43 protein-coding genes and 1 pseudogene (1 of these 44 running past the window's edge) are annotated in these 57,671 nt (G+C 57.7%); 19 read left to right on the plus strand and 25 right to left on the minus strand.

The genetic code is table 11. From position 1 onward, the window contains the following. Window positions 1-2,719: Ti-type conjugative transfer relaxase TraA (traA, locus tag AGR1_RS14795; RefSeq protein ID WP_149147370.1), on the plus strand; the 2,719-nt coding region annotated here is incomplete at its 5' end. Window positions 2,720-3,170: 451 nt separating this feature from the next. On the opposite strand, the gene AGR1_RS14800 is transcribed toward traA, so the two are convergent. Beyond that, entirely contained in the window at window positions 3,171-3,608 is a 438-nt protein-coding gene (locus AGR1_RS14800) for a hypothetical protein (RefSeq protein ID WP_149147371.1), read from the minus strand. Between the two features lie 308 nt (window positions 3,609-3,916). Between AGR1_RS14800 and AGR1_RS14805 the strand changes: the two genes are divergently transcribed. Next, window positions 3,917-4,852 carry an HNH endonuclease gene (locus tag AGR1_RS14805; protein WP_149147372.1) on the plus strand — a complete coding sequence of 312 codons (936 nt, stop codon included), beginning with the start codon at window positions 3,917-3,919 and terminating at the stop codon, window positions 4,850-4,852. Window positions 4,853-4,888: 36 nt separating this feature from the next. Here the strand turns inward: AGR1_RS14805 and AGR1_RS14810 are convergent, their stop codons facing one another. The 8 genes from AGR1_RS14810 to AGR1_RS14845 form a co-directional block, all read right to left on the minus strand. After that, window positions 4,889-5,812 carry a restriction endonuclease gene (locus AGR1_RS14810; RefSeq protein ID WP_149147373.1) on the minus strand — a complete coding sequence of 308 codons (924 nt, stop codon included), beginning with the start codon at window positions 5,810-5,812 and terminating at the stop codon, window positions 4,889-4,891. A 34-nt stretch (window positions 5,813-5,846) separates the two neighbouring features. Then, entirely contained in the window at window positions 5,847-6,914 is a 1,068-nt protein-coding gene (locus tag AGR1_RS14815; RefSeq protein ID WP_187772188.1) for a hypothetical protein, read from the minus strand. Window position 6,915: 1 nt separating this feature from the next. Further along, complete coding sequence (locus AGR1_RS14820) at window positions 6,916-8,523, minus strand: restriction system-associated AAA family ATPase (protein WP_149147375.1); 1,608 nt, start codon at window positions 8,521-8,523, stop codon at window positions 6,916-6,918. Next, window positions 8,520-10,079: a restriction endonuclease subunit S gene (locus AGR1_RS14825; RefSeq protein ID WP_149147376.1), complete on the minus strand. Its 1,560-nt coding sequence runs from the start codon at window positions 10,077-10,079 to the stop codon at window positions 8,520-8,522. The genes AGR1_RS14820 and AGR1_RS14825 overlap by 4 nt, the downstream gene beginning before the upstream one ends. Further along, window positions 10,076-11,611 (minus strand): N-6 DNA methylase, encoded by a 1,536-nt coding sequence (locus AGR1_RS14830; RefSeq protein ID WP_149147377.1) that lies wholly within the window; start codon window positions 11,609-11,611, stop codon window positions 10,076-10,078. The genes AGR1_RS14825 and AGR1_RS14830 overlap by 4 nt, the downstream gene beginning before the upstream one ends. A gap of 79 nt (window positions 11,612-11,690) precedes the next feature. Beyond that, window positions 11,691-15,098: a type I restriction-modification system endonuclease gene (gene hsdR / locus AGR1_RS14835; protein WP_187772189.1), complete on the minus strand. Its 3,408-nt coding sequence runs from the start codon at window positions 15,096-15,098 to the stop codon at window positions 11,691-11,693. 445 nt (window positions 15,099-15,543) lie between these two features. Next, on the minus strand, window positions 15,544-16,392 hold the full coding sequence (locus AGR1_RS14840; RefSeq protein ID WP_149147378.1) for a GIY-YIG nuclease family protein: 849 nt from the start codon (window positions 16,390-16,392) through the stop codon (window positions 15,544-15,546). A gap of 284 nt (window positions 16,393-16,676) precedes the next feature. Then, the gene (locus AGR1_RS14845) at window positions 16,677-20,072 is read right to left on the minus strand and encodes a hypothetical protein (RefSeq protein ID WP_149147379.1); all 3,396 of its coding nucleotides are present in this window, start codon (window positions 20,070-20,072) and stop codon (window positions 16,677-16,679) included. 622 nt (window positions 20,073-20,694) lie between these two features. Between AGR1_RS14845 and AGR1_RS14850 the strand changes: the two genes are divergently transcribed. Further along, window positions 20,695-22,086, plus strand: coding sequence for an FRG domain-containing protein (locus tag AGR1_RS14850; protein WP_246669657.1), 1,392 nt, complete (start codon window positions 20,695-20,697; stop codon window positions 22,084-22,086). A 424-nt stretch (window positions 22,087-22,510) separates the two neighbouring features. Here the strand turns inward: AGR1_RS14850 and AGR1_RS14855 are convergent, their stop codons facing one another. From AGR1_RS14855 to AGR1_RS14895, 9 genes are all read right to left on the minus strand, one after another. Next, window positions 22,511-22,780 carry a helix-turn-helix domain-containing protein gene (locus AGR1_RS14855; protein ID WP_149147380.1) on the minus strand — a complete coding sequence of 90 codons (270 nt, stop codon included), beginning with the start codon at window positions 22,778-22,780 and terminating at the stop codon, window positions 22,511-22,513. 679 nt (window positions 22,781-23,459) lie between these two features. Further along, a complete protein-coding gene (locus AGR1_RS14860; RefSeq protein ID WP_187772190.1) occupies window positions 23,460-25,856 on the minus strand; it encodes an aldehyde dehydrogenase family protein in 2,397 nt (798 codons plus the stop codon). An 11-nt stretch (window positions 25,857-25,867) separates the two neighbouring features. Then, window positions 25,868-26,827, minus strand: coding sequence for a deoxyribose-phosphate aldolase (gene deoC, locus AGR1_RS14865; RefSeq protein WP_149147381.1), 960 nt, complete (start codon window positions 26,825-26,827; stop codon window positions 25,868-25,870). A 19-nt stretch (window positions 26,828-26,846) separates the two neighbouring features. Continuing rightward, window positions 26,847-27,785, minus strand: a complete 939-nt coding sequence (gene rbsK, locus AGR1_RS14870) for a ribokinase (protein WP_149147382.1) — start codon at window positions 27,783-27,785, stop codon at window positions 26,847-26,849. Between the two features lie 24 nt (window positions 27,786-27,809). Continuing rightward, window positions 27,810-28,892, minus strand: a complete 1,083-nt coding sequence (locus AGR1_RS14875) for an aldose 1-epimerase family protein (protein WP_149147383.1) — start codon at window positions 28,890-28,892, stop codon at window positions 27,810-27,812. 4 nt (window positions 28,893-28,896) lie between these two features. Further along, window positions 28,897-29,895: an ABC transporter permease gene (locus tag AGR1_RS14880; RefSeq protein ID WP_149147384.1), complete on the minus strand. Its 999-nt coding sequence runs from the start codon at window positions 29,893-29,895 to the stop codon at window positions 28,897-28,899. A gap of 14 nt (window positions 29,896-29,909) precedes the next feature. Next, window positions 29,910-30,887, minus strand: a complete 978-nt coding sequence (locus AGR1_RS14885; RefSeq protein ID WP_149147385.1) for an ABC transporter permease — start codon at window positions 30,885-30,887, stop codon at window positions 29,910-29,912. Between the two features lie 13 nt (window positions 30,888-30,900). Then, window positions 30,901-32,400 carry a sugar ABC transporter ATP-binding protein gene (locus AGR1_RS14890; RefSeq protein WP_149147386.1) on the minus strand — a complete coding sequence of 500 codons (1,500 nt, stop codon included), beginning with the start codon at window positions 32,398-32,400 and terminating at the stop codon, window positions 30,901-30,903. 75 nt (window positions 32,401-32,475) lie between these two features. Continuing rightward, window positions 32,476-33,522, minus strand: coding sequence for an autoinducer 2 ABC transporter substrate-binding protein (locus tag AGR1_RS14895; RefSeq protein ID WP_137412185.1), 1,047 nt, complete (start codon window positions 33,520-33,522; stop codon window positions 32,476-32,478). A gap of 337 nt (window positions 33,523-33,859) precedes the next feature. On the opposite strand from AGR1_RS14895, the gene AGR1_RS14900 reads away from it, so the two are divergent. Beyond that, complete coding sequence (locus AGR1_RS14900; RefSeq protein WP_137412213.1) at window positions 33,860-34,591, plus strand: DeoR/GlpR family DNA-binding transcription regulator; 732 nt, start codon at window positions 33,860-33,862, stop codon at window positions 34,589-34,591. Between the two features lie 265 nt (window positions 34,592-34,856). Here AGR1_RS14900 and AGR1_RS14905 read toward each other — a convergent pair whose 3' ends face one another. After that, window positions 34,857-35,756, minus strand: coding sequence for a LysR family transcriptional regulator (locus tag AGR1_RS14905; protein ID WP_137412184.1), 900 nt, complete (start codon window positions 35,754-35,756; stop codon window positions 34,857-34,859). Between the two features lie 142 nt (window positions 35,757-35,898). Here AGR1_RS14905 and AGR1_RS14910 point away from each other — a divergent pair, with 142 nt between their 5' ends. The 5 genes from AGR1_RS14910 (at window position 35,899) to AGR1_RS14930 (ending at window position 41,367) form a co-directional block, all read left to right on the plus strand. Further along, window positions 35,899-36,672 carry an SDR family oxidoreductase gene (locus tag AGR1_RS14910; protein WP_112346406.1) on the plus strand — a complete coding sequence of 258 codons (774 nt, stop codon included), beginning with the start codon at window positions 35,899-35,901 and terminating at the stop codon, window positions 36,670-36,672. A gap of 68 nt (window positions 36,673-36,740) precedes the next feature. After that, complete coding sequence (locus AGR1_RS14915; RefSeq protein WP_149147387.1) at window positions 36,741-37,010, plus strand: hypothetical protein; 270 nt, start codon at window positions 36,741-36,743, stop codon at window positions 37,008-37,010. A gap of 4 nt (window positions 37,011-37,014) precedes the next feature. Then, complete coding sequence (locus AGR1_RS14920) at window positions 37,015-38,817, plus strand: monovalent cation:proton antiporter-2 (CPA2) family protein (protein ID WP_149147388.1); 1,803 nt, start codon at window positions 37,015-37,017, stop codon at window positions 38,815-38,817. Between the two features lie 725 nt (window positions 38,818-39,542). Continuing rightward, on the plus strand, window positions 39,543-40,139 hold the full coding sequence (locus AGR1_RS14925) for a helix-turn-helix transcriptional regulator (protein WP_149147389.1): 597 nt from the start codon (window positions 39,543-39,545) through the stop codon (window positions 40,137-40,139). Next, complete coding sequence (locus tag AGR1_RS14930) at window positions 40,132-41,367, plus strand: type II toxin-antitoxin system HipA family toxin (RefSeq protein WP_149147390.1); 1,236 nt, start codon at window positions 40,132-40,134, stop codon at window positions 41,365-41,367. Before AGR1_RS14925 ends, AGR1_RS14930 begins: the two co-directional genes overlap by 8 nt. An 11-nt stretch (window positions 41,368-41,378) precedes the next feature. Here AGR1_RS14930 and AGR1_RS14935 read toward each other — a convergent pair. From AGR1_RS14935 to AGR1_RS14950, 4 genes and pseudogenes are all read right to left on the minus strand, one after another. Further along, window positions 41,379-41,672 (minus strand): annotated as a pseudogene (locus AGR1_RS14935) (zincin-like metallopeptidase domain-containing protein); the annotation flags it as partial. 108 nt (window positions 41,673-41,780) lie between these two features. Then, entirely contained in the window at window positions 41,781-42,776 is a 996-nt protein-coding gene (locus AGR1_RS14940; RefSeq protein ID WP_149147392.1) for a tyrosine-type recombinase/integrase, read from the minus strand. Continuing rightward, window positions 42,773-43,720, minus strand: coding sequence for a tyrosine-type recombinase/integrase (locus AGR1_RS14945; RefSeq protein ID WP_149147393.1), 948 nt, complete (start codon window positions 43,718-43,720; stop codon window positions 42,773-42,775). Before AGR1_RS14945 ends, AGR1_RS14940 begins: the two co-directional genes overlap by 4 nt. Further along, window positions 43,717-44,955: a tyrosine-type recombinase/integrase gene (locus AGR1_RS14950; RefSeq protein WP_187772191.1), complete on the minus strand. Its 1,239-nt coding sequence runs from the start codon at window positions 44,953-44,955 to the stop codon at window positions 43,717-43,719. Before AGR1_RS14950 ends, AGR1_RS14945 begins: the two co-directional genes overlap by 4 nt. Before the next feature lie 304 nt (window positions 44,956-45,259). Between AGR1_RS14950 and AGR1_RS14955 the strand changes: the two genes are divergently transcribed. Further along, window positions 45,260-45,661: a hypothetical protein gene (locus AGR1_RS14955; RefSeq protein ID WP_149147394.1), complete on the plus strand. Its 402-nt coding sequence runs from the start codon at window positions 45,260-45,262 to the stop codon at window positions 45,659-45,661. Here AGR1_RS14955 and AGR1_RS29865 read toward each other — a convergent pair. Continuing rightward, entirely contained in the window at window positions 45,636-46,748 is a 1,113-nt protein-coding gene (locus tag AGR1_RS29865; RefSeq protein ID WP_246669658.1) for an ArdC-like ssDNA-binding domain-containing protein, read from the minus strand. The genes AGR1_RS14955 and AGR1_RS29865 overlap by 26 nt on opposite strands. A gap of 597 nt (window positions 46,749-47,345) precedes the next feature. Continuing rightward, window positions 47,346-48,212 (minus strand): LysR family transcriptional regulator, encoded by an 867-nt coding sequence (locus AGR1_RS14970; protein WP_149147395.1) that lies wholly within the window; start codon window positions 48,210-48,212, stop codon window positions 47,346-47,348. A 94-nt stretch (window positions 48,213-48,306) separates the two neighbouring features. On the opposite strand from AGR1_RS14970, the gene AGR1_RS14975 reads away from it, so the two are divergent. From AGR1_RS14975 to AGR1_RS15015, 9 genes are all read left to right on the plus strand, one after another. Beyond that, a complete protein-coding gene (locus tag AGR1_RS14975; protein WP_149147396.1) occupies window positions 48,307-48,720 on the plus strand; it encodes a VOC family protein in 414 nt (137 codons plus the stop codon). Window positions 48,721-49,528: 808 nt separating this feature from the next. After that, entirely contained in the window at window positions 49,529-50,563 is a 1,035-nt protein-coding gene (locus AGR1_RS14980; protein WP_149147397.1) for an ABC transporter substrate-binding protein, read from the plus strand. A gap of 4 nt (window positions 50,564-50,567) precedes the next feature. Then, complete coding sequence (locus AGR1_RS14985) at window positions 50,568-51,371, plus strand: ABC transporter ATP-binding protein (RefSeq protein WP_137412171.1); 804 nt, start codon at window positions 50,568-50,570, stop codon at window positions 51,369-51,371. 56 nt (window positions 51,372-51,427) lie between these two features. Continuing rightward, window positions 51,428-52,204: an ABC transporter permease gene (locus tag AGR1_RS14990; protein ID WP_149147985.1), complete on the plus strand. Its 777-nt coding sequence runs from the start codon at window positions 51,428-51,430 to the stop codon at window positions 52,202-52,204. A gap of 10 nt (window positions 52,205-52,214) precedes the next feature. Further along, window positions 52,215-53,588: an FAD-dependent oxidoreductase gene (locus tag AGR1_RS14995; protein ID WP_281406447.1), complete on the plus strand. Its 1,374-nt coding sequence runs from the start codon at window positions 52,215-52,217 to the stop codon at window positions 53,586-53,588. Then, on the plus strand, window positions 53,585-54,742 hold the full coding sequence (locus tag AGR1_RS15000; RefSeq protein WP_149147399.1) for a CoA transferase: 1,158 nt from the start codon (window positions 53,585-53,587) through the stop codon (window positions 54,740-54,742). Before AGR1_RS14995 ends, AGR1_RS15000 begins: the two co-directional genes overlap by 4 nt. Next, on the plus strand, window positions 54,739-55,524 hold the full coding sequence (locus tag AGR1_RS15005; RefSeq protein WP_137412168.1) for an enoyl-CoA hydratase-related protein: 786 nt from the start codon (window positions 54,739-54,741) through the stop codon (window positions 55,522-55,524). The genes AGR1_RS15000 and AGR1_RS15005 overlap by 4 nt, the downstream gene beginning before the upstream one ends. Window positions 55,525-55,573: 49 nt before the next feature. Beyond that, window positions 55,574-56,497 (plus strand): LysR family transcriptional regulator, encoded by a 924-nt coding sequence (locus AGR1_RS15010; protein ID WP_137412167.1) that lies wholly within the window; start codon window positions 55,574-55,576, stop codon window positions 56,495-56,497. A 4-nt stretch (window positions 56,498-56,501) separates the two neighbouring features. After that, window positions 56,502-57,671, plus strand: the 5' portion of a protein-coding gene (locus tag AGR1_RS15015; RefSeq protein WP_149147400.1) for an amidohydrolase family protein. Its footprint extends 216 nt past the window's final position; only the first 1,170 of its 1,386 coding nucleotides appear in the window; its start codon is at window positions 56,502-56,504; its stop codon lies off the right edge, out of view.

Genomic DNA, 57,671 nt, shown 5'->3' on the forward strand with positions numbered 1-57,671 from the left:
GGAAAGGCAGGATCACGCTCTTCGGACAAGCTCTGGCGGACCGTCGGCTGCGAGCGATCCGTCTGCGGGATTGTCGGCCGAACAGCGTCAGGCGATCGAGCATATTACCGGGCGAGAACGCATTGCGGCCGTGGTCGGGTTTGCCGGTGCCGGAAAGTCCACCATGCTGGCAGCGGCTCACGAGGCGTGGGAGGCTCAAGGCTATCAGGTCCATGGTGCGGCGTTAGCCGGAAAGGCAGCCGAGGGGCTTGAGGAAAGTTCCGGCATAGAGAGCCGCACGCTTGCGTCCTGGTCTTACAGTTGGGATCAGGGCCGGGATAGGATCGGCCGCCGCGACGTGTTCGTCATCGACGAGGCCGGCATGGTCGGCAGCCGCCAGCTTGCCCGCTTTATCGGCGAGGCTGAAGAGCGCGGTGCAAAGATTGTGCTTGTCGGCGATCACGAGCAGCTCCAGGCAATCGGAGCCGGAGCCCCGTTCAGGGCGATTGCCGAGCAGATCGGCCATGTCGAACTGTCCGGCATTCGCCGCCAGCGCCATGATTGGCAGCGAGAAGCATCGGTTGCCTTTGCAACCCACAAGACGGCCGAAGGGCTGGCCGCCTATCGCGATCACGGCGACATCCACTTTGCGGAAAACCGCGACGCGGCGATGGCGCAGATCGTGCGTGATTATGTCGCCGACAGTGCTGAGCATCCGGATGGCACCCGGGTTGCCATGGCGCACCGCCGCGCCGATGTGCGCGCGCTCAATGTTGCTATCCGAGCCGAGCTTCAGAACCGGCAAAGCCTGGAGCGCAGCCACGGGCAGAACGCCGGTGCGGACCGTGGGGGTGTCGGGGATCTTGGAGAACTCAACTTCCAGACCAGTAACGGCAAACGCGCCTTCGCCGCCGGCGACAGGATCATCTTCCTCGAAAACAACCGCGACCTCGGTGTCAAAAACGGCATGCTTGGCACGGTCGAGCATGTCGAGAAGGGTCGGATCGTTGCGCGGCTCGATGGCCGAGGCGGCGACAGTGTCAGCATTGCCACGGACAGCTACCAGGCGATCGACCACGGTTATGCGACGACGATCCATAAAAAACAGGGCGCGACGGTCGATCGCGCTTTTGTGCTGGCGTCCAGCACCATGGACCGGCATCTGGCCTATGTCGCCATGACAAGGCATCGCGACAGCGTGCAGCTCTATGCCGACATCCAGGAGTTCAGCAATGCGGGCCGGCTGGTTGATCACGGCGTCGCGCCTTACGAGCATAATCCGCAATCACGCGACAGCTATTTTGTGACGCTGGAGAATGACAAGGGCGATCAGCGCACGGTGTGGGGCGTCGATCTCAAGCGGGCCATGCGAGACGCATCGCCAAAGATCGGAGACAGGATCGGACTGCAGCATGAAGGCGCCACGCCTGTCACGCTTCCGGACGGTACAAAGGCCGAACGAAATACATGGCGTGTCATCAAGGGTGATGAACTGGCCTACCAGAAGCTGGCAGGCCGCCTGTCGCGTTCCGGCGCGAAGGAAACGACGCTGGATTACATCAGCGACTTTGCCGAGCGGCGCGGGATCGCAAGCGACCAATGCATCGCAAGCGACCAATGCATCGCAGGCGACCAAGGGATCGGGCAAGAGTTTGGGGTCAGGAGCGAGATCGAACTTGCTTCCGCCCAAAATGCGCGTCAAGAGATCATGTCCCGTGCGGCCCATCTGCAACGGGAGCAGCAGGGCCGGCCATCAGAGCGTCAGCGGGTTTACGAGGAACGTGCCGACGATCTGGCCGGCCCCGTTCGCAGCGAAGATTCTGGCAATCCGTTCGCCGGAAATATCGATGACGGTCGGCGCGACGACCGAATAGAGGACAGCAAAGGATACCGCCGCATCCGGTGGTCCGAGGTCATGTCGCAGGACGGCGCCGTCCCTGCCCCCACAGAAACTGTAGTCCAACAATCGCTGATCGAAACCGGTAAGCCAGCTCCACTAGTGCCAGCGATCACGCGTCACGACCACAGCATCGAAGAGGTGGCCCGCGAAAGGGCGATGTCCGTCATCGATCACAGATTCGATACGATGGAATCTCTCGCGCGGCACGTGTTCCGTGACCCGGTCGAGGTCGCGGCGAGACTGCGCACCGCGATGACCGAGAAAGAAGGCAATGGAAAAATCATGGCAAAGGCCATGGCCGAGCGGCCAGAGCGCTTCGGAGACCTGCGCGGCAAGTCGGGTCTGTTCGGAAACAACACGGAGCGGAAGGAGGCGCTGCAATATGCCAGGTCTCTCTCTGCCCATATCGGCTATGTCTCCGAGGCATGGGAGCGACGGCTGGGAGAAGAATGCGCGAGCGAACAATGGCAGCGGCAACAGCGTGACGTGATCGAGGTTCCCGGCCTCACGCCGCGCAGCGCCGAGATCATCGCCAAGATGGAGAAGATGCCGGTCGAAAAGCGGGACAAATTTATCGCGGAGCTGCGGTCGTCATCTGAGGGCCGAGCCGCGCTCGATGAGGCCAAGCTGGTGGCTGAAGCGCTCACGCGGCGGTTCGGTACTTCGGATCCCCGCAGGTTCGCCGAAGAGCTCGCGGCACGCCCGGAGCTTGCAACACACCCCGAGCAGATCAGGACGATCGCCCGCATGGTGGATCGGACACGCCATGCCGAGCTCAGCCATGACCACGCACTCAGACGGCAGCTTAACCGGTCACAGGGGCTTGATCTGAGTCGATAACGATTATCTAAGAACCTCAACGCTGCAACAATCCCGGCAGCTTTGGAGCGTATGACTGCAATTTTGAGCTCAGGGGGTCATCGACGCGAAAGTCAGGGTGCAAAGTGCCGTTATCGCAATGAGGAACCATAGTCGACAGCATGGAAATAGGAAGTTCCCGTTCGGAGACCTTTCGAACGTCAATGTCGCCCGGTACTTCCAACAGCAAGATGTTGCCGAGGCTGCGTTTCGCCGCCCTTGCCAAGGGCTCAAGCACCGGGATCAGTAAGGTCTTCTGCAGCCGCTTGCCTTCAGGCTTGCTCTCCAGAATCTTGCTTACCTCTGCGACGAGCTCTGCCGCACTTTCAATGAAGGCTGCGACACCGCTCTTCGTCTTGACGTCGATTAAAGCCCGCAGGCCGGAAAGACCGCCGACGTCGGCGAGCTCTACGCTTGTGACCGCTTTGGCGGTTTATTCCGAGGCAGCCGACAGCAGAGCTCTCACTTCGCTCACACGAATACCACCATGCTCCTCGGCATGAGCAAGGGCAGCCTCGACATTTTCCTCTGGCGCGTACGCAAGATGAAAAAGCACGGTCGGGCTGATCGCAAGCTCGATTGCCTGCTCGCGATAAGCCTCGAGGTTTCGAGCAACAGCCCTGTAGTTCCGGGCCGTTTTCGATGAGATGTCGCATCGCTGCGCGACCCATTTTTCGAACGTCCCCGGCTCGACCAGTTCCGACGTCTTCTCCAGCAGCACGCCTAGATCGTAAGCTTGCTGCGTGGACCTGCGCCCGAGAGCCTGGATGCAAGCGGCAGACGCTTCCAGAGCTTTCACCTTCTTCGCGCTGATGTTCAGCGCGTCGTAGTCGAAGCGGCCAAAGACCGCCTTCGTTGCATTCTTCATCATGTCAAAGATCCTTGCACGTTGCAAAATTATAAACTGCGTATGCGCAATTGATGTAAATATTGTTGCCTCTTCCAGAAAATATTTTAATGTATACGATAAGTTATATATCGTAAAAGACGCCAATTATAATTCAATTTTTCGTATTTTATACATTACATTACATAAAAACTCCGTCATCAAATATTTTTTTACATAACAGGCATGGAGTATCAATCGCGCAACCCAGGAGCGCAATATGCTTCATGCGGGCGTATTCTCTTACCCCTCTCCACCTGGTAACAAGAATGCTTAACAATCAGGGGCCCGAGATGGCAAAGGCGGTTCTGACAACCAAAATCGACCCAACCTATGACGATCTTCCGGAGCAGCGATATCATTTCCCGCGGACCTACCTCCGGCAGGTAGAGGCCGCGCGCGGCGATTGGATCGTCTACTACGAGCCGCGGCGGCCGAGCGGTGACCTGATGAAGACGGGCGGCAAGCAGGCATATTTTGCGACAGCCAGGATCACCGATATCATCGAAGACCCGTCGAAGGTGGACCACTTCTACGCGCTCATCGAAGACTTCCTGCCGTTCGATCATGCCGTGCCGTTCAAGAACGCCGGCCATTATTACGAAAGCGGCCTTCGCAAAGAGGACGGCTCAACCAACAAAGGTGCATTCGGCCGCGCCGTGCGGAATATTCCTGACGCCGAATACGACACGATCCTGGCTACCGGCTTTGCTCATATCCTGGGAAATCGTGATCGAGAACGCCCAATACCTGATCCGGCCGAAGAGGCACGGATAGGATTTGGCGATAACCCGCAGATGCCTTTTGAAATCGACAGCGTTGATCGTCGAATCGTGTCGCAAGTTTTGCAACGCCCTTTCCGGGACAGAGCATTCTCCGCAGCCATCAAGACGGCCTACCACGACACCTGCGCCGTGACCGGAATCAAGCTTTTCAACGGCGGCGGACGATCGGAGGTGCAAGCCGCCCACATCCGCCCGGTGGCGCATGGCGGCCCGGACAGCGTTCGCAACGGCCTTGCACTCTCTGGCACAGTGCACTGGATGTTCGACCGCGGACTGGTTTCGGTTGACGACGATTACAGCCTGCTGATCGCAAGCGGCGGCGTTCCTGATACCATCACGCGGCTCATCAATCCGGAGCGACGCCTCCTCGTCCCATCACGCCCTGACGACCGGCCGCACTCGCAGTTTTTGCAATACCACCGTGAGAAGGTCTTCAAGGGATGACGAGGCGGAAATCATTTCCGCTCGAGGGGCCGATCCTCAATCCTCGCCGAAGAAATCTTCGTCCAGCCGCTTGAATTCGACCGTTCGGTAGCTGCGGACGCCGACGCCGTGTTCGATCATCAGGTCGGTCAATTCCTGCCCGTCGATGAGGATGATGCGCTGGGCCAGATGCCTGACATAGTCACGAGCTGGTTGGCTGAATGTGGAGGTGGTAACGAAAACACCCTTGGTGGCACCGAGGCCGACGAGGCTTCCGACGAAGCCGTTGACATCCGGGCGGCCAACGGCATTGCCAGCGGCGTAGCGCTTGGCTTGGACATAGATGCGGTCGAGGCCGAGGCGATCTTCGTTCACTATGCCGTCGACACCGCCGTCACCGGAGCGGCCGAGCTGTGCTGCGGCATCCTTGTGGCTCCCGCCGTAGCCCATGGCAACTAGGAGATCGACGATAAGGTGCTCGAAGAAGGCAGGACTGTTGGAGAGGATGCGCTGGAGCAATTCATCGCGCAAAGCAGCCTGGATGGAAGCATAAGCCGCATCTATTTGCTCTTCCGGCGTGGTGCGGACAGAGGTGTCTTGGACAGGTTCAGCAGGAATGCCATTCTCATCCGCTGCCGCGCCATCGTCTTTGTAGAATTCGCGGAACTTAGGCTCATGCATGAGAAGAGCCACGTCGATGCGTTCCGGGGACGTCGCCAGCAGCGCCTTGCCCTTGTCGGTCGCAACAAAGCGACCGCGTGAGGGCGAGGCGATCAGCCCGGCCTTGCTCATATAGAACTTGGCCCAGTGGATGCGATTGTGCAGCAGGCGCTGGCGACCGCTTGGAAGAAGCTCGTCCCGTTCTGCCTGAGTCAAACCGAGGTCATCCGCGATGCGTTCAGAGACGTCGGCCACACGGGTTTCGCCAGCAGCGGCAAGACGGAGGACAGGCAGCATGAGGGTCTGGTAGTCTGGAACCATTGATCGCTCTTTCCAACCGGCCGCAAGAATTGCGCTAAGCAGCCTTGACTAAGAAATTTCGCATTCGATCTACCGTCGTCGGGTCATTGAGAGCAGCTTCCACGAGTTCAAAGAAGCATGTCTTGAGACGCCCGATTGCCGGATAGGAGTCATACGCGCACGTACCTTTGAATCTCCCGACCGCTGCGATCAGGTCGTTGGTGCTGGTGAGGTCGAACCCGTGTTGCTGTGCATAGTCGACAAAATGGGAGATCCATCTCTTGTAGTATCGTTCGAGCACGTTCGCCCTCAGTCGCGTTTCAAGCTTGAAGATTCTTCTCCAATTTCGCGACTTGATATCTGGATCGAAGCTAATCATCCAATCCGGCCCCGTTCCCGGCTCGGAAAGTATCGTGGTTCCGTGTAGCGAGATAGTGACCTGCTCGGCACCGTAGGGATCGAGGCAATCGACTCTAGCGCTGTTCTCGTCAAGCAGCATGTCTTGCGCGCCCTTGTAGGAACGATTGCACTTATCCCCCATCACGGTGAGGTTGCGCAAATTCACGCCGGCAAATGGGTAAAGCGAAATTGCTAGGTAGTGGTCCAAATCTGGGTCGACTAGGTCAGGATCGGATGCCTCAAGCGGCTCGTACCCACAAAATGGACAACCGCCATGAGAAAGATGGGCGTCAACCAGCTCATGATAGGCTGCTCTCACCGTTTGCTCGCATCCTTCAGTCTTCCAATCGGAAAGCTTCTCAAAGGCATGCCTGAACAATTGGTTTGCAGCTATATGCACGTCCGGAAACGTGTCTTTGACGCTGCTGCACGGCGTCGTCCGGGCAAAAACACGAGGAAAGTCGTTCTGTTCGCTCAGGGCATTCAGGACCTGTGCGAGCTCCACGTTTGTCAGAACACGGCACTTAGCAACGAGTAGATCATATAATTTTTTGAAATTGGGTCCTCGCAAAAAATGTTCGCGATAATCTCCCGACAGGGCTGCTTCGAACTCAGGAGGCGCATTCCCGCCCTGTAACGTATGTAGCATAACGCGGACTGCGTCGAGCAGTGTCTCGCTAATCCAATTCTGATCTGTTGCCTCAATGGGGTACGTAGCTAGCATCTTATTTTGTTTTTTTTAACTCGAAGAGGCGATCGGCGAGCAACGCCTTCTCCACCGAGGACCCCAGTCTAGGCATTTCGCGCTCAATCTCTTCGACGGAACCGGTCTCTTTCAGTTCGTTGATCTTCTCCTGCGCCAGTTCCGAAATGGGAGGATCCACGTCAAAGCAGTGGCTCAGGATAGTGTCGTAAGTCGCCCCGAACGTCTCAATTTCCGGTTTTCGAGCCGCAAGTTTGTCGTCCACCTTCGAGAATATACGTACCTGATCTCGGTGCATGTCTGAGGGCACGAACGGGGCATGGGTGGTTAAAATGAATTCTTGATCTCCCAGACCTTGGACTGGAAGGGACATAATCCGTGTGACCAGCTTCGCTCGCCACTGCGGATTGAAGTGAGATTCAGGCTCATCAAGCAGGAACAAGGTGTTTGCGTCTCGGAACATGGCAACTATGCCAAAAAGCTGCGCCTGTTGGTGCTCACCATCGGAAAGCGATACGTAGTCAACGTCCGACGTCTGCCCGGAAGGCCCAATCTTCGTGAACCGCACTTCCTCGATCTTAAAGACCTTCATTTCGTCCTGAGGCTCAGGAAGCTTCGAGGCAAACTTCCTGCTCTTTAGGTTCTTCTTCAAGCGCACTCGCGCCGGTTTCGGAATCATCAGATCATTGAGCATCGCTAGCTTGTGAAGCGATCGATAGAGCTCAATTGCGCTGGGCCAAAATGTCTCGAAAGCTTTGTGGCTTTCGTCGTCGACAAAGTAATCGAGTGTGTAGAGTTCCTGCCTGATATCGTAGTCCCAGCAGGTTGCGGCGTCGCAAAGTTGGCGCACGTAACGCTCCAACTCATCCGTGAGCTGTATACCCTTTCGCGCAGGGTTCTTTCCCTTAATCTTAGGAGCCTGCGGATGGTTAAATTGGATTACCAGACGGAAAGAGCGCAAGGAGGAGAGATTTGCATGTCTGACCAGCTCGGATTGCACAGTTGCTGGTGCGACCATCAAGTTGGCGATCAGGACCTCAAGGTGAGTTGAATAGTCGAGTAATACCAAGCGGTTGTCTGGAACGAGAGCGTCAGCCTGCTTCATTGCCGCATTCGCAACCGATGCCGCATATCCTGAACGACTGATATAAAAAGGAAGACTCAAAGTTTCATTGTCGCCAGATGTATAGGCCACGACCACTGTAGGAAGGTGTCGACCGAACTCAGGATCGTTATTGTCGTCCAATTGTTCGTATCCGTCCTTACCCCTAATCTCCATTTGCATCTTGCCGACACGGCCAGACGGGTCTCTCGCTCTGCTGAGTTTTACACGTTTGATACCAGCAGCATCGCGTTCAACCATCACCTCATAGATGATCTCGAAAAGCAGGCTTGGGTTAGCGATCGTGGCTTCTTCTTCCGGCCGATGCTCATGCCATGCAGATTGGAAAATCTCTGAAATGATCTGAAGAAACTGAGATTTTCCAGTTCCGTTTCTGCCAAGAAGGCACATTGGCAGAAAGTCAGCATTTTCACGCTCTCCGCGAGGGCGGAGCAAGTCGATATCCATACCGTCGAGCAGCCCTCCGCAACTGGCGGCCTCGAAGATCTTGACTCGAACGATCTTCATTGCTCGCGCCTTTTTAGCTTCATTATGGATCGTTTTTCGTCAAATACCTGACTCAACACTGCGTTTTCATCAGAGAGCAAGTTGAACACCGCGTCCTTCAGGTCGTCATAGCTTCCGCTAAACTCGCTTCTCAGGTCCTGGAAGCTGATACCGTCATAGGGCCAGTTTTGAAGTTTCGCATTCAGGAAATCTCTCGCTGTCAACATCGCGCTCGCCCGCTTCACTACTTTCTTCTTCACTTTCGGGGCCGCCTCGCGCTCGGCGCGGATGCGGGCGAGCAGGTGTTCGGCGGGTTCGTCATTTTCGTCCTGGGGGACCAGTTCGCCGCGGAAGGCTTTGGCCAGGATCGCCTCATCCAGCCGACCCACCAGTTCCAGCGCGCGCTTTGCTTCTTTTGCCAGCCGGTCGATTTTGGCGAAAGCGGATTCGATACGGCGGACGATTTCGTGTTGTTCTTCGAGGGATGGGACTAGGAGCCGATAGCTCTTGAGTTGAGACAGATTGATGCGCGGTCGTGTTGCACCGTGCACCTGCTGGACGAAATGTCGGTAGGTCGCCTCAGATGTTAGTTGGAGCAACGCGAACTGCGGATCAACCTTCGCGGCGTCCAAACGAATGCAGAAGCAATCGGCCTTGTTGATCGCTTGAAAATCGATATTTGCGGGGAAGAGGCATGCCCTTATCTCCTCGCTGACGAACGAGGAGAATAGGAGGTCGTTGGCCTGAAGAACGTGCCGTGCCAAAGAGCGAAATTTCGCTTCGGATATGTGCGTCCGCTTTTCTTCGATGAACTCACGTGCCCCGATGTTCTCAAGCCGAACAACTCGAGGCCCATCAGCGGTGTAATCAGCCGATTTCAGATTCGAACCGAATGGACCATCAAAAATGACGTCGGACAGCAGATCAAGGGACACCGACGGCCACTCCCGCGCCAACTCCCCGCTGAACGCCTTGCTGAGCACGGCCTGTTTGTAGCGTGAGACAAGGGTGTCGATGCGGGCGAGTTCGGTGCGGGCGCGTGCGGATTTCGCGTTCAGCGCATCCAGTTTGGCCACGATGCGCTTTTGCTCGGCCAGGGGCGGCAAAGGAAATGGCACTTGCTGCAACTTTGAACCCGAAATCTCAAGGAAGGTCGTTCCACTGGCCAGGGACTCAAGATATGGCTTTGACCATTTTAAGTAGTGGCGCGTGAATTCCCCTGAGATGCCGCCGAAAAGCGTAAGGCTCTTAAAACCTTGGTTTGTAGCAATTGGATTTGCAGCGATTGCGCAATAGCCAATGGGCGCGCGCGAGGTGAAGAGTACCGCACCAGCCGGAAGCAGTTTTGCTGAAGAGCTCTTGTAGCCCCTATCGGACAGATTTCGTCTGCCGCGCGTTATATAAGTGTTTCCATAACTCGTGAGATCAGCAGGGGTAACCCAGGGTATACCCCCATTGTCCGAGAAGTTAGACGGATCATTGGCAGATGGCGTTCCACCTCCGGTGACTTCGGCGATGCTTTCAATAGATGTCCAGGCCCATCCTCTAGGGACAGACCAGCGGGGCTCCACACTCATTCCGCCGCCTCCGGCAGGTCATCGCTGAGCTCGGCCATCAGGGCCTCGATCTCCAACGTCGCGGCCTGCAGATGGCCGAGGATGGCGGCGGCGATGTCGTCGGGTTCGATAAGGCCTTCTTCTGCCTCATCTTCTGCCTCGCGCAGCCAGGCGATATCGAGATTATCGCCACGGCCGACGATGGCCTCGCGGCTGAACTGCCGCCAGCGGCCGGCCTCACCTTCGTCCGGGCCGCGCTCCTTGCCATAGGGGTCTTTGCCAAATGCCTGTTCGAAGCCTTCGAAATGGGCCACCGTCAACGGCGTCGTCTTGCCGAATTTCGGCATCTGGGCGCGCAGGTCATAGATCCAGACGGATTTGGTGTTGGCACTCTCGGTCTTGCCGCGCGTCAGGAAGATGACATTGGTCTTGACGCCCTGGGCATAGAAGATGCCGGTCGGCAGGCGCAGGATGGTGTGCAGGTCGCACCAGTTCATCATCATTTGGCGCAGTTCGCGCCCACGCCCGTCTTCAAACAGCACGTTATCCGGCACAACGATGGCGGCACGACCGCCGGGTTGAAGCGCGCGGATACAGTGTTCGACAAAGGGAAGCTGGTAGGAGGAGACGTTTGCGGTGACGGAGAGGTCATCGCGGGTTGGCGCGCCGCCTGCCGGTCCGAAGGGCGGGTTGGTGAGGATTAGATCGGCGCGGCCGAGACCCTTGCCCTTGTCGGACAGCGTATCGCCGAGATCGACATGGTCGCCGTCGATATCGTGCAGATAGAGGTTCATCAGCAGCAGACGCAGTGTGCCTGGCACGTTTTCCATGCCGTGGATGGCGCGGCGCTTCTGGAACTCCTGTTCCTTTTCGCCGAGATCCAGATAATCGTCGGAGCGCGCCTTCATGTAGCGATCGGCGGCAATCAGGAAGCCGCCCGTGCCGGCGGCGGGATCCTGAATGACTTCGCCGGGCTGCGGCTGCATAAGGCGGACCAGAAGCTCGATGAGCACGCGGGGGGTAAAATACTGGCCGGCGCCGCGCTTCGTCTCTTCCGCGTTCTTCTGCAGGAGGCCTTCATAGAGATCACCGAACTGGTCGCGCTCTTCGGAGAACCACTCGAGCTCGTCGATGGCGGTGACCAGCGTCGTCAGGTTCTGCGGCTCGCGGAGGAAGGTGGAGGCGTTGTCGAAGATTTTTTGCACCATCTCCGGCAAGGGTCGGGCATCGGCATAACGTTTGCGGTCTTCCGCGCTGGCACCCTCGCCGGGCGGCAATACGAGGGCATCGTCTTGTCCCAACTTCGTGCTGGTGGCACCCAGCGTGACCAACACATTCCGGTAGTGTTCTAGCTTTGCCAGACCGTTGGCCTTGACCAGATCTGCCCAGCGCATGCCCTTGGGCAGGCTGCCCGTCTCGCGGCTGCGTTCGGCCATCATCTTCAGAAACAGCAGATAAGTCAGCTCAGTGACATATTGCTGGTAGGTGATGCCGTCCTTGCGCAGGACCGTGCAGAGGCGCCAGAGTTTCTGGACGATGGCATTGGCATTCATGACTTGATTCTCATTTGATCCGGGATCGTGATTGCGGTTGTAGTGATCAGCCGTCGATGGTCAACGACGGCCTTGAGGGTCACGCGGCGGTTGGTGCCCAGATCGCCTCGTTGAAGGCATGCAGCACCTCGTCGAGCTCGCCGTCAAACTCCTGCGCGATGCGCTTGAAGCCGCCCTTGTCGGCAAAGGCGCCCTGGTCGAGCAGGGTTGGATCGGCCACGGGCTTATCCTTCAGCGCACGACCGATGCGGCGCAGCCATTCCTTCTGCTTTTGCGTCCAGGGTCGGGAGGCCTCAATCTTGACGATCGCGTTGTCCACGCGCTTGGCATAGGGGACTAGCGGATCTCCCAAGGCTGCCTGGCGGACGAAGCCGATGATATGGGCCGCGATATCGGCATTGCGGGCGCGGCCATAAGCGGCGCGTAGCATGGCTTCGGAATAGTTCTTCTCGTCGAGCAGGCCGGCGAGCTCGGAGAGTTCCCTGCGGGTCAGATCACGCGGCCGCTGGGTGACGGCGATCAGCGCCGGAACTTGGTTCATGTTCTCGCGCACAAAGCGTTCGAAGCCGGTGATGTAATCCTCCGGTGTCGTGTTCTTGCCAAAGATCTCCTCAATGCGCAGCAGTTCGTCCTCATGGGTCGAGATGACCACGCCGTCATTCTTGCCCGTGTAGAGCGGACGGCGTTCGAGCATCTCGATGGCGCGGGGATTGACCGTCAGCCATTCCTGCAACTCGGCACCGGACCGGGTGGAGAGACGCTGAAGCGCCATGTCGGGGCTTTCGCCCGTGTGGCGCTCGAAACTCTCGCGGGTCTCGGTATCCATGCGCTTGACTAGGCTTCGCATGCGCACGATGACCTGGGCTGCGACCCAACTCTTGTCCTCTTCCGTTTCCGCATTCTGCAGATCCGTCACGAGCTGGCCAAGGGCGATATCCGGCTTAACCACGACCGGGCGCATGTCGCTCATCTCTTGCAGCTCGGCATAGAGATCGACGGCATCGAAAATGCGGAAATGTTCCTTGCCGATGTCAGGGCAAAGCCGCGTGGCGCGGCCGATCATCTGGTCGTAGAGGATGCGGCTCTTGACCCGGCGGACGAAGACGAGATTGGAGATGGACGGCACGTCGACGCCTGTGGTGAGCAGGTCGACGGTGACGACATATTTCGGATATGGGTCGTTCTTGAACTTCAGGATCAGGTCGTCTGCCTTGTCGACTGTGCCCGTGATCTTCGTCACCATGCCATGCGGCACGTTTTCCTTGCCGTATTCCTCCTGCAGTTCCTCGACCAGCAAGCGCACGATGTCATCGGCATGGGCGGCGCGGGCGGCGAAAATCAGCGTCTTGCCGGGCTTGGAGGGCGGGATCTCGGTGGCAATCGCGCGGCAGACGATGCGGTTGAAGGATTCGGAGTGGACGCGCCTGTTGAAGTCGGCGAGGTCGTAATCGAGGGAGACTTCATCCGGCAATTCGAAGAGATCGATCTGGCCTGTCTTGCGGTCGATGATCTCGACCTCCTCACCACCCTCAAAATGGATGCCAGCTTCCGACAGCGCCGTGGTGATGCGCTTCGGCGGCAAGTGATCGTTGAGATAACCTTCGACGACGGCCTGACGATAACCATAATGGAAGACCGGGTGGCCGAAGATCTCGCGGGTGTGAAGCGCGGGTGTGGCCGTCAGTGCCACCTTCACGGCGTCGAAGTAATCAAGAATTTGGCGATAGGCTGACTGGTAGTCATCGATGTTGCGAAAGCCGATATCGCTTTCGCGCAGCTCCGCATCCAGCGTGTAGCCGCGATGGGCTTCGTCGACGATGATGCAGTCGAAGGTACCGGGCGTCGGGCGCTTCGCCGGATCCGGCTCGTTGAGGATGCGGGCGATCAGGGACTGGACGGTCGCGACCTGCACCTGGTCCTCGTCCTCCGGCAGCTTCTGCTCTAGGCCGGCGACCTTGTAAATCTGGGCGAAGTTCAGCATGCCCTCGATCTCAGTGGTGTCCAGCGCATCGCTTGTCTGCCGGCCCAGCGCCTTGCGGTCGACGAGGAAAAGTATGCGGCGGAAGCGCTTATGTTTGAGTAGGCGATACATCAACGCAATCGCCGTGCGCGTCTTGCCCGTGCCCGTCGCCATGGAAACGAGGATGTCGCGCTGGCCTGCGACCACGGCATTCTCGATCGCTGCGATCGCCTCTTCCTGATAGGGGCGCATCCTGCCCTTGCCGAAGCTTTCTTCGGCTAGCCCCTGAGCTGCCGTGTCGACATCTGTGGTGAGCTTGTCCAGAAGATCCTTTGGCGAAAACCAGCTTGTCATCGGGACGGCATGGTTGGTCTCACGCCGGACATCTCGATACCAGATGCCGGATTTTGTCACCCACTGACGCACATAGGGGCGGCCATTGGTGGCGAAGACGAAGGGCACGCGGAATGGCTCATCCAGACCGTGTTTCCAAGGGCCGTCAGGGTGCACCTCTTCCGGGGAGAGGAGGATGGTTTGGGCATAACGTTCTGCCTGCTGCAGGGTGGAGGGCACATCGACGCTCTCGCGCTTGGCCTCGATGACACCGACGCAGGTGAGGCCGACAAACAGCGCATAATCCGCCCGGCCACCGTCCGAGGGCCATTCGGCGATGGCCAGGTTGCGGCCTTCCTCCGGTCGGGTGCCCTTCTGATAAGCTAGACGGTCACTGTCAGCTTCCCATCCGGCATCGACGAGCTGCACGTCTATCAGCCGTCGCGTCTGGCGCTCATCGAGCTCCAGGCTGCTCGCCGCTTTCAGGCCCGCCTGCTTGAACTCGATCTGCAACTGTTCTGGCTGGGTTTCGGCTGCCTTCTGCAGTTCGGCAAGCTTGCGAGCGAGTGCGGCCTGATTGGCCTCCATTTCGACGGCGGTCTGCTCCCAGACCGCACTGTCGGACGACGCCTGGCGGGCGAGCTCTTCGGCAGCGGCGCGGGCCTTTGCGAGATCTTCCGCCGAGGCATGGGCAGCGGCCAGCTTCTCCTCGGCTTCCCGGACCTTGGCACGCAGTGCTGCCAATTCCGCCTGGGTCGCCTGGTCAACATCCGCAGAGGCTCGTGGCGGCACAAAGGGACCAGGCTTGAACCCCGGATCACGCCCATAGGCTCGGCGATACCAGATCCCGAGCGCGCGGCAGAACTTGAGCGCTGCGAGCGCTTCGGCGGGTGAACCGGCCAGATTGTGCGTCGCATCGTTGCCGCTCTTGCGGACCGCGTGGAAGATGTCGGCGACTTCACGCGGCAAAACCTGCTGTGTCGCCAGACGGCGCAATAGATCGTTTGTGGTCTCGCGCGCGGCAGGATCGTAGACGCCGGAAAGAGCGGCGATCTCCTTGACCATGTATTCGCCGAACTGGCGGCTCTTCATCAGCGAGGTGTTGGCATCCTCGGCGAAGAAGCGCTCGGCTAGCGTACCGAGGCGATGCAACTCCGGGCTGATCGCCTGCAGATGACCAAAGTTTGCCGTCAATGCCCCACCCAGATGCTTACCTGATTGGCGTGAACATGCCACACGTTAGGGGAGCAAGTAAACTGGTGTGGCACCAATCCAATCCCCAAAAGCTACTGATTAGATCGCGGAAATTGTTGCCGCTGCATTCTAACCTGTCAACGGACTGGAGCTATCCATTCATCCCGCCATTGTTGTAAAGGTTGACTATCCGACATTCGTGCTGACGACTGTTTTAGATAATGGAGATGCGGCGCGTCTCCCATGACCGAAACGGGGCCGCAAGCTACTTGGTTGAAGCGTAGAGCCGTCGTCCCTTTCAAAGAATGACAAGCGGTTCTGCGAGCTGGATTCGCTTCTGCTGAACCCTCTGTACCTATCTCGCGGCGATAGCACCCGCAGCGCCCTAGCCGCCGCGACGATTGCGGCAAGGCCTCCAACTGCTCCTCTACCAACCACGTCACGGCTACCCAGCGAGTAACTCTATCGTATGCGAATCGACCACACTGCCATATACGGTGTCGCCTTTCTTGAAGTTCTCCTGAAACCATCTGGCGATCTCGTGATTGCCGCCTACCACCCGCACAGCACCGGTCCGGTTGGCTGTCCTATTGATCTTAAAGAGAACCGTTTGCCTACTATCACTGAAGCGGACGCGAATCGGAGCGCCGTCCTGGCCAAGATATTCGCTGGCTTCGACGCCTAGGTTGAGGATGCCTTTTTCGTAGTATGTGGCTCCGAGTACGACCGAGAAGGTCGCCCTAGCCTGACCGGATGCCCGTGAATCCAGTGGAGAGTCTGCTGCCGCGACGACATCCGATGCCCCGAACTCGGACTCCTCGACTTCCTCGCGTTCCGCCTCTTCGGAGATTGGATGCCCTCTATCCCTGCCGTTCCATTGGGGGGCAAATTCCTGAAGCAGGCTGTCCTCGAGACCAGCGGCTAGATTAATCTCGAAATTGGAATATCGGAGGTGAGTTATCGGCGTGAAAACGAATATGCGGATCTCAGCACCTTTAGCGATCGCGGCTTTGATGTTGCGATGGCAGCGCTGGTTGGTGGTCTGGGTTTTTCCCGGTCGGCAGTACCCGACATATCGCTTTCTGATCGAGCGGGCGGTCTTTCCGATATAGACAACTTGGTTACTATGCACGAAGGCGTAGAGTGCGTTGGGGGCGTCCAACATAACCTCGCTCGCTGAGGCGTCTGCGCCATCAAGATCGTAAGCAATGGAATCGTTGTTCGGCTGCCATTTCCCCACGTCTACAAAGCCAAGGTTAAGGAGAACCTCCGCATTTGGTTGCGAATCCGTCATGTGCTGTTGCCTCCCGGTACCGAGGACTTTTGCGCATGGAAATTCGCCGTGTCAACTTTGACAGACTTGGGCGGTTGCCATCAGTTGGGAGTGAAAATGAGCTGGCAGCAAACCCGCGTTATTGCGGCGTTCGACGAAGAATGCGAACAAGCGACTACAACCTGAACCGTACCCCGCGAGTCTCAATGCCTCGGCCCCGGTGTGTTTGCAACCCTTTTAGTCAGCACCAGGACACGACCAGGGCTACCCTAAAGGAGGAGGATCAGCGGAGCAGGTTGGACTGCTCACTCAAAGCGATTGTCCTGCTCGCGGCTCTCACGTGCCTCGTCGTTTCGTTCTTTCCGGATCTGATTTTCTAACCGCTCGATCGCCCCGGTGCGAGCGACCTGCAGCCCATCTTGATCACCGACCGACAGATCTCGAAGAAGTTTAAGACCGCGTTCGAGAGCGCTTGCGTACGAACCACTCCAGGATCTGGGATATAGGCGCGAAACAAACTCATCAAGAACCACCTTCTGGTCGGGCGCCTCACGGAGAATCCGAACTGCGAGTGGGGACCATTTGGTTGGCTGTTCATCATCGGTTTCTGTTCCGCCTTTTTCATAGAGCTTGACGGTCGCGGCGGCCAAAGGAAAGCGGCTGACCGGATCGACGGCCAGCCACTCGAAAAGGGTTTCTGCAGATACCGCGTCAAGAGGTCGCTTGCCAAACTGCCCTATGCTCTCAAGTGCCCTGAGAGACTTTGCATGTGACTTAGCCCGCTTCGGAAACAGTTCGTCTAGCGACAGGATTGGCTGGACCTGAAGAAGGCTACGTACGACGTCACCGAAGTCGTGCGCGGTGATTGTATGCTTAGTCAGTGCGCGAATAAGCTTGCGGATCAGGCGCCTTGCGGCCGACCGCCCCTTCTCACCGGTCAAGCTGTACCGTATTATCTTGGCTAGATCATAGTCATCTCGATTATTGCGGCCGCCGCGGGTCGGAAATTCGAACGCATCGATAAGTGACCTTCCGGCCTCACAGATCTCATTAGGGATCGGGTCTTTGTCGGCGCGCAGGCCATGCAGACGCATGGCGAGAATATCAATCGCAACCGATAAGCCACCTTGCAGCCCCGATATCCGGAGCACCAAATCCCTCAATTGGGCTCCTGGGACCTTCTCGGTGATGCGGCCAACTATCAGGCTGAGGTAGGCGTCGCTCGGCGCGATGCCGAGGTCAAGCGCGCGATGGAGGCGGTCGATACCCCGACGATCCAATCCCACGGCTGCCTGCAAATGCGGCAAATGCGGCCCCAGCACGTCGTCTAAGACTGCCTCGTCCAGGAATCTTCCTGCTAGATCCGCGTCCCGGCGATGGAGGCCATGGATAAAGCCCGTCATCAGGGCCATTCTTGGGGAGGCAGCCGCAGCAAATGCCATTCTCATCTCGGCCCAGAGATCATGCGGACGGTCAGCCGTTTGTGCCATCGCTGCTGCAAATGCTGACACCCTTCCTGGCGCCGCGATCAGGGCCGGCAAGAGGACTCGGAAGCTTTCAACGTCCCTGCCAACATCGGCGCCCTTGACGTCGATGACGACGCCATGAACCTGATCAACAAGGTTTCTCGGCCGGAGAAAGTGTTCGAGATCGTCAAGCTTGCTGCGCAAATCCACACTCATGGCCGCGCCTTCATAGGTCTGCGTCTTCCGCACTGCGATCCAAGCCTCACGCCAGAATTCACCGTTCGCGAGCTCGCGAATCACCTGGTCCAGCAAATCGACGATCGTTGGGATGCGCCAAAGATCCCGTAGCTCCGTCGAGAGTATCGTTTTCACCTCCTTAGCTACGGGAGAACCTGGAAGCGCAAAACGCCTTGCGAGGTTGAGTGCGTGGCTAAACCATTTCTGAACCTCATCCCGGGATTCCGGATAATATCCATAGTCGCGGGACCGCGCGCCGAAATCGAATTCGTATGCCGATGTAAACTGACTTGATTTCAAGAGCGCCGCCAGAGCCCTGAGGCCGAGTGCATGTAGCTGCTCGATGTCTGAGGACAAGAAGCTGTCCGCCACCTTTTCTCTTGTCTCGATTGTGGCGTGCGTCCCAGATAGGGCAATGAAGAACAGCGACTCAACCATATCGGCCGCCGCCGCGTCTTTCGACACTTCAGGAGGGATAATGGCAAAACGAGACAGCACCGCGATCGCCCTCTCAAAATACTCCTCGTCGTAGGCGAGTGAACGAAGCAGGCGCAGGTAGTACAGATTCTCGACAAGTGTAGCCTCAGACGCCGCACCGAATCTTTCCTCCAACTTCTCCAGCACCTGGCCCGGTGCAATCGGTGCGACATTGAACAGGAGCTCGCGGTCAAAATCGGTGAGACCGGTGATGTCGCCAAGACGGCTGCCGGGACGCAGCCAGTCTTCAACGATAGCCCGAGCTTCCTTGCTGTCGTTAAGATAGCCTAACCGTCTTGAGAACGATCTGAGCATTCTTTCCGACGCCTCATCAACGAGATGTTGCCGTATCTTAGAGGGTGGCAGGCGCGCGAGGGCAGACTTGGCCAGCCGATTTGCGATTGCATGGGGTAAGACCGCCCGCCATTGGGCGCGGGCCTGAACGAGATCCCTGTCCTTGAGTTCCACAACGGCGGCATAAATATCCTCGGCGGATTTTCCGATGAGCGCGCCGAGCCGTGAAAGTTCCGCATCCGCGCCCTCAACGTGCTCACCATCGAACGAATAAACGAGAGAGCAGGCTTGAGCTACTGCAAGCAGCGCGGGATCGGGCTGGTGGCGTTGATGGAAGAGCCGATTGAAAAGTTCTTCCTGATTTAGACCTGCGACGGTTTCGGTCTTTTCCAACTGGGAAGCGAGCACGATCGCTATTCGAGCATTGCCGCCGGAAAATTCGGCAATCGTTCCAGCGTCCACCTGCGATAGATCCGGAAAGCGTTGCTGAAGCAACCTTGCGATGAGCTCAGTGGACGACGCCTCCAGATGGAAGACGTTTGTGTCCTCGGGTTGGTCGTCACGAATATCGTATTCGATCGTCAAGATGCTGATATGGGAACCGCTCTCCCTGGCGACTTCGGAAAGATGCCTATGCAGCTCCGAGGAACAGTTGTCGACCACGACAATCGCCCTGCTTCGTGCTGCGTTGAGATCCGATGCCAACGCCTTCGGCGGTGGTTGAGGGTCATCCGATATGTCTGTGTAGATCGCTTGAGAACGATCTAGGACGTTTCCTCCGATCGTCTCGTCAAAGAGCGCCTCCGCCAGTCTGGTTTTCCCGACGCCGGAAAGGCCGACAAGTCGTACGACCCCGCCTGGCTGCCGTAGTTTGTCCCGCATCAGATTGATGCCGTCGATGACCGAGATTTCGTCGCCGCGTTCCGCTGCATCAGTCCGCATCCGGGCGTGTCCGTCGACGAGGTAGCCAGGATCCACGCCGGCAGGCATCCTTGACCATGATCCGAAAGACCGCCAACCGGGCACGGCCTTGCCAATCCGGGTGCGAACCCACGGAATTAGGGCCGCGTGGTCGCGCACCCAAGTTGCTACCCGGCCTCGGTCGAAGAAGTCGAAAGTAAGCTTTCCTTCGGCCTCACTTCCCTCCACCGCTTTCGCCATCGCATTGCGGCGGCTCTTGAGCGCGCTGTCGGAGGTGGATCCCGTCGAGGCCACCATCCCCGGCATTTTGGCTACCACCCCAGGTGACGGCAGTGACGGGCAGAGCCTGTCGGTGCATCTCCGCTTCGCACAAGAGGCCAATCAGAGCCCTCAGATCTGTATCGTTCAGTAGCGCGATGTCGTCGCCAACAATTTCAAACATAAGGAAGCTCGCGCCCAGTCTCGATCGATATGCGACTCATACGCGAAACCATAAAGCCTTTCGGCAACTTCCTAAATGTACTTATCGCAGATCTCAACAGGCTCTTTGCCAACCTCCACCGCACAAAAAACTCGCTAGTGAGCCGAAAAGTGTGTTGATTAGCTTGAAGGAGGGCGCAAAAGCCGCTCTGGAATCCGCGGAGCGGCTCCAGTCTTCGTTCTTGGTGTGGCTGAGCAGGATCTGCGTCGCAGGGAGGTTACCAATGGTCTTAGGTAACCCTCCCGACGCGGGCCAATCGCAGTTATCCACTCAACGCCAGCCGTGCCTATTGTCGAGCACTGGATGATCGTCGTGGTCGTCTCGGCTTGGAAAGACATAGTCATCGACGGTGCCTCCCCGCCAATGAAGCCAGGCAAGAAGACTTGCCCTAGGGGCGAGATTGGCATCTAATCGGCGGGATAAGCCAAGCGAGTGGAATGAGGAAGAATGGCGGAAAGCTTCAACTATATCTCTTTCGGTCATTGGGGAAATGTCGAAGGTGACATTGATCTCATCGCCATGGGGCGAGGACGTATGTTTGAATATACGCCATCCGACACCGAAAAGAGACTTGAGAGTCTAGACAGCACGGCCATCGCCTTTCTTGAAAAGCTGCCGACATTTCTATGCAGCGAGATCAAGCCGAGTGGAGAGAACGTCTCCATGCTCATCAAATACGGCCGAATTTCCAACATCGATCCCCAACGCAAGGAGGTCTTAGCTGCCTTCGAGACCGTGATCGACTTCGGCGAGGTGAATTTCAAAGATATCGATTCGGCGCGCGGGGTGTTTGGTGCGGATAAGTTTCAACTCTATCGAACCCATTGGGCCGTCCGCGAAGGCGATGTTCGTGACATCCTCGACCGACTGGCTGAGGTCAAGCCAGCTCTTGGCCAAGTCATTGCGGCGGAGGCCGCTCCAGCCGCTGACGATGGAGAAGTCCAACCGCCGCCGCGCGACAAGAAGATTATTGGCGATGCCGACAGCGTGGAGCGTTTTCTTGAGCTGCTCTACAGCTCGCCGGCGAAGGCGGGAACCGAGACCTTCTTCCGGGGACACAGCGATGCAAGCTATGAGTTGACCCCATCCCTGCTGCGCAAATGGGAAAATGGCGATTGGCAATTTATGCCCAGCGAGGACCGTCTCTGCAAAGAGTTGCTAATTGCCCATCACGACGAGTTCCATGGTGATGACTATTGCTTCGACCGTCTCGTGCGGATGCAACATTACGGTTTGCCGACGCGGCTGCTCGACATCTCCGGCAACCCGCTCGTGGCGCTGTTCTTCGCTTGCTCGTGTAAGCCGGATCAACTCGGGGTCGACGGCGAGGTCATCGTCTTCCAGATCGCGTCGGAAGGCGTGAAATACTATGATTCTGACACCGTCAGTTGCCTGTCCAATCTTTCCAACCTGACCTATGCGCAGAAGAACGACATAGACCTCAGTCTCGACCAAGACGCCTTTAACGCAACGGATGTCGCCGGCAAACTGCTCCATCACATCAAGTCGGAGAAAGGCTTTTTCGAAGGGCGGATCGTTCCCGATGACCTTCGGTCGATCATTTGTGTGAAGGCGAAGCGCACGAACACGCGCATCAAATCGCAGTCTGGCGCCTTCTTGCTGTTCGGGCACGAGGCCGCGTTGCCTGACGCAGGACAGGACGGCATCGAGATCAGTCGGGTGACGATCAAAAATAAGGCGCACATCCTAAACCAGCTTGACCGGATCAACATCAACGCCACGACCGTCTATCCGAGCATCGACCAGACCGCAGTTCATTTGCGGGATCAGCACCAGTCGCCGAAGCCTGTCAGGATCACGCTAAGCACAGCCGCTTGAGGTGTTAGTTTCGCCCGACAGCAGGCATGAGTTGATGACGAAATGTGGGCTATGGCGCGGCCTCAGAATTTTGCTTGGGCCGCACGGTGGTTTGGGTTCGAAAATATACGCCGAAGTAACCGGCTAGCGCTCGCCTACGCCATAAGCAATGCCGGGTTCCGGGAAGTGGCGAGTGTCCGTCGAACGGTCGGAGTGATCGCTCAAAGCGGAAATAATTTCCGCCCTAAGTTCCGCTCCGTCCACCCCAAAGAATGTGCTTGAATACGCCGAGCCTGTCTGCAGCGACTGGGCGTGAGCGGAGCGGCATGGTGAACTATACCGGGAAGGCTGAGCGGCGCGCTTCCCAGCTCGGGTCATAGTCCAATCGCCACTCGCTGTCGAAAGTCAGATGAGGGACGGGTACGCTCTCATAGAAGATCGTTGATCATCCGTCATCGAAGGTCGGCAGGAAACCCTGGTCGTCGTCTGGCAAAGGTGGAGCGGTCTGAACCGTCTTGAGATCGCCAACCTCAATGCCGACTGTCCGCGCCACGATGAGGGATTTCTCGAGCTGGCAGCTCGGCTTGCCGGATTCGAGTTCGACAATGAAACGCTCGCCCGTGCCGGACCGGGCGGCAAGCTGGGTCTGCGTCCAACCGAGGATCTTGCGTTTCTCCCGAATGGCGGCGCCAAAATCGCGTGCAGACCTGAACATCGACCGCCTCCTGAGGAGTCTTACCGTACAGGAAGATTTATCTCAATTCAATGTGGTACTTACCGATCGGGAAGCGCTCACGCGCACGCCCGAAGACCCCGATCGGGAAGTTCCGGGCCTCATCACGACGTCGAAAAATGAAGTCCTTGAGATCCGGGTATCGCGTGTGGTACACCTGCGGGTATCGCAATTTCCCGAATGCGGGCAGGGGTTCGGGATTTTGATAGGATCATGCGACTCGCAGTCGACAACATGACTTTTCGGTTGGGCGTAAGAGATGCAATCGATCACGCTGACTTATCAGCTTTGGTCAGCAGCGATTCAGTGCGTTCAAAGAGTTTGCGACAATCTACGTTAAGCTTCTCCCGCCCGAGTATGATACAGCCTTTAAAGGAGCTGTAGACGACGAACGAGAGATGCTTGGGCCAACACAGCAATCGCGCAGATTTTGCGATGAATGTGTGGCGGAAGGAACGCGGCGAATAAAATAAGCCGTGTCTGGATCTCTTTCGCGAAAGGGCTCACCCGCCCCTTGGCTCCCCATCAGGGCAACCGCCAGAGACAACTGGCGGCAGCGGCGTGTAACAGCGGTCGCGAGGTGAACTTAACACGAAAATCACAGGGGAACCGATAATTCCCATAAGCAATCTTGTCAGATATCACCCATGCAAGGTGCCGGTCAGGCTCCATATGGCACCCAGATATTCTTCACCTGAATGGCCCTTCGCAAATAGTCACGGCCCTGCCCTTGTGCACGGTCAAGCCAATCCGGCTGACGCCCATTATTGACCCAAGTGGCCTTCAGGTTGCCCGCAGAAGCCCTCTCGACCATCGCGCTTCCCTCAGCCGATCCGAAATACCAGACGGCTGCAACGTCATCATGCTCGGCCAGCGTCTTTGCAAGCACATCGCGTTCGCCGGTCACAATGTTGATAACGCCGCCGGGCACATCCGACGTGTCCAGCACCTGATAGAAATCCCCGGCAATCAATGGATGGCGCGATGACGGGATGACGACGACGCGATTGCCCATGGCGATTGCCGGCAGCACCAGCGACACCAGCGATAGCAGCGGCGCCTCGTCGGGGCAAACAATACCGACGATGCCCCACGGCTCGTTCATGGCAAGCGTGACGTGACGCGACTTGGTGGAGTGTACCGCGCCATCGAACTTGTCGGCCTGGGCGGCGTAATAGGAAATACGGCGCAGCGATGCGTCGAATTCGTCCCTCGCCTTCTTTTCGCTCACACCGGTGCTATCGATGATGCGGGCGACAAATTCGTCGCGACGTGCATCAAGGTTCTCTGCGAGATAATAGAGCACCTGCGCGCGGTTATGGGCGGTTGCGGAACTCCAGCTGCCTGCCTTTGACGCGGCTTCCACAGCATTGCGGATGTCCTTACGGTTACCTATTCCGGCCATGCCGATCACGGCGTTGGACTTGCCGGTGACAGAATAGCTGTAGCCACCGTCGGGGCGTGTTTGCTTGCCGCCGATATAGTTTTTCATAGTCTGATCAAGGCCATCGATCGCCATCTTGCTGTCGGCATTCGGCGATGCAGATGGTGCGAAGGCTTCAGCGGGCTTGCTGACCGGCAGGTTCTTTTCCCAGTCTGCCGCCAGATATTCGTAAAGCCCTTCGCGCGCACCTTCACGGCCGAAACCGCTTTCACGGTAGCCGCCAAAACCTGCACCGGCGTCCAGCATGTTGGTGCAGTTGATCCAGACCACGCCTGCCTTGACCCGGGCAGCCAGATCAAGCGCGACATTGATGTTTTCCGACCAGATCGAGGCGGCGAGGCCGTAACGGGTGTTGTTGGCCAGCGAAACCGCTTCGTCCGGCGTGCGGAATGTGGTTGCCGCAGCGATCGGGCCGAAAATTTCCACCTGGCAAACCGTCGACGCCTGATCAACATCGGTGAAGAAGCCGGGAGCGACGTAATTGCCAGTAGACGGCAACGGGTTGGAACTCTGCCAGAGTTCACCGCCCTCTTCCACGCCCCTGCGAACCAGATCCGTGATGCGTTTCACCTGCGTGGCGGAAACAATCGCGCCGACATCGGTCGACTTGTCGAGCGGATCGCCGACCCGCAGGGTTTCCAGCCGTTTTTTCAGGCGTGCATAAAATTTCTCGGCAATGCCTTCCTGCACCAGCAGCCGGGAACCGGCGCAGCAGACTTCTCCCTGGTTGAACCAGATCGCGTCAACAACACCTTCAACCGCCGCATCAAGATCGGCATCCTCAAAAACGATGAAGGGTGACTTGCCGCCCAGTTCCAACGACAGTTTTTTGCCCGAACCGGCAATCTGCTCGCGAATAACGCGGCCGACCTTGGTCGAGCCGGTGAAGGCGACCTTGTCGACGCCTGCATGGCCGCAGATCGCAGCTCCTGTTGAGCCATCGCCCTGCACGATGTTGACGACACCGACTGGAAGGCCGACCTCGTGGCAGATTTCCGCAAAGGCGACAGCCGTCAGCGGCGTCAGATCGGCAGGCTTCAGCACCACGGTATTGCCAGCGGCAAGTGCCGGCGCGATCTTCCAGGCCAGCATCAGCAGGGGGAAGTTCCAGGGGATCACCTGACCGCAAACACCGACGGGCGAGAAACCACGGAACTCGTCTTCCACCATTTCAGCCCATCCGGCGTGATGGTAAAAGTGTCGCGCGACGAGTGGAATGTCGATATCACGGGTTTCGCGAACCGGCTTACCATTGTCCATCGTTTCCAGAACGGAAAGGAAGCGCTCGCGCTTTTGTATATGACGGGCAATGGCATATAGGTAGCGGGCGCGCTCATGACCCGACAGCTTCGACCATTTTCCGAAGGCCGCGCGGGCGGCCTTGACCGCCTGATCCACGTCTTCCTCATTGCCGCAAACGATCTCCGCCAGCTTATCCCCGTTTGCGGGGTTTGAGACCGCAATCGTCTTTCGGCCATCAGGCGACACGAACCGGCCGTTGATATAGTGACCGAACGAGCGTCCGAGAGCGTCGAGCCACTGCTTCACATCACCATTGGCTTCGGGGGAAGGTCCATATTCCATGGTTTCCAAAATGTCCTTAATGGGTCGCATTATTTCAGTCCTTATGCGGCAGCGTGGTGGTGAGCGCTGGAATAGCGGGCGGTTACGAAATGTTCGAGCTGCCGCTCGATATCGCCAAGCATCGAACTGGCGCCAATGCGGAACAGGTCCGGCTCAAGCCAGCGATTGCCCAGCTCCTCCTTCATCAGCGTCAACCACGACAGTGCGTCCTTTGCCGTTTTTAACCCGCCTGCGGGTTTGAAGCCGACCATCTGGCCGGTCAGTTCGCCATAATCGCGCAGTGCCCGTACCATGGTCAGACTGACCGGCAGGGTGGCGTTGACCTCCTCTTTGCCGGTGGAGGTCTTGATGAAGTCCGAACCCGCCTGCATCGCCACCATCGAAGCGCGATAAACATTGGTCAGCGTGTTGAGATCACCCGTCGCGAGGATAGCCTTCATATGGGCGTCGCCGCAGGCTTCACGAATCGCGGCAATCTCGTCGTAAAGTGCGGTCCAGTTCTGCGTCAGAACAAATTCGCGGGTTATGACGATATCGATCTCCCTGGCGCCTTGCTCGACGGCATAGCGGATTTCGGCCAGCCGTTGCGGCAGCGGCGTCAGGCCGGACGGAAAGCCCGTCGCCACCGATGCGACCGGAATAGCCGAGCCTTCCAGCGCCTTGACGGCGTGGGGCACCATGGTCGGATAAACGCAGACGGCGCCGGTGGTGATGCCGGCATCTGCAAGGCCTAGTGCTTCGAGAATGTCTTCCCGGACCGGACGGCGCGCTTTGGCGCACAGGCGGCGCACACGGCCGGGCGTGTCGTCGCCGGAGAGCGTCGTCAGATCGATGCAGGTGATGGCCTTGATCTGCCAGGCGACCTGGTATTCCTTCTTGACCGAGCGCCGGGCAGTGATTGTCGCGGCGCGCCGTTCGGAGGCGCTGCGATTGACCGATACATCTTCAAACCATTCCGGTTTGAGAGCGGTGCCGTTGTTTCTGGGAAATGCTTCGCTCATTTTCTGTCCATTCTTCTGGTCAGGCTGCGGCATTGGCATGGTCGCGGCAAAATGCCTCGAACTCTTCAAGGCTGGCGTAGGCCTTCTGTGTTCCGGGACGGGTGATGGAATGCGCCGCGTAAAGCGATGCCTTCTTCAGGGAGGATACGACCTCGCGCGTTTCGGCGTAAAAGCGGGCAAAGGAGCCGATAAAGGCATCGCCCGCACCCGTGGTATCCTTGGGGGTTACTTTGACGGGTTCGATATTAACGATTTCATTTGATGTAATCATGCGCGCACCGCGCCCGCCCAACGTCACTATGACGGTGCGAATGCCACGAGCAATCAGCGAACGGGCGGCGGTGACGATGTCTTCGTCGGTGTCGGTCGGCAACCCCGACAGCAAGGCAAGCTCGCTCTCGTTCGGCACGAGGAAGGTTACCTGGCGGATGCGCTCAGGATCGAGATTGGCAGCGGCAGGGGCGGGATTAAGGATCGTCTCGATACCGTTCTGGGCTGCAAATTCGACAGTATGGTAGACGGTCTCAACTGGCACTTCCATCTGCATCAGGATCAGGCCGCACTCTTTCAGATCAGCGGCCGCCTTGTCGACCTCAACAGGCAAAAGGTGGGCATTGGCTCCTTTGACGATGAGGATGGAATTCTCGCCCGACTGTTCGACGAAGATCGGCGCGACACCGCTGGATTTGCCGGCAACCTTCACCACATGACGCGTATCAACGCCGAAGCTTGCGAGATTGCGAATGGTATTATCCGCGAAGACATCATCACCGACCCGGGTGACCATCATCACTTCGGCACCAAGACGCGCCGCGGCAACCGCCTGGTTGGCACCCTTGCCGCCGCACCCCATCTCGAAGGTGGGCGCCTCAAGGGTCTCGCCCGGTCCAGGCATACGGTCCACATAGGTGATAAGATCGACCATGTTGGAGCCGACGACCCCGATTTTCTTACTCATGCCGATATTCCCTGCTTATCTGTTTTAAAGCGCGCTGATCCTGGCGCCGAACTCATCGGCGGCAGCGTGGTCGAGATAGCCCAGCCGTACCGGGAAGACCCGGCGTTCACCCGGCGATAGTCTCTGCACGTTGTTCTTGGCCTTCTCCGCCAGATAGCCTTCCGGCTCGCAGGTGGATGGGAGGGCAAAAGCGGCAACCTGCGAATCCCCATTGACCAGGATCCAACGCACTGTCTTGGGGAAGGCGGCGAGCGGATAGGAGATGGCAAAGCCGTCGCCCTCACGTCGTTGCATCATCAGATGCGTCAGCCCCTCACCGTCCGCCGTCAGGCCGTTTATGTAGAACACCTGTTCGGGGTCGTAACGTTGTGGTTCGTTGAGCACTTCCATGGCCGAAGGCTGCCTTGCGAGCGTCTCCAGCAAGGAAAGGTAATCGGGGTTTGGTGTGACGTGGCCGGGTACGGCCGTTCGCACCTTCACCTGCTCCGGCGTGTAGGGCACCGGCTGAACGATTTGCGCACCCTCGGCATAGGCAAAGTTCACGTGGCACATATACATGAGATCCATGGACGCTGACGACAGGTTCTGGATGTCCATGACCATGTCAAAAAGCGTATCCTCAGCATGCAAAGTCACGCTGGGTCGGGCCAGATAATTGGCGCCGAAGCCCATGACATATTCAATTTCGCCTGTTACCCGAACATAAGCACCGCGCGCATCGTGACCGATGACGAAACCAGCCTTGTCCATGGCGGCACAGGGCATTTCGCCATGCAGGACATGATTATCCTGCGGCGAAGGGCAGCCGTTTCGCAGCATGCCGCTATGGAATGCAAAACATCCGTATGTCTCAACAATTGAACCGGCAGGTCGCGGCATCGAAAAGCGGCTTCCCATAGTCAGGTCCACACCGTTGAACTCAACGCTCCAGATCATCTGCCCCATGAATGGCAATAGGACGATCCGGCCGTGGCGGTTCTCCAATTGCAGCGCCTCAACGCCGGTGGCGTAGCGGAAGGTGGTAACCTTCAGCCCATCGGATGCGGCTAGAAGATGCGGGAGATCGGTGAAATCCTGCCTGCGAAGATGAAATTCTGTTACCTGCATGGGCTCACCTGCCGGGGTTTCGCCATGCATTGATGGCGATGACGAGAATGAGGAATGCGCCCCAGATGAAGTCGATAAGGTGGTTGGAAAACCGCATCATCTGGAAACCGGAGGACAGCAACATGAGGGCGATCAGCGCAATGGCGATGCCGAGAACCCGCCCCTTCCCGCCTGCCGGGTTTGTGCCGCCGAGAACGGCAATCAGCACCGCCTGCAGCAGATAGGACGCGCCGTAGTCGGATTTAGCTGCATTGGTTCGCCCCGACAGAATGATGCCCGCCAGCGACGCCAGAACGCCGGTCAGCATATAGGAATAGAGCATCATGCGATCCTTGCGGATGCCTGCGAAGACGGCTGCGCGCGGATTGGTCCCGATCAGCATCAGGTTAATGCCGAGCGTCGAGCGCGTCAGCAGGATCGCCACGGTGATGCAGACGCCGATGAACAACAGAAACGGCGTCGCTACACCCAAGATCTTGCCGTTGCCGATCCAGTTCCACGCGTCGGGAAATCCGACGATTGCCGGGCCACCGGTCAACACCAGCGCCAGCCCCATCAGCACCTGACCTGTGCCGAGCGTCGCCAGTATCGGGGTAATACGCAGCTTCGCGACCAAAAGGCCGTTGATCAGACCGGCCAGCAGGCCAACCGCCATGGCGAGAACGATGCCAAGCCCGGTGGAAAACACAACACCCGAAGTGGAGGATTGCCCCGCCTGAACCATGGTGGAATGGAAATAGACGCCGGCGATGATGCCCGCCAGATTGGCAATCCCCACCACGGAAAGATCGATGCCACCGGTCAGCATGGCAATCATCATGGCGATGGAGAGGATCCCCAGTTCGGGCATGATGTAGCTGATGGATTCGAAATTGTAGTAGTTCAGGAACTTGCCGGGGTTCATCCAGGTCATCAGCGCAAAGACGATGACCGTGATGACAAGAAGCTGAATGATGTTGCTGTCGTTGCCGAAAAGCCGACGTATGTCGAACGAATTTTTCATGATGCGCTCTCCCGTCACGCTATGCTTTTACGGTCGCGCCATGCCGTGATGGCAGTGGCAATGATGATAATCAGGCCGACAACGACCCGCTGCCAGGTGGTGTCCACTTTCATGATGATCAGCGAGTTTTTGACCATCACCAGCATGAACACGCCCATCAATGTGCCGAGAACCGTGCCGCGTCCGCCAAAGATTGACGCACCGCCCAGAACCACGGCCGCGATCACGTCGAGTTCGAGACCGACAAAATCACGCGGGTTGGCAAGCCAGATCATCGACGAATGCAGCAGGCCCGAGAAGCCCGCCAGCGCACCGGCGAGGCAATAGACAAAGAAGATCGTCGCACCTGTATTAAAGCCAACACGTTTGGCTGCTTCAGGAGAGCCGCCATAGGCATAAACGCTGCGCCCGATCATGGTGTAGGTCAGGATGAGATGAATGACCAATGCCAGCCCCAGATAGACCAGGAACATCGCGGTCAGACCGAAAGTTGCTCCCGTAGCCGAGGTCAGCGAGATCACATCGGTCTTGCCGAACTCGATCAGTTCCTTTGGCATCTTGTTGATGTTGACGATGCTGGTACCGACGAGGCCGAGAACCAGACCACGCACAATCGAACCCGTCCCGAGAGTCACAATCAGCGGGATCATCCTGAAACGATGGATAATGAAACCATTGAAAGCACCGAGAACGAGCCCAATCAGCGTTGCCGCAACAAAGGGAATGAGCACGCCATCATAGCCGAGATAGACCATGCTGCGCACAGTCAGATACATCGCAGCAATGGCAAAGGCCGTGAACGATACGTCGATGCCGCCGGAAATCATCACGAGTAATACGCCGAGCGCCATGATGCCGATCACGACATTGGAGCGCAACAGGCCGAAGATGTTGTCGAGCGACCAGAAGGCTGGATTGATGAGACCAATGATGATCATGGCCGCGAGCAAGACGCAGGCGATAATAAATTCTGTGCTTTTCAGGAATTTCATGTCTTGCGGCCCCTCAATTCAGCATCTTGAGCCGGTCGTTAACGGCGTCTTCGGTCATGCTCTCTCCAGACAACTCGTCAACGAAACGGCCGCGATGCATGACCAGCACCCGGTTGCAGTTCTGCACCAGTTCCGGCACATCGTCGGAAATCATCAGCACGGCTAAGTCTTCCTTTTCGGCCAGCTTGCGGATGATGGTATGGATCTGTGCTTTGGAACCGACATCGACGCCAACGGTCGGGCCGTTCAGGATCAGCACTTTGGCGCCCGTCAACAGCCAGCGAGCCAGAACGACGCGCTGTGCGTTGCCACCGGACAAATGGTTGACCGGCGTGTGCGGTCCCGGCGCCACGATCTGCATGGCCGAGAACATTTCGCGGGTCGTCTCGTCCGCCTTTTTGCGATTAATGAAAAGACCTCGGACGAATTTCTCTATCGACGTGACAATGATATTGCGCTCAATGGATTGCGTCAGGAATAGCCCCTCGGTCAGGCGATCCTCCGGCACATAAGCGACGCCGCAAGCAATACCCTCCTGAACGGTCCTTGGGTGAACCTCGCGGCCTGCAAGGCGCACTGAACCGGTAAAATCGGGGCGCATGCCAAATAGCGCCAGGGCAAGTTCCGTACGCCCCGAACCGATCAAGCCCGAAATACCGACGATTTCACCTGGCCTTAACGTCAGGTCGGCGTTTTCCACGGAACCCGGAACCGAGAGGTTGCGCACGTCCAGCACTGGTGTATCGGCGCCTTCCTGCGGTACCCACTGGTAGCTGTGGGCCGTTAGCTCCTGCCCCGTCATCGCGCGAGTGATTGCCGGCTCATCGAATTCGGCGATCGGCCCTTCGGCCACCTTCTTGCCATTGCGGAAAACTGTCAGGCGCTCGCTAATTTCCAGCATCTCGCGCATTTTGTGGCTGACGAAAAGCACGGCGATGCCCTGCGCCTGAATATCACGCACAATCTTGAAGAGGGCATCAACCTCATGGCGCGTCAGCGCCGTCGTCGGCTCATCCATGATGATCAGGCGTGCATCGGCCATGACGGCACGGGCAATCGCCACGATCTGCTTTCCAGAGGTCGGCAGGGTTTCGACATCCGTATCAAGATCGATGCTCACGCCGAGGCGGTCCAACGCCTTTTGGGCCAGCTCACGGACATGTCGCCAGTCGACCGTCTTGCGACCTTCCATCAGAAAGGTATTGATGGCCAGATTCTCGGCGACCGTCAGGTTCCCAAACAGCGAAAAATCCTGATAGATCACCTGAATACCGTGGTGAACGGATTTTACCGGATCGAGTTTGCCGACAGGCTTCCCGTCGATCAGAATCTCACCGTCCTCGGGTGTGTAAACCCCGGACATGATTTTGATGACGGTGGATTTGCCGGAACCGTTTTCACCGGCAAGGCAATGGATTTCGCCCGGGCGAATGCTCAGCGATACGTCGTCGAGCGCCTTCACGCCGCCAAACCGCTTACCGATGTGGCGCAGCTCGATCAGATTCTCAGTCATAATGGCCTCGTGCAAGGCTGGAAAACATGGGGGGGGTGCACGGAGAGAGGGGTGCCCCTCCCTCCGTGGTTCGGATCAGAAGTCGTACTTGTCCATGTTTTCTTTGGTGACGCCGACCCAACCTGCGCCATAGAGCAGGTGTGGCTTGGAGGCGTCAGGAACCAGCAGGTTTTCATAACCGGGTAGACCCATGTTGAGACCCGCCTTGATCTGCTCATTCTTCTTCTCGAGAACCGCGACAGCCAGCATGTTCATCGCATAACCGGCAACGGCCGGATCCCAGAACTGGATGTACTGGATATTATCGTTCTTGATGTATTCGCCGGCAACGGAAACCAGGCCCGTTCCCGAGAAGAAAACCTTGCCCGACAGGCCGCCCTCGGCGATCAGGCGGCCAGCGCCTGCGGATGTCGGCATCGGCGCGCCGAGAATACCGGTAATGTCCGGATAGGCAGTCATTGCTTCCTTGAGTTTGGTGTAGTCGGTGTTGGCGTCGTCATAGGTTTCCAGCCGCTCGGTCGCCTGCGACATTTCCGGGAAGTTTGCCTTTTGGTACTCGACGGCGCCGTCGATCCATTCCATCTGCGACTTGGAGGTCAGACTGCCAACGGTGGCGACATACTTGCCCTTACCGCCCATGGATTTGCCAAGTTCCTTCATCAGGTTCGCGCCATAGGCCTTGTTGTCGAAGGCTTCGATGTCGAAATCGACGTTCTGGATGTTGGAAGCCTCATGGCTGATGACGACGATGCCGCGATCTCGGGCTTTCTTGAGTACCGGCTCCACCGCTTCGACCGAGAACGGCACGATGGCGATGGCATCAACGCCCTGCGCGATGAGGTTTTCAACGATCTGCACCTGAGCGGCGGCATCAGCCTGGCTTGGGCCAACCATCCAGACATCGTTTCCGGTATCGCCCTTGAACTGCTCGACGCCATCGCGCATGCGGTCAAACCACGCAATACCATCCACCTTCACGACAGTTGCAATGGTGTATTTTTTGCCGCTCGCCGTTGTGATCAGTTCCTTGTTGACCTTCGACGCATCGACGGCGCTTTGCGCAAAGACAGCCGAAGCCGAAAGCGTTGCAGCAAGCGCGATGGTAGTGAAAATCTTGTTCACGAATAACTCCTCCCTTTGAAACTGCAATGTGCCGAACCTACTCCAGTCGCAGCACTCGATAATGTTCGATTCCTCACGCCGGGAACCGCTGCTCACGCGTCCGACGCCTCCTCATTCTCCCGTAAAGGCCTCCCGTGCCCCGATGCATAGGCCACGATGTGACCTAGAAACCTGTTGTTTTCCTCTCCCGATAATGCGAACTATTATGATAGAATCCAATCATTATGTTTCGATCGTTTCATGTTTGTTATTCTTCTGTCAAGCGCAGAGATGGGCGATTGCGAGCAAAGTAACACCGAAATATGAAGCGCAGCGAGAAACCGAAAACGGAGACAAGGTGAGCAGAGTAAGTGCACACAATGCCAGGTTGGACGCGCTGGCCAAGCTAGTTCAGGAGACGGGCGTTCTAAGGCTGAGGGATGCCGCCTCCCGGCTTGGAGTATCCGAGATTACCATTCGACGCGACATTGCCGCCGACGGCGAACGGCTGAGTTGTCTTGGCGGCTACATCATTCCGGTTCAGGACGGCGCAATCATCAGCGACTATGTCCTGGAGCAGGAAAAGGACAGCCATGCAGCGGCCAAGATGCGCGCGTGCGTGCAGGCTGCGGCCTTGATCGAGCCACATGACACGATATTCATCGACTGCGGAACGACGATGCCCCATCTGGCGCGACAGATTCCGGTACATGGCCATGTCACCGCCATCTGCTATTCTCTTAATGTTGCCGAGGAGCTGGCGAGCAGAAACGATGTCCGCCTGATCATGCTCGGCGGACTCTATCATCCGGAAGCGGCCTCGTTTTCGGGGGATGAAGGCATTGAGGTGCTGAAGCGCCTCAATATCAACAAAGCATTTCTGTCTGCCGGCGGCGTGGACGGACATCACGGCGTGACTTGTTCGCATTTTCATGAAGTGCCGATCAAACAGATGGTCATGCAACGCTCAATGCAAAAGCATCTTGTGGTGGACAGCAGCAAGTTCAGCAAGGTGCGGGCCGCACGCTATGCTTCAATAGGCGACTTCAATTCAATTGTGTCGGATCAACCCTTACCTTGGCTAAAATAAGCCGAAATTGGCGCGCGTTCCCTGCTGCTCGTAGAGGGCGGCGCAGGCATCGGCCTTTTCGGCCTTTTTTTTGCACCACAGCAGCACATGGGCAATCCGCTTTTCCGGCCGTACCTCGACATAAAGATGGTGGCGTAGGATAGGTTCTCATACGCTCGAGCAACTTGCTTGTTCTGCAATTTCAGAGACTTACTTTAGCCGCCGATTGCCCTCTGGTGCCGCATAAACACCGTCATTTTCGATCGGCTTTTTCGAAGGCAGCTCATTACAAGAGTTCCCGCTTAAGCAGTGCTTCGAGCCAGTCCGCAAAGACCTGCAATCGGCGCGAGAGATGCTGCCTGTGCGAATAGAGCAAGGCCATGGGCATGGGTTCGGCGCGATGGTCGGGCATTACTTCAACGAGTTCGCCGGCTTCGATGTGGCGCTTCACGTCGTACGCTGGGATCTGAATCAAGCCGAGCCCGGCGAGGCAACAGGCGATATACGCCTCGGCGCTGTTGACCGTGACACGGCCGCGAATCGGCATCATGCTCACCTCGCCGTTCTCAACCCACTCCCAATCTTCGACGCGACCGGTCGATGGCGATGCATAGTTGACGGCGAGATGCGCGCCGAGATCGTCTGGGGCGCTTGGCGTCCCATGTTGGGCGAGATAAGCGGGGCTGGCGACATTGATCAGTGAGAGATCGCCGATCTTGCGGGCGATGAGACCGGAATCGCTCAATGGCCCGACCCGAAGCACGCAGTCGACGCTCTCCTCGACCAGGTTCACCGTCCGATCGGTGACGCGCAGTTCAATGTCGAGCTGGGGATGACGGTCGAGGAATTCTGGCAAGGCGGGCGCAATGATCAAACGGCCGATCCGGCCCGGCACATCGATCCGCAGCTTGCCTGACGGTTGGCCCGCCGTCTGTCGGAACAGGCCCTCGGTCTCCTCGACATCGGCGATCAGCCGCAGGCAGCGTTCATAAAATGCCGCACCGTCCTGGGTTGGCGAGACCTTTCGGGTGGTCCGGTGAAGCAGGCGCGCCCCGACCCGCGCTTCTAGCTCGATCACCGCGGCTGACACGGACGAACGTGGCATCCCGAGCGTATCGGCAGCGCGGGTGAAGCTCGCGCATTCGACGACGCGGGCGAAAGTGCGGAAGAGATCGATACGGTCCATGCGCTTCAACTTGCTTGATTGGTCGGCCAGCCTGACAGGTGATGTTAGAATGAGCGTCTTTATGACGGATCTATAGACGATATGGTGAGATCTCGGAAGCGGTCGCCTGATGGCCGCGAGGCAAGCGAAGGAGCCAACGCCAATGACCGATCACAGCATCAATGGCAAAACCGTCATCATCGCCGGCGGCGCGAAGAACCTGGGCGGGCTGATCGCCCGCGATCTCGCCGCGCAGGGCGCCAAGGGGATCGCCATTCACTACAACAGCGCGGCGACCAAGGCGGACGCCGACGCGACGGTTGCGGCGGTGAAAGCGGCCGGCGCGGAAGCGATCGCCATCCAGGCGGACCTGAAAACGGCAGGCGCCGTGGAGACGCTGTTTGCAGATGCGGTCGCCGCCCTCGGCCGCCCGGATATCGCCATCAATACCGTCGGCAAGGTGCTCAAGAAGCCCATGGTCGAAATTTCAGAAGCCGAATATGACGAGATGAGCGCGGTCAACGCCAAGACGGCCTTCTTCTTCATCAAGGAAGCGGGCAAGCATCTCAACGACAACGGCAAGCTGGTGACCCTCGTCACCTCGCTGCTCGGCGCCTTTACCCCTTTCTATGCGGCCTATGCCGGCACCAAGGCCCCGGTCGAGCATTTCACGCGCGCGGCTTCCAAGGAGTTCGGCGAGCGCGGCATCTCGGTGACGGCGATAGGTCCCGGACCGATGGACACGCCGTTCTTCTATCCGGCCGAAGGCGCAGACGCCGTCGCCTATCACAAGACGGCGGCGGCTTTGTCCGGCTTCTCGAAGACCGGTCTCACCGACATCGAGGATATCGTCCCCTATATCCGCTTCATGGTGTCGGATGGCTGGTGGATGACCGGCCAGACCATCCTCGTGAATGGCGGCTATACCACGAAGTAAGAACGGATGGACGGCCTGTCCTCCCGGCAGGCCGTCCGGTCTTTATCGCGACACAGGGGGACGCGCTCATGCATATGCTGTTGGTCATCGTCGGAGGCGCCGTCCTGCTGGGCGTGTTTTCCCTGTTCGGGAAACTCTGGGGCGGCGATCTCGCCGGTGTCGCCACGGGCGCGAAACTCTTTATTCCTGCCTGGCTGGCGGTGGCGCTCGTCAATATGTGGGTCGGCGTAACGAGGGCGGGCTACACGGTCGCCCAGGAGCTGCCGATCCTGCTGGTCGTGTTCGCCGTGCCGGCGGCCCTTGCGGCGGTCCTCGTCTGGCAACTAGCGAGAGGCTGATTTCATGGCAGCGGAAACTCTTTCTCATACTGTCGAGGCCGCTGCGGCCCATGGTTTCAACCTCGTTCCGATCGTCGTCCTGCTGGGGGCGGCGGTCATCGCCGTGCCGCTGTTCAAGCGGCTCGGCCTCGGCTCCGTCCTCGGCTATCTGGCCGCCGGGCTTGCCATCGGGCCGTTCGGCATCGGCCTGTTCTCCGACCCGCAATCGATCCTGCATGTGGCCGAACTCGGCGTCGTCATGTTCCTGTTCATCATCGGGTTGGAGATGCAGCCGTCGCGGCTGTGGTCGATGCGCGGCGAGATCTTCGGGCTGGGCCTGGCGCAGGTCGGCTTGTGCATCGGTCTGCTCACGCTCGCCGGCCTCGCACTCGGCTATCCGGTTGCGCAGAGTTTCGTGGCGGGCGCCGGCTTCGTGCTGACCTCGACGGCCATCGTCATGCAGATGCTGGAGGAGCGCCGCAGCATGGGGCTGCCGAAGGGCCGCAGGATCGTTGCGATCCTTCTGTTCGAGGATCTGGCCATCGTCCCGCTTCTGGCCCTGGTCGCCTTCCTGGCGCCCGGCGGAGAAAATGCTACTCTCGCGGACCGGCTGATCGGCATAGGTATCGGCCTTGCCGCCATTCTCGGTCTGGTGCTTGCCGGACGCTATCTGCTCGACCCGCTGTTCCGTCTGCTCGGCAAGGCGAAGGCCCGCGAGGTGATGACGGCGGCGGCGCTGTTCGTCGTGCTGGGCGCCGCCCTTGCCATGCAGCTTGGCGGGCTGTCGATGGCGATGGGTGCGTTCCTTGCCGGTGTGCTCCTGTCGGAATCCTCGTTTCGCCATCAGCTCGAAGCCGATATCGAACCGTTCCGAGGGGTCCTGCTCGGCTTGTTCTTCCTTGGTGTCGGCATGTCGCTCGACCTCACGGTGATCACGGCCAACTGGCGGCTGATCCTCGTCGCCGTCGTCGCCTACATGGCCCTGAAGACGATCGGCATCTATCTGATCGCGCGTCTCTTCGGAGCCGACAATCGTGAAGCGATCGAGCGTGCCGTGCTCATGGCGCAGGGCGGCGAGTTTGCCTTTGTTCTGTATGCGGCCGCCGCATCGGTCGGGATCATCGACACCGAGGCCAATGCGATCCTGACGGCGACGATCATCGTCTCCATGGCGCTGACGCCACTGATGATCATCCTGCACGACCGGCTGATGCCGAAAGCGACAACCTCCATGGAAGGCGTCGAGACTGCGGAGGGCTTGTCCGCCAACGTGCTGCTGATCGGCTTCGGTCGCTTCGGCCAGATCGTCAGCCAGCCGCTTCTGGCAGCCGGTTCCTCGATCTCCATCATCGAGACCGATACGGACGCGATCCGCGATGCGGGCGCCTTCGGGTTCAAGGTCTACTACGGCGACGGCGCGCGCCTCGATATCCTGCATGCCGCCGGCGGGCATAACGCCCGCCTGATCGTGATCGCTGTCAACGACCGTGAGGCGAGCCTGAAGATCGCCGAGTTGGTCAGGGCCGAGTTCCCGCTGGTGCCAGTCCTTGCCCGATCGCTCGACCGCGAGCACGCCATCGAGCTCATCCATGCCGGTGTCGAATGGCAGGTCCGCGAGACCTTCGAATCTGCGCTCGCCCTCGGTGAGAAAGCGCTGGGGCTGATGGATATCGATGTCGACGAGCGCGCCAGCGTGATGGAGGATGTCCGCCGCCGTGACGGCGAGCGCTTCGCCATGGAAACGGCGGAGGGCATCTATGCGGGCCGCGATCTGATCCACGGCAATGCGCCGCGCAAGGATGGCCGCGGCCAACAGAGCGCACAATGATGGGCAGCAAAGGCCGGATCTCATTCACAACACGGGTGAGCGTTTGCGCGAACTGGCCCGGGCAGTGAATTGATAGAGGGACGATGCCGGTCAGTAATTTAGGCGTTCGAATAAGACATCCCGATCCCAATGCCCGATCCATCTGCATCCCAATCGCCCCATCGACCATCGATGACAATGACTCCCCTGTCGATCTTCACCTCGACCACTGGGCCTTGATCCCGATATTGGCTGAGCCGGTGCATACAGGCGGCAAGGGCGACCAAGCGCCCTGCTTCACTTCGTTGCACCCGAACGTGCCACTTTACATCCCCAGCCCTTCTGATCGGACAAGGCCGGAAATGGTTCGGGATTGAACGAAAGAAAGCCCTATGCACCCGACTATACGGACAGCCGAATTGGAAAAACTGACAGATGAGGAACTGCGCATTGTGTTGTGCAGCGACGATTGGAAGATTTTCTTCACGCCTGCGATCTAACTGATACCGATCGCGTGCACACCACCGCATCGCTGCCCAACATCCGCATCATGCAGCGCACTAGACAACTGATGCCAGCCATACCGGCAAGCCAAGCGCAATGCGTATTGCGGATCGAGAATCGATATAGAATAAAACATCATTACTCAGCCTTGATGCATGATAAAACATCATCTTGAGGGAATGTTGATTTCATGATATCGTAAAAGACATCAAACAAGAAAAATGATGCAGAAATAAACATCGATGAAATATGAAACGCAAGAGATCGCGGACCGCCTACGCGAAGCCAGAGAAGCCAAACAGCTCAGCCAACGCGAACTGAGCCGGTTGGCCGGCGTACCGCAAGCCCAGATATCGCGGATCGAATCCAACAGCGTTGATCTACGCCTGTCGAGCCTTGTCGCGATCGCCAGCGCATTGGATTTGGAGATCGCCCTGATCCCACGCAAGGCAGTGCCTGCAGTCAAGTCGATTACGCGTCAGACAACGGATCGAACTGTGATCCAACCGCCCGCGATCGGCAAGGAAATGCAGCAGCTGCAAAAGGCGATCCGCGCCCTACAGATTGAAGCGCCGAGCCTGCCGGAGCTGGACGAGCTACGCAAAGCGACGGCATCACTCCAGCGCCTCAAGATTGATACCCGGTTTTTAGATAGTCTCCGCTCGCTGCGCCAAACGATTGACCACGCCAAACTGACGCAGCACTGGAAGGGCATACTGGACGCGACCAACGGCATGAGAGCGCTCCGCAACCAGATCGCTCGTTTCGAGCCGACGAGCGAAGAACGCAACGCCAACCGTCCCGCCTATTCATTAGATGAGGAGGACGACGATGCCTGATGTATCTGTTTTGAGTGTGCGCCTCTATGGCGAAGAAATCGGAACCATCACCTATGTCGGAAACGAAAAGACGCTTTGTGCCTTCAACGATGCCTATGTTGAAAACCGTGAGAGACCGACCCTCGGCCTGCAATTCAAAGATAGCCTGGGCGACCTGATCACGGATTTTCGGCCATACAAGATCAAGCTGATGCCCTATTTCTCGAACCTCCTGCCGGAGGGGCATCTGCGCCGATACCTGGCTGAGAAGGCAGACATCCATATCGACCGCGAGTTCTTCCTCTTATGGGTGCTCGGGCAGGACTTGCCCGGCGCGATCACCGTCGTCCCAGCGGACGGCGAAGAATGGCCGGACGAAGCGCATAACGTTCTTGAAGGTGACGCCGCGAAAGAGGCCGCCGAAGACGCCATGCGATTTTCATTGGCGGGTGTGCAGTTCAAATTCTCAGCGGTACAAAGCGCCAGCGGCGGCCTGACCATTCCGACAGGCGGCGTCGGCGGCAATCGGATCGTCAAACTCCCCTCACGCGAGTTTACCAACGTCCCAGAAAACGAGTTTTCGATGATGAGCCTTGCCAGGATGGTCGGGATCAACGTGCCTACGATCGGGCTTATCGATGTGCGTTCGATCGGCAACCTGCCGGACGGGATTGAGAGGATCGGGCAACAGGCCTTCGTCATTGAGCGCTTCGATCGCAATGATGACGGCAGCGTCACCCATATCGAAGATTTTGCGCAGGTCTTTAACGTCTATCCTGAGGACAAGTACAAGAAAGCCAGCTACCGCAATCTGGTATCGGTGATTGCGTCCGAATCCGATCAGGATGATGTGGCAGAATTCATTCGCCGCCTGACATTCAATGTCCTGATCGGCAATGGCGACATGCACCTGAAAAACTGGTCGCTGATCTATCCTGATCGCCGCAACGCTCGCCTGGCTCCAGCATATGACTTCGTATCCACGATTCCGTATATCGCGAATGACAAGTCCGCCCTGACCTTCAGCCGGACGAAGGAGTTCACCGGATTCACCATGGACGAGCTGGCGCACCTGTCCGCGAAAGCGAACCTGCCCAAAAAGCTCGTCCTCAACACGGCTAAGGAAACTGTCGCGCTCTTCATGGAGCGATGGGAGACCGAAAAGGCCAACCTTCCCATGCATAAAGATGTTGTCGAGACCATCGACAAGCATCTTACGACTTTGCCGATTGTCACCGACAAAGAGTGAAAGAATGCGGCCTAAGCCGCATCCTCGATGTCACGATGATTGGAAGCCAGAGACATCAGCCAATTACTGGCCTCAGAGGCTTTGGACGCTGCGGTGAACACCGCCTTCGTGTCGGACTTCAGCACGGTCAACCAGTTCTTGATGTACTGAGCATGATCGAGACGCGGCTCGGGCGTCAGACCGAGATCCCCACAAAGGAAGGCTGCGCCGAGTTCGGCGACAAGCTCTTCCATGGCATAGGCTTCAGTGCCAAATCTGGCCGAAAGATCGCGTGAAAGGCGTGCTTTCGAACCTGACCAGTGGGTGTTATGCCGATATCGGCATAAAACCCATAATGCCGACATCCAGATTATGCCGCCAACTGTCCGGATGAGCCGGAAGCCTTGGCCTCCAGCTCAAAGTTTGCGGCATAATCAAAGGGATTCGAGGAAGGCGAGCAACTTGTCGTCCGGCCGATATCTTCCTGGATTATCGGCGGCAGCCGTTAATCGGGCCAGGGCCTTTTCCTTGAGCCGCAGATCCGCATGAACGTAGACCTGCGTGGTCTCGACATTCTCATGCCCAAGCCAGAGCGCGATAACGGTCTGGTCGATCCCGTGGTGTAAAAGCTCCATCGCGGTGCTGTGACGCAGGACGTGGGGACTGACCCGTTTACCAACGAGCGACGGGCACGATTTCGATGCGGTGAGCACGTGCCGATGGACGATGTCTTCCAGCGCGTCCCGACTGAGCCGTGTCCCACGATTGCTTGGGAAGAGCGGATCATCTTGACCGCCCCTACGCTCCTTCAGCCAGGATTCCAAAACCTTGACGGTTTCCCGCCGGAGCGGTGTTGTCCGTTGCTTGCGACCTTTGCCCTCGCACCGAATGTGAGCCCCTGTGCCGACCACGACATCGCAGCACCGGAGGCCGGTGATCTCCGAGGCTCGCAAGCCTCCCTGCAACGCGACCAGCAGGATCGCGTGGTCACGGCGACCAATCCCGGTCGACCGATCGGGGGCTGCCAACAGAGCATCCATTTCTTCACGATCGAGGAATTCGACAGTTCGCCGGACATGACGTTTGCTCGGCATGGCCAGTATTTTCTGGCATTGCAGCATGTACTGCGGTTCGCTCATCGCCACGAAGCGGAAGAATGAGCGGATGCCGGCAAGTCTGGTATTTCGGCTGCGAGCGCTATTGCGGCGCCCGGTCTCAATGTCGCAAAGGAAGTCGGCAACCAGTTCGACGCCGAGATCGTCTATCGACAGCTTTGTTGGTGGTTTGCCGATCTTCTCGCTCGCATAGCGCAGCAATAAGCGGAAGGTGTCGCGATAGCCGGCGATCGTGTTCGGGCTGGCGTTCATCTGGGTGCACAGCCGGTCGGTAAAGAACTGCTGTACGAGCGAGGGAAGCAATGATCTGCTCATAAGCTTCCCTCCAGCGCCAGAGCGCGCTCAGCGCGGGCGGAGGCGAGGGCCAAAAGTTCCGGCACAGCCTCGATATACCAGTAGGTATGCTCGGGGCTGACATGCCCGAGATATGTAGTCAGCTTGATCATCTCGCGAGTGACGTCCATGCCGGATCGATACCAGTTCAGCATGGTGCGGACGGCAAAGGTGTGGCGCAGATCATGGATTCGTGGGCCACGGCCATGCTTATGGAATCTCTGCCTCTCCCGCAGACCAAGAGTTTGGCAGACGGTGGCGAAGTTGTATCTGACACCGCAGTCGCCGACCCGTTCACCGTGGTCCGCGACGAAGAATGGCTGGGAGCGACGTTCAAGCAGCCGATCCCGCTCCTTCGCGTAAGCCGCAAGCTGAAGCGCGGTACACCTCGACACCGGGATGAGCCTTGCCTTGCCGAGCTTACCCTTCCGCAGCGTGAGAACGCCATTCTCAAGATCGACATCGCCGCTGTCGAGCGAGATCGCTTCGCTGATCCTGAGCCCGGTGACCGCGATCAGGCCGAACAAGACCGCATATGTCAGCGGCCGGATTCCGTTGGTCGATGGCAATGCTGCTGCCGCTTCCACGATGGCGCGGATTTCTTCCGGCTTGTAGATGTAGGGCCTGCTTCGCCGATGACGGCTAGGGATGAGGTCACTTGAAGGGACCTTGTGCTGAGGATCGATGCCGTGGAGCCACTGCGCAAATATTCGGACGATACCGAGCCGTCGTGACCACGTCTGCTGGCTGGCAACACCGAAAGACTCACGCCATCCGATAAAGACCCCGGCGCTCACATATTCGGTGCCCATCTTCTCAGCATGTTCGATGAAGCGCCTCAGTATCCGCTCATCCGTGCGAAGCTCGAACCCGAGGCCACGGCGGACGGCTAGATAGCGATCCAGCTCTTGAGACAGCTTGCTCATGCTGCACCTCCTGTGGTCGGCCACGGCTGAGCAATGGTGCGCAGACCCTCGACATCAAGCCTTGCGTAAATCATCGTGGTCGCACGGGAGCGATGGCGCAGCGTGTCGCTGATTTCCTCCAGAGAAGCGCCATTCTGAACCAGATTGGTCGCCAGACTGTGGCGCAGGATCTGGGACCCGACATAGGGTGCTGGTGGCTTTAACCCCGTGTGTTCGTACGCCTTGCGCAGGATCTGATTTAGAACCTGCGCATCTTTGAACGGGCGGTGCGGCGCTCGGTCGATGACAAACAGAGATCGAGACGTCGCCACGCGCTCGAGCTTGATGTAGTCCGCAAGCGCCTTTCCGACTTCGGGCAATAGCGGCAACCTGTCGTGTCTGTCGCCCTTTCCACGAATGAGGATTTCACCTGAGCGCCAGTCGATGTCATCGATCTGTATGGCGACGACCTCTTGAGGACGCAGAGCGAGGCGCGCCATCAACAGAACCATTGCGTAGTTGCGTAAGGTGGATGGTGCCGTGTCGCGCACCGCAGCCAGGATCATCTCAACCTGTTCCAGCGAGAGATGACGTGGAAGCCGAGTTCCGAACCGCTGCGCCACACGCGGCACGGCGTTCGCGAGGTTTGCAGACGTCTTCCCAGCCTTGAACAAATAGCGGAAGAAGTTTCGCAGGTGTGACGGCACGGTTTTGTCTCGCGGTGCCCTTTGGACGACGCGCATATGCAGGAACCGGGCGATGTCGGAGGCGGATATACTCCCAAGATCATCGGTCTCTTCAGGGAAGCGGAAGTCAAGGAACTGCCCCGCAAACCGCCAGCTATCGGTGATTGTCCGCTCGCTCAATCCCCGCTGGCGGCGCAAATAGTCTTCATAGGCTGTCCGTAGTTCCAGCCGCGCCGCTTCTCTGGGCGAGAGCGCCGGACGCTCTCTCGTCACGCCACGCTCCGCAAGAAAGCGCCCAAATCGCTTCATCATGAACTTCGCGTAGGACGCTCGGGATTCTATCCACCCCATGGCTGCGATGAGTTCGGTGGCTCGCCTTTGATCGAGGTCAGACGCGGCAATCCCGGCCCCGTGCATTGCTTTTGCAACATCGTTGATGCAGCTCAGGTACAGGGTGATCGTGCTTTCTGCATGATCGAGCTCGACCATCTCATCGACAAAGGCGACGAGATGGTCCTCGAACAGCGAGAAGGCACAGGCGTAGAAGTAGCGATAGCGACTGATCGTCATGGTATTCTCCTTGTTTCAAACAAGGAAAGACGGCGGCCAATTCGAATGCCGTGCAAGATGCGTCAGTCGCCGGTGGATGTGATCGTAGTCATTCGCTCCACTGCCGAGCGTTGCTCTTTGGCGGGGCGTCCAGTCCTCTAAGCCAACAAAACACACATGTTTGTTCGGACGCTCAACAAGTCTCGGTCGTTCCTGTCTTCGACGAAAGCTCTGTTCGTCAGAATGTTAAAATCCGCTGGGAAAAAATTACCAGGAAGAAAGATGTGCAATCTTAAATTGTCGGCATCAAAGGAGTGCACATCCCATGGATTTCATCTCAAAGCTGCGATTTCTAGTAGTCGTAACTGTCTTCGTGTTTTTAAACGTTCAGCCGTCTGGGGCGGAGCAGCTCGATCTCTACGAGGGAACCTGGAAACAGGTGAAGTCAAATGCCGGCGAATGTTCACAATGCACGATCACGATTAAACGTAATGGAAAGACACTACAGGTCGTGGCAAACAACGGATGGTCTGCCGTAGTCAGGTCTGCCCCCAAGCGGTTCGCTGCAGAATTGCCTTCTATCCAAGGGGATGGTGTCTGGCAGAACTCCGGCAAGGCCCGACCGCTAAAGATCGCATTGGTTCATGATGAGGGCGAGCTGCAGGTTTTGCTTCTCATCGCGGAGCAGAGCCGCCCCCGCACTATTGCTGCGACATTCCGCAAGTGATCGAAGCTAAGAGTATATCCCGCTGAAGCGCGACAAGGGCATGAGCTATGACGAGCATCGTGAGGGTTGTCGATTTCGTGACTGATGTTCTTGGCACAGCGATGGGCAACCGCCCTGAACCAGGATTCTGGAGAAACGTAGAACGTATTCTGATTGTCCTCTTGGTTTTGGGCTTGCTTACCACGCTTTGCGTCTGGCTCGCCCAAGCGAAAACGCTTGCTTGAAACCTATGCGAGCTCAAGCATAACTGTGAGGCATTGCGGCAAGCGGCTGTTTTGAAACACCCACGAGGTTCATAGCGGCCGAGTTTCTGATGAGCACCGACGACGGGGTGGACAATCGCCGACAGCTTTCCCTTTTGCTTCGTATTATGCCGGGACCAGTGAGCCTGAGGCCAAGGCTTTTGGCTCAACCGGAGAATTGTCGGCATAATCTGGATGTCGGCATTATGGGTGAGTTCATGACAGAGTGTGCTGTAAAATCCTTCGGCGGCACTTGTGGTCGCAGTACCTGTGAAGCGGCGGCGCTCCGGCATGCGGATGATGTCAGCCGACGGGACATAGTAGGCTTTATCGCCACCCTCCTCGATGACAGCACCGGTTGCCTTCACGAAGGCTTCAGCCTGAGCAAGCGGGTCGAATGAAGGCTGGTCTGGGATATCGGTCTGATCGAGAGGGAAACCATCCACCTGGGCGGCGTTGAAGACCCAGCTGGCACGCGCAACCATGCGTTCGGCTTGCTCGGCCTGACCGGTCTGGTCATTGATCTGCTCGACATCGAAAGTCTTGTAGAAGACGACGAGGGAGGATTTCTCGCTCTTGCGCACTTGGCAACCGGCATCTTGCCACTGGCGATAGGTGCCCCAGACATTCGAGGGATACTGAGAAGCCTGGGCAGAGACCCAGAGGCTGACAATGTTCACGCCGTTATAGGGCTTGCGCGATGCGACATTGACGGGGCGAGCAAAGCTTCCGGCTTTGTTGGCGATCCAGGGGAGCTGGAATTCGCCTGCGTTTTCGAGAGCATCGACGATGCGGCTGGTGATTTCCTGATGGACATCGAATTTGGGTGAAGATGATTTGGACATGATTGTCTCCTTTCGCTGTGGAGACCGCGACCATCGCGGCCTGATGGCGTCCGGAGAGACAGGCCAAAGCAGCCCTTGCACCCCGAAGGGGCGGGCGAAGCGAAAAGACGGTGCCTGCCGTTGCATGGGATGGGAGGGGCTGTCAGAAAAGCCTAAAGAAGGCAGCTATGGCCGTGGCTCTTTGCGACAGGGACGATCCTTGATCAGCAAGCTTCCAAATTTTTGGGCAAACATCATAACGCATCTCGTCATGTGCACGCATAATTAGTAGCGTCATGACATGAGCAACAAAAAGCCGACGACGGCCTCGAGCTAACACACTTTATTTTAGGCTGGTCGAGCCTAAGCCCGGTCTTCGTGCTGTGGGCTATTCCCGAAGCCAACGGGTCAACAACGACCGCGAAAATCCATAACGCCGCGCCGTCACCGAGCCTTGGCAAGGCTGAGAGTGGTCTGGTCGATGGCTGCTGCAACCTCTTCCATCGAGCCCCTTGCTACCCTGCCCTACCGGACAGATCTTCAGCACTGACACGAAGCTCACGGCTGCCATGGTCAAGATCGTAAGCAAGAAACTTGAACTTCGGACATACGCAATCTTCAATGATCGTCGGGCTGGAGTAATTTCAGAAGAAAAGCAACAGCTTTTGGCCGTGCCGGGATAGCTTCATGCAAAAGCACTATGTTGCGGGAGAATGTCGTGCCGGACGAAGCGGAGACGATGTTAAAACCCGTTGGCACCAGGCCTTGCCATGCCGGAACGAGAGCGTTTCCCAGTCCCTGGGCCACCAGGATCGCAATTGTCTCCAGCGCATCGAGATCACAAACGACATCGGGCGAGAGATCGAAAGTCTCCATATATCTCCCAACGATGCGGCCTCCCCAGGATACGGGATCATACCGGATGAACGGTTCCCCCGCAGCATGCTTCAAGACATCATCCGCAACTATCTCAGCCCTGGTCATGTAAACTAGTGGTTCGCTTCTGATTCTGTGGCCAACGAGTGATTTAGGCAGCGCAAAAGGCGGCTCGACAAGAATTGCGATATCGAGAGCGCCAGCAAGCAGTTGCTCAAACAGATATAGCGACGATCCCGGGACAAGCCGCAACTTCAGATCGGGAGCTTGCCGTGCCGTTTCGCGGATAAATGCAGGCAAAAGTCCGGTTAGCACCGTCGAAATCGCACCGATCTTCACCTCGCCTCTCAAATCTCCATCAAGCGCATCATCCATGAGATGAGCGCTCTCACGGACCAGAAGCCGTGCACGAGGCAGCAATGCCAGACATGTTTCGGTCGGCTGGATGGAATGCGCTCCGCGCGAGAAAAGCTTGCAGTTCAGGCTGCGTTCCAAAGCCTGGATACGTTGGCTGATCGCGGCAGGCGTCAGCTTCTCCCGGCGGGCTGCACCCGTGATAGAGCCGGTTTCTATGACAGCAAGCAGGCTTTGCAGGAAGCGAATGTCCATATAGAGATGCTTATCCTCAGAGACACAATTTCATAGTTTCACTTGCCCTACGGTAAACCTATGATGGGATCAACATCATTCTGGAGAACCGCCAATGAGATCACTTTTTCACCTCGCCTACCACGTGACCAATCTTGACGAAGCACGGAGTTTTTACGGGGATGTCCTTGGATGCGAAGAGGGGCGCAGTACAGATACCTGGGTTGATTTCGATTTCTTCGGACATCAGATTTCGCTTCATCTTGGCAAGCCCTTCGAAGTATCGCGCACAGGAAAAGTCGGCGACCACATGGTAATGATGCCCCACTTGGGCGTGGTACTGCCGCTGGAGGCATGGTTTGCGCTTGCCGACCGGCTGGAGACGGCAGGTATTGCTTTCGATATTCCGCCCGTCGTGCGTTTTGAAGGAGAACCAGGCGAACAGAGGACGATGTTCTTCTTCGATCCGAGCGGTAATCCCATCGAAGTAAAGGGTTTCAACGATTTCGACAGCGTTTTCGCCCGTTAGATCGGTTGCGGCAGCGCTTCACGATCCGTGAGGCACTGCATAACTGCGCCGCTTTCGGCATGCCCCCCCGAGGCTAGTGAAGACGGTCTCCATGACGCCGGCTGCAATCAAGGCTTGCAGTCGCTTTCTCTGATAACCGGGAATCATCTTCCGTTGCCACAGTGATGGTCTCGGCAACATTGCCCCCAAGGATATGCTCGCCCACGCCGGCAACCCACGGCCCCGTGCCGAATCTCCGTGACGCCCTGATGCCCGTTACCATCAGGTTTGCAGCGCGACCGTAAGTCTGCGAAATCATGGTGCTTGAAAAGACACCAGCGGCAAAACGTATTGCGGCCACGGCCTCGCTAATGTTGCCAATTTGCGGCGACGGCTTTCGCGTGAGCGTTTCATCCCGCCCTGCACCGGAGACAAGAGTGGGACCGTCGCTTATCTCTACCGCCCGCATCATGCTTTCGAAAATGTCGCCAGTCCGGGACTTCCCAACGGATCACTGATTCTATTACCCTCATCTGAAAATAAGCAGCCGCCATACGCGCTTTTCGCCTGACGATACGCAAGATCTTCCTGACGGAAGTACCAGAGTCTGTTCAGTCGGCATGCAAGGCACGATCTGTCGTGCATCAAATCAGTTCCCGATGATGAAAAACAAGGCAGACAGGGCCACGATCCATGCGTTGCCTTTTCGGCAAGTAATGCGGCGAATAATTGTTCTTTATTAGAACGCCTATGTTCGGCATGATCCCCTCAACGGCGGATAAGCCGTAGCACGCTACCCGCGAAGCTAGTTCTTATAAGGGGAACATACATGAGCAGTTTTTTAATGAATCGCCGCCGTTTCATTGCGAACGCCGCCATTTTGGGTGGCGCGGCGACAATGCAGAATTTTATCAGCGTTCGCGCCGGAAATGCAGTCGATGTAGCCGACGTCAAAATGCAATTGGGCTGGCTTGGCTCGAACGGCGTTCTTGGCGAAGTCGTGGCGAAGAAAAAGGGATTTTATACCGAACAGGGCGTCAACCTTGAAATCGTACCGGGTGGCCCGAACATCGATGGTGTCGCGGGTGTGGCGTCCGGGCAGGCTGCCGTTGGCCAGACATCGTCCAGCCCGGCCGTGATGCTGGCGCGTGGCGCGGGCATTCCGATCAAGGCCTTTCTCGCCGGTTATCAGAAACACCCTTTTACCTATTTCTCGACAGATAAAAATCCGATCCGCATGCCACAAGATATGATCGGCAAAACCATCGCCACCCAGCCGACTGCCGTTATCCTACTCCGCGCACTGCTTGCCAAAAACGGCATCGCGGAAAACAAGGTCACCATCGTCAATATGGGTTCGGATATGAACCAGCTTCTGACGGGCCAGGCACAGGCGGTGACCGGCTGGAATACGAATATCAACGCCATGAAGGTGCTTGGCACGGACTCCGTACAGATGATGCTGTGGGATGCGGGCCTCAAGCTGTACGCAAACGTCTATTTCACCACCGACGACCAGATCGACAAGCACGGCGATGTTCTGGCGCGCTTCACAATGGCGACGGCAAAGGGCTGGTCCTATGCCCGCGACAACCAGGCAGAAGCGGTTGATATTCTGGTCGAAGCATTCCCGAATCTCGACAAGGCCAGCGAGCTTGAAGCTGCCGTACCGGTTCTCGGCTATTCGTTTGGCGAAACCGCCAAAAAAGATGGCTGGGGGACAATGAACAAGTCGACCTGGGAAGACCAGATCAAGGCTTATGCCGATCTCGGTCAGTTCAAGCAATCTGTCCCCCTACTCGATGATGTCGTGAGTTTCTCCGTACTGGAGGCAACAAGCGATTTCCGCAAGAAGCTGGGCTGAGATCATGTTGGCAATAAGGACCATCCAGGAAAGCCCGACCACGGCGAAAGCGGCAATTTCCATCAGAAACGTCTCTGTGCGTTTCGGAAAAGGCCCGAGCGAGTTTACCGCTCTTTCGGATGTCTCTCTGGACATTCCGGAAGGAGGCTTCGTGACCATGCTCGGGCCGTCAGGCTGCGGAAAATCAACGCTGCTGCGCTGCATGGCCGATCTTGTACAGCCATCGCATGGGCAGATATCCGTACTTGGCCAGACTCCGCGGGCCGCACGCGGGAATAGAGATTTCGCGTTTGTCTTTCAGGACGCGACGTTGCTTCCATGGCGCAATGTGATCGACAATGTATGCCTTCCCCTTGAAGTCGGGGGAGGCAAGGCACGCGATCACGCCGACGCGCACGATTTGCTGGCAATGGTCGGTCTCGGCGGGCGCGAGAAAGCGTTGCCACATGAGCTGTCTGGCGGCATGCGCCAGCGTGTTGCGATTGCGCGGGCGCTGGTGACCCGCCCGCGCATTCTGCTGATGGACGAGCCGTTCGGCGCACTCGACGAAATCACCCGTGACAAGCTCAATGAGGAGCTTCTACGCCTCTGGCAGGAAACGGGAACGACAATTGTCTTCGTCACCCATTCGATCCCTGAAGCCGCGTTTCTTGGCCAGAAGATTCTGATGCTGAAGGCCAACCCAGGTCGCGTAAAAGAGTTTCTGGAGGTGAACCTTCCTGCGGGGCGGTCGCTGGCCATACGCGATACCATCGATTTTATTCAGGTTACCGCCCACCTGCGCACATTGCTGGAGGAATGCCTGTGAGCAATTCCATCTCGACCAGAGACACGATCGAAATACAAACCGCGTCCCGGAAGGCGATGTGGGCTGATATGACCATAGGCGTCTTTAGCCGTAACATGCCTGTCATCCTGACGACGATCGGTCTCGTCGCAGCTTGGCAAATCGGGGTGACTGCCTTCGAAGTGCCGACATTCATGGTGCCAAGTCCGTGGGAAATCGTTCTTGCCTTCAGGGACAATGGTCCCATCCTGTGGAAGAACTTTCTTCCGACATTACTGGAAGCATCGTTGGGCTTTATTTTCGGAAACCTGATCGCCATTCTTCTGGCTATCTGGTTCGTGCACAGCAGCGTGGCAGAACGGGCGATCTATCCGATTGCTGTCTTCATCAAGGCCATTCCGATCATAGCCCTCGCACCTATCCTGGTGCTGATCTTTGGCAACGGCATCGCGCCCAAGATCATTATCGCCGGTCTCATCTGTTTCTTTCCCACACTCGTCAACATGGTTCAGGGGCTGAAATCCGTCAGCCCGGCCATGCTGGATCTGATGCGGGTTCTGTCGGCCAACAAGCGGGAAGTCTTGTGGAAAGTTCAGCTCCCGGCATCCCTGCCCTTTCTGTTTGCCGCGCTCAAGATCGCCGCCACCAGCAGTGTCATGGGCGCGATCGTGGCGGAATGGATCGGTTCGAGTTTCGGGCTTGGCGCCCTCATCATCGAGGCCACCTATAATTTCCGCTCGCCGCTGCTTTACGCAACCGTGGTGATCGCAGCCCTGACTGCGGTGGTTCTGTTCTCAATCGTATCGCTGGTCGAAACAAAAGTTGTCCGGTGGAAGCCGGCTGCTGCTCACTAAAGCGGCTTATCTGGAGGCAAATGAAATGACATCGATAATTGAATTGCCAGCGCGCGGCGTAAAAGTCGTGGATCGCTCGGATGTCGTCGTGGTCGGCGGTGGCCCTGCGGGCATTTCAGCGGCCGTCTCGGCAGCACGCAATGGCGCGAGCGTGACCCTGATTGAGCGCTACCCGTATCTCGGTGGCCTCGCATCTGGCGGCATGGTGCTGGTGCTTGACGATATGGTCAATGAAACCGAAGTCACCGTGCAGGGCATCTGCGTCGAGATGATCGGGCGCATGCAAAAGCGTGGCCTTTGCGTGGTTCCGGATGAGCGTGACCGCATGATCGAATTTCGCGATACACCGGCGGCCTGGCAACGCTGGGCGCGCTGGGGCTTGTTCGATTTCCATACGCAAACCATGCCTCACCCCATCTGCTATTCCGCGGCCTTCGACCCCGATGCCTTCAAGCAGACCTCCTACGATCTGATTGCCGAGTCGGGTGTCAAACTCCGTCTGCACAGCTGGTTCTCGTCCGCTATCATGGAGGACAACCGTATCACCGGTGTGGTTTGCCAGACCAAAGCTGGATTGGAAGCCATCTTGGGTAGTATCGTCATAGATACGACTGGCGATCTCGACGTCGCGGCCAATGCGGGTGCGGCAAACACCGAATCCGATTTTATTCTTACCACTGTGTCGCGGTGGGGCGGCGTCGACACCGATGCCGCTGAGCGTTTCGAGCGCGAGGAGCCCGAAGCATTCAAGCAGCTCGATCATGAAGCGAAACGCCTGATCGGCGGATGCTGGTCGTTCTGGTGGTTGAAAACGCCACTGCCGGGAGTCGTATGGCTGAACTGCCCGCATATGCCGAAGCTCAGCGGCCTGAAGGTTGACGACCTTACCACTGCGGAGATCGAAGGCCGCAGCCGCATCGGCCATTTGCTGGATTTTGCCCGTAAAAAAATGCCTGGCTTCGAAAATGCCTATGTGGTTGATTTTGCACCGCAAACAGGCGTGCGCCAGACGCGTCTTCTTGAAGGCTCCTATGTCGTGACAAAAGATGACGTGATGAATCGCCGGCATTTCGCAGATACGATATGCCGTGGCCGCGACTATTACACCCCCTATCGCGCCATGCTGCCAAAGGATGTGGAGCAGATGATCGTCGCAGGACGCCACTATTCGGCGACACCGCAGGCCCAGAAATCAAGCCGCGAAATCCCGCCCTGCATGGCCATGGGCGAAGCCGCAGGCGTGGCTGCAGTGGTTGCTCTTAATGCCGGTGTCACGGCGCGACAGGCTGATATCACGAAGATCCGCAGTATGCTTCGCAGTCAGGGGGCAGACCCCGGGGATATCCCCTCTGCAAATGCAAGCTATCTGGAGGCAGCAGAATGACAACTCTTCCGCTCGAAGGTATCCGTGTCGTGGACTTCACGCAGGTGATGCTTGGCCCTTGCTGCACCCAGATGCTGGCCGATTATGGCGCCGACGTTATCAAGATCGAAAAAATGAAAATCGGCGATCTCTCCCGTTGGTCAGTAGGGTCGGACCCGGACGGGCTGAATAATCCGGTCTTCACCTCACTGAACCGTAACAAGCGCAGCCTGTCCGTCGATCTGAAGGACAAGCAATCTTGCGATGTCGTTCGGGAACTGCTTCGCCACGCCGATGTCGTCGTGAACAATTTCCGCCCCGGCGTGATGGAGCGCATGGGTTTCGGATACGACGATCTCAAAAAGATCAATCCGAAGCTGATCTTTGCCGTTGGCACAGGCTTCGGCCTCGAAGGCCCCTATCGCCACAAGGGTGGACAGGACACCCTGGCGCAAGCAATGACCGGCGTCATGCAGCGCAAGTCAGATTATACCCATCCAACGGCGATCTATTCGACGACGATTGCCGATTATTCGGCTGGCATGCATCTCGTACAGGGCATTCTGCTGGCACTCCTGCATCGTGAAAAAACCGGGGAAGGCCAGCAGGTTGCCGTCAGCCTGTACAGTTCGCTGATTGCCATGCAGATGCAGGAAGGCACCATGCACATGATGCGTGGCAAAGAACTCAACTGGTCGTCCTTTCCGCTCAGCGGTGTTTTTGAAACCACCGATACCGCAATCGTCATGGTTGGCGCCTTCAAGGAAAACCCGCTTCGCGATATTTGCAATGCACTTGAGATCAATGATCTCTCGGCATTGCCCGAACATGCGGATTTTGATGCCCAGGCGCAGACACGCCCCCAGTTACACGCCATTTTCCGGGCGCGTTTTGCCACGAACTCCACAGCACACTGGTTGAAGCGGCTTGAAGACGTCGATATTCTGTGCGCGCCAGTGCGCTCACTTCCCGAAGCGCTCGAAGATGAACAGACGTTGATCAACGGCCTGATTCTGGAGGTTGGCGAAACCGCCGCTGGCCCGGTTCGTGTCATCGGCTCACCCATCGAAATGTCTGCGGCGAAGGTTTCTGTTCGTTTGCCGCCACCAAAACTTGGCGAACATAATGATGAGATCATTCATTCGCTGGGTCTGCTCACAGGAGACGCAGCGTGAGCGTTGTCTTCAATATCGAGAACCGCATCGCTCGCGTGACGATAAACCGACCCGAGCGCATGAACGCCATCGATCCGGCGACAGAGCTTGAGCTTGAGCGTATCTGGCACGACATCGAGAAACGCGACGATATCAGTTGCGTGGTGCTGACCGGTGCGGGCGAACGGGCATTTTCCGCTGGTGCAGACCTCAAGGGCGGCGCGACCGGCATCCAGAAAACCGGCCTCGAATACTGGGCCGAAAGCCGCCCGAACGGGTTTGGCGGCATCGCGTTTCGAAAAAGCCTTGATATTCCCGTCATCGCCCGCGTCAACGGTTTCGCTCTCGGCGGCGGCTTCGAGATGGTGCTCGGCTGCGATATCGTTATCGCCAGCGACACCGCCCGTTTCGGACTGCCGGAAGCGCGCGTTGGTCGCATGCCGCTGGACGGTGGAATGGTCATGCTACAGCGAAAGATTCCGTTTAACCAGGCCATGGGCGTCATGCTCACGGGTCGCCAGTTCAGCGCATCGGACATGCAGGCATTCGGGATCGTCAACGAAGTCGCCACCCCCGAAAATCTGGACGAGGCGGTGAACCGTTGGGTTGCCGACATCGTAGCCTGTGCGCCTTTGTCACTCAGGGCGATCAAACAGACGGTCAACCGCACCGGGCATCTCGTGCCTTCCGAAGCGCAGGCGCTGAGAACCCCCGCCTTGCTGAAAGCCTTGAGTAGTGAAGATGCGCAAGAAGGCGTGCTGGCATTCCAGGAGAAAAGACCCCCCGTTTGGCGAGGGTGCTGAGCGTGTTATTGACTTCCGAAATGCGCACTGATGCTGACCGGAGATAAGCATGCATGCAAGTATCCTGAAATATTTTACGGAAGTCGCGCGATCCGGCTCTATCCGAAAGGCGTCGGAAGAGTTGAACGTGGCGACATCCGCCCTGAGCCGACAAATCAAGAAGCTGGAGGATGAGCTGGGAACTCCGCTGTTCGAGCGGTTCTCCGATGGTCTCCGGCTGACCATGGCGGGTGAAATCGTGCTCCGCCATGCCCGCGAAACGTTACACGACTATTCGATCATGAGATCCGATCTTGGCGACCTGACAGGCAAGAAAACCGGACGGGTTCACATAGCCTGTCTTGACAGTCTGACAGTGCAGTTTTTGCCGGAATTGGTGCGTGGGTTCCACACACGCCACCCCGCGATCGATTTCCGCGTCAGAACAGAGAGCTACAACAACATCTTCCGGTTTTTGACAGAGGGCGACTGCGACATCGGCGTCACATTCGATCTGGCGCGACCCAACGATATCGAGTGTGTCTTCAGCGTCAAAATGCCGTTGATGGCAATCGTTGCCGCGCACCACCCGCTATCCAGACAAAAGAGCCTTACCCTACAGGAATGCGCCCAGTTTCCGCTTTTACTACAGCTCGATAACGAGGTGATGAGTTCTATGGTCGCGGTCGAACTCGGCGCACTCGATCGTGTCAGCCGGACGTTCGTGGCCACCAATAGCCAGATGATGCTGAAACCGCTGATCCTTTCGGGTGCAGGAGTGGCATTCTTCACCCCGCTTGGTTTTCTTCGTGAACTGGAGGCTGGCGAGGTCGTCGCGATCCGCATATCCGGCTCGCGCGTCAATGATATCGAGGTCGGCATCGTCACGCCACGGCGTCGACAACTGACCCGGGCGACCGAGCTGGTGATCGAGTATCTAAGCACCGAACTTGAAGAATTCACATCCAGGTTAAAAGTCTACATAGGGGAATAGCCTGATGCAACTGAGCCTATTGCACGTGCCGGCCAAGGGTAACCCCACACTTGAAGACGTGCAGGACGCTTCTGTTTCAGACCGGTCAGGCGCACGCGGCGGCGACCTGATCATGCCAGCTCCGATCAACGCACATGACCACGGCTACGGCATCCGGACACTCGATTTTGCTGCATTCGATGACGCACTGGAAGTTTGGATTCCTTGGCTACGCTTGCGCCCACGCACTGACCCTTATCTGGAAGCACTCGTCGCCTTCTCCCGACTTGCTCTGAATGGCGTTGGCGGAACGATGCATTGCCACAACTCGCTGAATACGGAAAGCCTGATCACCGAGGCCGCGCTTGTGTGCAAGGCGGCGTCGGATGTTGGCATCCGGCTTGCTCTTTCCTGCCCCATGCTCGACTTCGATCCGTGGGCCTATGGCGGGGGTCCACGGCGGCTCAGGCCTTTTATGTCGGTAGACGAATGGGGCGCAGTTGAGGACACCATCCCCCGATACGCTTCGATTGCGCGCCAGCTGGAGGCTGTGGATATTGTCGCAGCCGAAAATAAAGGGGGGCTTTTTGATATCCAGTATGGACCGATCGGGCCGCAGTGGTGTTCGAATGCCCTGCTTGAAGCCATCGCAGATGCATCTGCAAACAATAACCGCCGTGTGCACATGCACCTGCTGGAAAGCCCACGGCAACGCGCCTGGCTCGACCGCCGGTTTCCGAATGGAGTCGTCAGATATCTCGATGATATCGGCTTTCTGTCTCCGCGGCTTGCCGTCGCGCATGGCGTGCAACTGACACAGGCCGAATGTGAACTGCTCGCCGAACGCGGCGTCCAGCTGGTTTCGAACCCGTCTGCCAATCTCCGCCTGCGTTCAGGTATCGCACCTGCATCAGATGCGATGCGCGCCGGTCTGAAAGTCGCCATTGGTCTTGACGGAACGAGCCTGGATGATGATCAGGATCTCTGGCGTGAGATGAGACTTTTTCGCCTTCTGCAGGCAGGGTGCGACCTGGATGAGAAAATGACAGCGCAGACCACATTGAAAGCCGCCATTCATCACGCAGCACAGGTTATCAATGCACCCCCCGCCCGAGACTTTGTCTGTATCGACTATCGTGGTCTGACGCAGGACGCGATTTTCACGGATGTCGATGTGCCTGAGACGCTCATGACG

The organism is Agrobacterium sp. B1(2019) (assembly GCF_008274755.1).
Classification (GTDB): Bacteria; Pseudomonadota; Alphaproteobacteria; order Rhizobiales; family Rhizobiaceae; genus Agrobacterium; species Agrobacterium salinitolerans.

Bases quoted from the DNA above. Each gene is read 5' to 3' on its own strand.
- AGR1_RS14800 (WP_149147371.1), bottom strand. From the start codon at position 3,608: ATGATGAAGAATGCAACGAAGGCGGTCTTTGGCCGCTTCGACTACGAC.
- AGR1_RS14805 (WP_149147372.1), top strand. From the start codon at position 3,917: ATGGCAAAGGCGGTTCTGACAACCAAAATCGACCCAACCTATGACGAT.
- AGR1_RS14810 (WP_149147373.1), bottom strand. From the start codon at position 5,812: ATGGTTCCAGACTACCAGACCCTCATGCTGCCTGTCCTCCGTCTTGCC.
- AGR1_RS14815 (WP_187772188.1), bottom strand. From the start codon at position 6,914: ATGCTAGCTACGTACCCCATTGAGGCAACAGATCAGAATTGGATTAGC.
- AGR1_RS14820 (WP_149147375.1), bottom strand. From the start codon at position 8,523: ATGAAGATCGTTCGAGTCAAGATCTTCGAGGCCGCCAGTTGCGGAGGG.
- AGR1_RS14825 (WP_149147376.1), bottom strand. From the start codon at position 10,079: ATGAGTGTGGAGCCCCGCTGGTCTGTCCCTAGAGGATGGGCCTGGACA.
- AGR1_RS14830 (WP_149147377.1), bottom strand. From the start codon at position 11,611: ATGAATGCCAATGCCATCGTCCAGAAACTCTGGCGCCTCTGCACGGTC.
- AGR1_RS14840 (WP_149147378.1), bottom strand. From the start codon at position 16,392: ATGACGGATTCGCAACCAAATGCGGAGGTTCTCCTTAACCTTGGCTTT.
- AGR1_RS14845 (WP_149147379.1), bottom strand. From the start codon at position 20,072: ATGCCGGGGATGGTGGCCTCGACGGGATCCACCTCCGACAGCGCGCTC.
- AGR1_RS14850 (WP_246669657.1), top strand. From the start codon at position 20,695: ATGGCGGAAAGCTTCAACTATATCTCTTTCGGTCATTGGGGAAATGTC.
- AGR1_RS14855 (WP_149147380.1), bottom strand. From the start codon at position 22,780: ATGTTCAGGTCTGCACGCGATTTTGGCGCCGCCATTCGGGAGAAACGC.
- AGR1_RS14860 (WP_187772190.1), bottom strand. From the start codon at position 25,856: ATGCGACCCATTAAGGACATTTTGGAAACCATGGAATATGGACCTTCC.
- deoC (WP_149147381.1), bottom strand. From the start codon at position 26,827: ATGAGCGAAGCATTTCCCAGAAACAACGGCACCGCTCTCAAACCGGAA.
- rbsK (WP_149147382.1), bottom strand. From the start codon at position 27,785: ATGAGTAAGAAAATCGGGGTCGTCGGCTCCAACATGGTCGATCTTATC.
- AGR1_RS14875 (WP_149147383.1), bottom strand. From the start codon at position 28,892: ATGCAGGTAACAGAATTTCATCTTCGCAGGCAGGATTTCACCGATCTC.
- AGR1_RS14880 (WP_149147384.1), bottom strand. From the start codon at position 29,895: ATGAAAAATTCGTTCGACATACGTCGGCTTTTCGGCAACGACAGCAAC.
- AGR1_RS14885 (WP_149147385.1), bottom strand. From the start codon at position 30,887: ATGAAATTCCTGAAAAGCACAGAATTTATTATCGCCTGCGTCTTGCTC.
- AGR1_RS14890 (WP_149147386.1), bottom strand. From the start codon at position 32,400: ATGACTGAGAATCTGATCGAGCTGCGCCACATCGGTAAGCGGTTTGGC.
- AGR1_RS14905 (WP_137412184.1), bottom strand. From the start codon at position 35,756: ATGGACCGTATCGATCTCTTCCGCACTTTCGCCCGCGTCGTCGAATGC.
- AGR1_RS14910 (WP_112346406.1), top strand. From the start codon at position 35,899: ATGACCGATCACAGCATCAATGGCAAAACCGTCATCATCGCCGGCGGC.
- AGR1_RS14915 (WP_149147387.1), top strand. From the start codon at position 36,741: ATGCATATGCTGTTGGTCATCGTCGGAGGCGCCGTCCTGCTGGGCGTG.
- AGR1_RS14920 (WP_149147388.1), top strand. From the start codon at position 37,015: ATGGCAGCGGAAACTCTTTCTCATACTGTCGAGGCCGCTGCGGCCCAT.
- AGR1_RS14925 (WP_149147389.1), top strand. From the start codon at position 39,543: ATGAAATATGAAACGCAAGAGATCGCGGACCGCCTACGCGAAGCCAGA.
- AGR1_RS14930 (WP_149147390.1), top strand. From the start codon at position 40,132: ATGCCTGATGTATCTGTTTTGAGTGTGCGCCTCTATGGCGAAGAAATC.
- AGR1_RS14940 (WP_149147392.1), bottom strand. From the start codon at position 42,776: ATGAGCAGATCATTGCTTCCCTCGCTCGTACAGCAGTTCTTTACCGAC.
- AGR1_RS14945 (WP_149147393.1), bottom strand. From the start codon at position 43,720: ATGAGCAAGCTGTCTCAAGAGCTGGATCGCTATCTAGCCGTCCGCCGT.
- AGR1_RS14950 (WP_187772191.1), bottom strand. From the start codon at position 44,955: ATGACGATCAGTCGCTATCGCTACTTCTACGCCTGTGCCTTCTCGCTG.
- AGR1_RS14955 (WP_149147394.1), top strand. From the start codon at position 45,260: ATGGATTTCATCTCAAAGCTGCGATTTCTAGTAGTCGTAACTGTCTTC.
- AGR1_RS29865 (WP_246669658.1), bottom strand. From the start codon at position 46,748: ATGTCCAAATCATCTTCACCCAAATTCGATGTCCATCAGGAAATCACC.
- AGR1_RS14970 (WP_149147395.1), bottom strand. From the start codon at position 48,212: ATGGACATTCGCTTCCTGCAAAGCCTGCTTGCTGTCATAGAAACCGGC.
- AGR1_RS14975 (WP_149147396.1), top strand. From the start codon at position 48,307: ATGAGATCACTTTTTCACCTCGCCTACCACGTGACCAATCTTGACGAA.
- AGR1_RS14980 (WP_149147397.1), top strand. From the start codon at position 49,529: ATGAGCAGTTTTTTAATGAATCGCCGCCGTTTCATTGCGAACGCCGCC.
- AGR1_RS14985 (WP_137412171.1), top strand. From the start codon at position 50,568: ATGTTGGCAATAAGGACCATCCAGGAAAGCCCGACCACGGCGAAAGCG.
- AGR1_RS14990 (WP_149147985.1), top strand. From the start codon at position 51,428: ATGTGGGCTGATATGACCATAGGCGTCTTTAGCCGTAACATGCCTGTC.
- AGR1_RS15000 (WP_149147399.1), top strand. From the start codon at position 53,585: ATGACAACTCTTCCGCTCGAAGGTATCCGTGTCGTGGACTTCACGCAG.
- AGR1_RS15010 (WP_137412167.1), top strand. From the start codon at position 55,574: ATGCATGCAAGTATCCTGAAATATTTTACGGAAGTCGCGCGATCCGGC.